Origin of the sequence: Nesterenkonia sedimenti (genome assembly GCF_012641515.1) — a bacterium.
Classification (GTDB): domain Bacteria; phylum Actinomycetota; class Actinomycetes; order Actinomycetales; family Micrococcaceae; genus Nesterenkonia; species Nesterenkonia sedimenti.
Genome location: NZ_JABAHY010000019.1, coordinates 1 through 47,819, shown reverse-complemented (window position 1 = coordinate 47,819; position 47,819 = coordinate 1). Strand labels below are relative to the sequence as shown.

Annotated in this window: 39 protein-coding genes, 1 tRNA gene and 1 pseudogene; 21 read left to right on the top strand and 20 right to left on the bottom strand. The window is 64.0% G+C overall.

From position 1 onward, the window contains the following. Positions 1-357, bottom strand: a 357-nt coding sequence (locus tag HGQ17_RS13605; protein ID WP_168888495.1) for an IS110 family transposase, incomplete at its 3' end; no start/stop codon positions are given. Positions 358-783: 426 nt separating this feature from the next. On the opposite strand from HGQ17_RS13605, the gene HGQ17_RS13600 reads away from it, so the two are divergent. The 6 genes from HGQ17_RS13600 (at position 784) to HGQ17_RS13575 (ending at position 8,999) form a co-directional block, all read left to right on the top strand. After that, positions 784-2,016, top strand: coding sequence for an IS110 family RNA-guided transposase (locus HGQ17_RS13600; RefSeq protein WP_168888494.1), 1,233 nt, complete (start codon positions 784-786; stop codon positions 2,014-2,016). 269 nt (positions 2,017-2,285) lie between these two features. Beyond that, complete coding sequence (locus HGQ17_RS13595) at positions 2,286-7,544, top strand: Cdc6/Cdc18 family protein (RefSeq protein WP_211090682.1); 5,259 nt, start codon at positions 2,286-2,288, stop codon at positions 7,542-7,544. Positions 7,545-7,662: 118 nt separating this feature from the next. Next, positions 7,663-7,764, top strand: a complete 102-nt coding sequence (locus tag HGQ17_RS13590) for a DUF4244 domain-containing protein (protein ID WP_324615299.1) — start codon at positions 7,663-7,665, stop codon at positions 7,762-7,764. Between the two features lie 12 nt (positions 7,765-7,776). After that, positions 7,777-8,166 carry a TadE family type IV pilus minor pilin gene (locus HGQ17_RS13585; RefSeq protein ID WP_168888492.1) on the top strand — a complete coding sequence of 130 codons (390 nt, stop codon included), beginning with the start codon at positions 7,777-7,779 and terminating at the stop codon, positions 8,164-8,166. After that, positions 8,163-8,564, top strand: a complete 402-nt coding sequence (locus HGQ17_RS13580; RefSeq protein WP_168888491.1) for an Rv3654c family TadE-like protein — start codon at positions 8,163-8,165, stop codon at positions 8,562-8,564. Before HGQ17_RS13585 ends, HGQ17_RS13580 begins: the two co-directional genes overlap by 4 nt. Positions 8,565-8,582: 18 nt before the next feature. Then, complete coding sequence (locus tag HGQ17_RS13575) at positions 8,583-8,999, top strand: DUF1801 domain-containing protein (protein ID WP_168888490.1); 417 nt, start codon at positions 8,583-8,585, stop codon at positions 8,997-8,999. Here HGQ17_RS13575 and HGQ17_RS13570 read toward each other — a convergent pair. The 6 genes from HGQ17_RS13570 to nth form a co-directional block, all read right to left on the bottom strand. Beyond that, entirely contained in the window at positions 8,996-9,571 is a 576-nt protein-coding gene (locus tag HGQ17_RS13570; RefSeq protein WP_168888489.1) for a type II secretion system F family protein, read from the bottom strand. The two genes, HGQ17_RS13575 and HGQ17_RS13570, sit on opposite strands and share 4 nt — an antisense overlap. Next, positions 9,564-10,304 (bottom strand): hypothetical protein, encoded by a 741-nt coding sequence (locus tag HGQ17_RS13565; protein WP_168888488.1) that lies wholly within the window; start codon positions 10,302-10,304, stop codon positions 9,564-9,566. The genes HGQ17_RS13570 and HGQ17_RS13565 overlap by 8 nt, the downstream gene beginning before the upstream one ends. Continuing rightward, positions 10,301-11,422, bottom strand: a complete 1,122-nt coding sequence (locus HGQ17_RS13560) for a TadA family conjugal transfer-associated ATPase (RefSeq protein WP_168888487.1) — start codon at positions 11,420-11,422, stop codon at positions 10,301-10,303. Before HGQ17_RS13560 ends, HGQ17_RS13565 begins: the two co-directional genes overlap by 4 nt. Then, positions 11,415-12,518: a hypothetical protein gene (locus HGQ17_RS13555; protein ID WP_168888486.1), complete on the bottom strand. Its 1,104-nt coding sequence runs from the start codon at positions 12,516-12,518 to the stop codon at positions 11,415-11,417. The genes HGQ17_RS13560 and HGQ17_RS13555 overlap by 8 nt, the downstream gene beginning before the upstream one ends. Positions 12,519-12,632: 114 nt before the next feature. After that, positions 12,633-13,400: an NUDIX hydrolase gene (locus HGQ17_RS13550; protein ID WP_168888485.1), complete on the bottom strand. Its 768-nt coding sequence runs from the start codon at positions 13,398-13,400 to the stop codon at positions 12,633-12,635. Continuing rightward, on the bottom strand, positions 13,390-14,169 hold the full coding sequence (gene nth / locus HGQ17_RS13545) for an endonuclease III (RefSeq protein ID WP_168888484.1): 780 nt from the start codon (positions 14,167-14,169) through the stop codon (positions 13,390-13,392). Before nth ends, HGQ17_RS13550 begins: the two co-directional genes overlap by 11 nt. A 184-nt stretch (positions 14,170-14,353) precedes the next feature. Between nth and acs the strand changes: the two genes are divergently transcribed. The 3 genes from acs (at position 14,354) to aroQ (ending at position 18,033) form a co-directional block, all read left to right on the top strand. Next, positions 14,354-16,342: an acetate--CoA ligase gene (acs, locus tag HGQ17_RS13540; RefSeq protein ID WP_168888483.1), complete on the top strand. Its 1,989-nt coding sequence runs from the start codon at positions 14,354-14,356 to the stop codon at positions 16,340-16,342. Positions 16,343-16,590: 248 nt separating this feature from the next. Then, positions 16,591-17,337, top strand: coding sequence for a phosphotransferase (locus HGQ17_RS13535; protein ID WP_168888482.1), 747 nt, complete (start codon positions 16,591-16,593; stop codon positions 17,335-17,337). A gap of 255 nt (positions 17,338-17,592) precedes the next feature. Then, positions 17,593-18,033, top strand: a complete 441-nt coding sequence (gene aroQ, locus HGQ17_RS13530; protein WP_168888481.1) for a type II 3-dehydroquinate dehydratase — start codon at positions 17,593-17,595, stop codon at positions 18,031-18,033. Here aroQ and HGQ17_RS13525 read toward each other — a convergent pair. After that, positions 18,030-19,202: a MarP family serine protease gene (locus HGQ17_RS13525; RefSeq protein ID WP_168888480.1), complete on the bottom strand. Its 1,173-nt coding sequence runs from the start codon at positions 19,200-19,202 to the stop codon at positions 18,030-18,032. The two genes, aroQ and HGQ17_RS13525, sit on opposite strands and share 4 nt — an antisense overlap. A 132-nt stretch (positions 19,203-19,334) precedes the next feature. Between HGQ17_RS13525 and HGQ17_RS13520 the strand changes: the two genes are divergently transcribed. Beyond that, a complete protein-coding gene (locus tag HGQ17_RS13520; protein WP_168888479.1) occupies positions 19,335-20,012 on the top strand; it encodes a Crp/Fnr family transcriptional regulator in 678 nt (225 codons plus the stop codon). 42 nt (positions 20,013-20,054) lie between these two features. Here HGQ17_RS13520 and HGQ17_RS13515 read toward each other — a convergent pair whose 3' ends face one another. The 4 genes from HGQ17_RS13515 to HGQ17_RS13500 all read right to left on the bottom strand — a co-directional run bounded on the left by HGQ17_RS13515 (position 20,055) and on the right by HGQ17_RS13500 (position 23,334). Beyond that, on the bottom strand, positions 20,055-21,296 hold the full coding sequence (locus tag HGQ17_RS13515; RefSeq protein WP_211090681.1) for a carboxylate--amine ligase: 1,242 nt from the start codon (positions 21,294-21,296) through the stop codon (positions 20,055-20,057). A 107-nt stretch (positions 21,297-21,403) separates the two neighbouring features. Beyond that, a complete protein-coding gene (locus HGQ17_RS13510; protein WP_168888477.1) occupies positions 21,404-21,859 on the bottom strand; it encodes a RidA family protein in 456 nt (151 codons plus the stop codon). 13 nt (positions 21,860-21,872) lie between these two features. Beyond that, on the bottom strand, positions 21,873-22,037 hold the full coding sequence (locus tag HGQ17_RS13505; RefSeq protein WP_168888476.1) for a hypothetical protein: 165 nt from the start codon (positions 22,035-22,037) through the stop codon (positions 21,873-21,875). Positions 22,038-22,086: 49 nt separating this feature from the next. Further along, positions 22,087-23,334 carry a carboxylate--amine ligase gene (locus HGQ17_RS13500; protein WP_168888475.1) on the bottom strand — a complete coding sequence of 416 codons (1,248 nt, stop codon included), beginning with the start codon at positions 23,332-23,334 and terminating at the stop codon, positions 22,087-22,089. Between the two features lie 121 nt (positions 23,335-23,455). Between HGQ17_RS13500 and HGQ17_RS13495 the strand changes: the two genes are divergently transcribed. From HGQ17_RS13495 to HGQ17_RS13470, 6 genes are all read left to right on the top strand, one after another. Further along, on the top strand, positions 23,456-25,651 hold the full coding sequence (locus HGQ17_RS13495) for a transglycosylase domain-containing protein (RefSeq protein ID WP_324615298.1): 2,196 nt from the start codon (positions 23,456-23,458) through the stop codon (positions 25,649-25,651). Positions 25,652-25,653: 2 nt separating this feature from the next. Next, positions 25,654-26,592 (top strand): metallophosphoesterase, encoded by a 939-nt coding sequence (locus tag HGQ17_RS13490; protein WP_324615297.1) that lies wholly within the window; start codon positions 25,654-25,656, stop codon positions 26,590-26,592. 50 nt (positions 26,593-26,642) lie between these two features. Continuing rightward, the gene (locus tag HGQ17_RS13485; RefSeq protein ID WP_168888474.1) at positions 26,643-28,598 is read left to right on the top strand and encodes an ABC transporter ATP-binding protein; all 1,956 of its coding nucleotides are present in this window, start codon (positions 26,643-26,645) and stop codon (positions 28,596-28,598) included. Further along, the gene (locus HGQ17_RS13480; RefSeq protein ID WP_168888473.1) at positions 28,595-30,517 is read left to right on the top strand and encodes an ABC transporter ATP-binding protein; all 1,923 of its coding nucleotides are present in this window, start codon (positions 28,595-28,597) and stop codon (positions 30,515-30,517) included. Before HGQ17_RS13485 ends, HGQ17_RS13480 begins: the two co-directional genes overlap by 4 nt. A 23-nt stretch (positions 30,518-30,540) precedes the next feature. Then, positions 30,541-31,401, top strand: a complete 861-nt coding sequence (locus HGQ17_RS13475) for an ion transporter (RefSeq protein WP_168888472.1) — start codon at positions 30,541-30,543, stop codon at positions 31,399-31,401. Between the two features lie 80 nt (positions 31,402-31,481). Continuing rightward, positions 31,482-32,273 carry a formate/nitrite transporter family protein gene (locus tag HGQ17_RS13470; RefSeq protein WP_168888471.1) on the top strand — a complete coding sequence of 264 codons (792 nt, stop codon included), beginning with the start codon at positions 31,482-31,484 and terminating at the stop codon, positions 32,271-32,273. 6 nt (positions 32,274-32,279) lie between these two features. Here the strand turns inward: HGQ17_RS13470 and selB are convergent, their stop codons facing one another. The 3 genes from selB to HGQ17_RS13455 form a co-directional block, all read right to left on the bottom strand. Continuing rightward, complete coding sequence (gene selB / locus HGQ17_RS13465; protein ID WP_324615296.1) at positions 32,280-34,058, bottom strand: selenocysteine-specific translation elongation factor; 1,779 nt, start codon at positions 34,056-34,058, stop codon at positions 32,280-32,282. Between the two features lie 10 nt (positions 34,059-34,068). Then, complete coding sequence (gene selA / locus HGQ17_RS13460) at positions 34,069-35,418, bottom strand: L-seryl-tRNA(Sec) selenium transferase (protein ID WP_168888469.1); 1,350 nt, start codon at positions 35,416-35,418, stop codon at positions 34,069-34,071. A 36-nt stretch (positions 35,419-35,454) separates the two neighbouring features. Next, positions 35,455-35,549, bottom strand: a tRNA-Sec gene (locus tag HGQ17_RS13455). A 119-nt stretch (positions 35,550-35,668) separates the two neighbouring features. Between HGQ17_RS13455 and selD the strand changes: the two genes are divergently transcribed. Beyond that, on the top strand, positions 35,669-36,691 hold the full coding sequence (selD, locus tag HGQ17_RS13450) for a selenide, water dikinase SelD (RefSeq protein ID WP_168888468.1): 1,023 nt from the start codon (positions 35,669-35,671) through the stop codon (positions 36,689-36,691). Between the two features lie 39 nt (positions 36,692-36,730). On the opposite strand, the gene nrfD is transcribed toward selD, so the two are convergent. From nrfD to HGQ17_RS13420, 5 genes are all read right to left on the bottom strand, one after another. Beyond that, entirely contained in the window at positions 36,731-37,798 is a 1,068-nt protein-coding gene (gene nrfD, locus HGQ17_RS13445; RefSeq protein ID WP_168888467.1) for an NrfD/PsrC family molybdoenzyme membrane anchor subunit, read from the bottom strand. Continuing rightward, positions 37,795-38,796, bottom strand: coding sequence for a 4Fe-4S dicluster domain-containing protein (locus HGQ17_RS13440; RefSeq protein ID WP_168888466.1), 1,002 nt, complete (start codon positions 38,794-38,796; stop codon positions 37,795-37,797). The genes nrfD and HGQ17_RS13440 overlap by 4 nt, the downstream gene beginning before the upstream one ends. Then, on the bottom strand, positions 38,796-42,095 hold the full coding sequence (gene fdh / locus HGQ17_RS13435; RefSeq protein WP_229503582.1) for a formate dehydrogenase: 3,300 nt from the start codon (positions 42,093-42,095) through the stop codon (positions 38,796-38,798). The genes HGQ17_RS13440 and fdh overlap by 1 nt, the downstream gene beginning before the upstream one ends. Before the next feature lie 71 nt (positions 42,096-42,166). After that, positions 42,167-42,523: a sterol carrier family protein gene (locus tag HGQ17_RS13425; protein WP_168888464.1), complete on the bottom strand. Its 357-nt coding sequence runs from the start codon at positions 42,521-42,523 to the stop codon at positions 42,167-42,169. A gap of 21 nt (positions 42,524-42,544) precedes the next feature. Next, the gene (locus tag HGQ17_RS13420) at positions 42,545-43,558 is read right to left on the bottom strand and encodes an asparaginase (protein WP_229503581.1); all 1,014 of its coding nucleotides are present in this window, start codon (positions 43,556-43,558) and stop codon (positions 42,545-42,547) included. Positions 43,559-43,593: 35 nt separating this feature from the next. On the opposite strand from HGQ17_RS13420, the gene purD reads away from it, so the two are divergent. From purD to HGQ17_RS15615, 4 genes and pseudogenes are all read left to right on the top strand, one after another. Further along, positions 43,594-45,780, top strand: coding sequence for a phosphoribosylamine--glycine ligase (purD, locus tag HGQ17_RS13415; protein ID WP_168888462.1), 2,187 nt, complete (start codon positions 43,594-43,596; stop codon positions 45,778-45,780). A gap of 566 nt (positions 45,781-46,346) precedes the next feature. Further along, a complete protein-coding gene (locus HGQ17_RS13410) occupies positions 46,347-46,535 on the top strand; it encodes a hypothetical protein (protein ID WP_168888461.1) in 189 nt (62 codons plus the stop codon). 24 nt (positions 46,536-46,559) lie between these two features. Continuing rightward, positions 46,560-47,090, top strand: a pseudogene (locus HGQ17_RS15620) (DUF222 domain-containing protein); the annotation flags it as partial. A 267-nt stretch (positions 47,091-47,357) separates the two neighbouring features. Further along, positions 47,358-47,819 (top strand): HNH endonuclease signature motif containing protein (locus HGQ17_RS15615; protein ID WP_267873212.1); only part of this gene is annotated, 462 nt, incomplete at its 3' end.

The following is a 47,819-nucleotide window of genomic DNA, read 5'->3' as shown; positions in this document are numbered from 1 at the left end:
GGCGGCGGCGATCTGGTGGGCATCCATAGCATCGGACTTGCCCACCCCGCGGCGGGTGTTGGCATCCATCCGCGGAGCCTCAGCGACCGGGTAGCCGTAGATGGCCACAGTCCCGGCCAGGATGGCCCCGTAGGAGGCTGCACCCTCGATCACCCACAGGGTGTCGGCGTCGGCGTCAGTGCGGCGGGCCACCCAGGCCATAGCCCGGGTGATCCCGGCAGCGGAGGTCGGAAATGATCGGGTCTCAACCAGGGCACCGGTGGCGGGTGCGAGGATTGCATAGACGTGGTTGCGGGCGTGGGTGTCGACCCCCACGACAAATGGATAAGAATCAGCGACGATAGACATGACGGTCAACTGCACCTTTCCAACGTGATGGACATGGTTCTCACGGCCGTCACCGGCCGGTACCAGTCCGGGTAAGGGTCACGTCGGAACAGCACTGTGACGGGTCACACCCAGCGGGTGGACAATCTTCTAATCAAGCTACCGAGGTGGGCCGGGCAGGTACCGGCCGACCACCTCACGACCAGACAAGTCAAGCCAAAGACATCCAAAAGTCAGTTTTCTAATGAGTCATAGCCACGGAGTGGAACGGCCAGTACCTACCCTGCCAGCCGGTCCCAGACCAGCCACCATCAAGACTCACAGTTTTCTAACGTGGATGCCGAGCATGACCCGCCCACCGTCACACCCCACCTATGGGGTTCACCGGGCCGGTGACTGGCCGCGGCAGCGCCCTGTTGCCGCTGGTGACACACCTGCCCCGGATGGGAGTGATTGATGACCGGATTCGACCTGCTCAGTTTCGCTTTGTTCATCGGCCTGGACGTCGGCAAGACAGAGCACCACGCCACCGCCCTGAGCCGCTCCGGGGAAAAGGTCTACGACAAGGCTCTGCCCAACGATGAGACCAGACTCTGTGCCCTGCTTGCGGAGCTGACCACAGCCCACGGCCCAGCACTGCTGGTAGTCGATCAGCCCGCCACCATCGGCGCACTACCAGTCGCTGTAGCCCAGCAGGCCGACAATGTCGAGGTGGCCTACCTGCCAGGGCTGACGATGCGCCGGATGGCCGACTTACACGCCGGCTCAGCCAAGACCGATGCCCGGGACGCGTTCATCATCGCTGAAACCTCCCGCACAATGCCTTCTGCGCTGCGGCAGATCGCAGCCTCTGATGAACAGATCGCCGAACTGGCCGTCCTGAGCGGGTTCGACGACGATCTGCTGGGCCAGACCACCGCAGCCAGGAACCGGCTACGTGGGCTGCTGACCCAGATCCACCCCGGCCTGGAACGCGCCCTCGGATCACACCTGCACCACTACGGGGTCCTCGATGCCCTAGTCACCTGGCCGACCCCGCAGAAACTGAAGACCGCTGGCCGGGGACATGTGCGCAACCGGATCAAGAAACACAACCCCCGCCTGGCTGAAAGGATCACCGAGGCCATCTTCGACGCCCTGGATGCCCAGACCGTGGTGGTTGCCGGCACCGGGGCTGCCGCCACGATCGTGCCGATCCTCGCCGGGCAGTTGAAGGACCTCTACTCCCAGCGGGCCAACGTACTGGAGCAGGTTGATGCCCTGGTGGAGGCCCACCCTCTTCACCAGGTCCTGACCTCGATGCCCGGAGTCGGAGTCAGGACCGCAGCCAGAATCCTCACCGAGGTCGTCGGCAAGAACTTCAAGACTGCCGGTCACCTCGCTTCCTACGCCGGGATCGCCCCCACCACCCGACGTTCCGGGACCAGTATCCGCGGGGAGTTCGCCAACCGCGGCGGGAACAAGAGACTGAAATCCACCCTGTTCAACAGCGCCTTCGCCTCATTGCACCACGGACCTTCACGGGCTTACTACGACAAGAAACGCGCTGCCGGGAAGACCCACAAACAGGCCGTCATCGCCCTTGCCCGCCGACGCCTAGACACTCTCTACGCCCTGCTCAGAGACGGCACCTTCTACCAGGAACCAGACAACGCCCGCGGAAGCTCAGGCCACGCCCTCGCAGCTTGACGAAAACCATAGAGGCACCCCCCGAAAGGGGACTAATGCTGTGCAAAGACGACAACCGCAGAAAAGCCGGCGTCTAACCAGTTGGGTGGACGATTGGCTCAGGGCGGTTCAGCGCCCGGGCGACAGAGGAGCGACTCACCCCCAGAGTCCGAGCAACTACATTGCCTCCATACGCCGCGCGAGGCGACCCTGGCCACCACGTTCTGGCCGATGATCTCAAACCCTTAATAGGCAGGGTGAGAGCGACGCCACCGAGACGCAGTGTAAATATGGCGCCAATCGAAAGCGGCTACCTTCCGCGATACATATACGGCGCGATCGTGCGAGAGTATTGGGTAATCGCTATCGTCCCGGTGCTGATGATGGCCGCTAGGCCAAGCGAGGTTTTCTTGGAGGAGCCAATGGAGCCAAAGACTGCGGGGAGACCCCACGACGGTCAAGATGCGGGCGCATCCTCCGGTGAGACGTCCCGCTCAAGTAGCAACGTTCCGTCGGACGGTAAGAGGCAGAAGACCGAGGTGCTTTCCGGTTCCAGCCCATACTCGACTGGCGGTGGGGGCGTCTCCTTCGCGCATTCGGTCGCAACGGTGTACTTAGCGAGTATCCTGACTGGGTCCCGCCGTCCTGAGCTATCTGAGCTACCTGTCCGCCGGATCGCGTTCCAAACCGGCCCAGAACACCCCGTTGATGACTTGCTTGTCACCGGTGGAGATGACGCGTCGGAGGTGACCCTGGCTGTCGCGTGTCGTGCGACTCCTAACTTTGTGCAGAGTGACGACGGGACCGTTAAGTTGGTCGGCTCGCTGCTGGCAGAGGTGGAGAAGTTCAACAGCGACACGCACCTGGTAGCTGTAGCAGCGGCAGGGCACGCAAAACAGTGGGACGAGCTCGCTATGCTGTCTGACATCGCTCGGGCACACGCAGACGCGCCTGCGTTCGAGGCGTCCACTAATGTGGATGGCCGTTGGGCCACGCCAGTGCGCAGTCGGTTCTCCCAGTTTCAGGCCATGGTCAGGAAGGCGCGTGGTAGTGACGTCAGCGACGCGGAGGTAGCTCACCTCACGTGGCGTCTGTTGCGCCGTTTTCGCATGCTCACGTTCGCGGTGCAAACACCAGATGAACGTGATCGTACTGCGGTTGCGACTGATCTGGATCCAGTGACGAACTCAGGGGCCAACGGAGTGGCACTTCGGGACAGGCTTGGGATCGAGGCGGCGCGCTACGACCGGGTCGGTGCCGTGGTTGATCGCGATGTTCTGCGCCGTGACGTCCATCGACTGTTGAACGTCGCTCGGACTCGCAGCAGTGCCGCGTGGAAGGTGATGGAGGGTAACCGGCAGCTGGCGCTAGACGGGTTACGCGCAAGCATCGGGGATAACGCTGCCGGCAGTTCTCTTGAACTGTCTTTCACCGATCGGCGTGAACGTCTTAGGGAAGCCCTGCTAGCAGCCGGTGCCGATGGGGGTTCGCCGCTATTGGTTCACGGCCAGTCCGGTACGGGCAAGAGCGCGATGACGATTTCGACTGTCGCGGAACTAGAGGCTGAACACCGGGGCGGGTTCGAGGCGGTGATCTTGAATTTCAAGAACCTTCCCCACTCGACCTTTGAGTTGCATACTGCTCTGGGCCTGTCGGTTCAGGAGTTGCTGACTGAACTTTCTGCTCATCTTAGGGTCCTGGTCATAGACGCAGCTGACGCGGCTCTGGAACGTTCGGCCCCGCTACTGAGCGACCTTATAGTGTCTGCTAAGTCTGCCGGCGTGGGGGTCGTTGCGATCAGCTCCGATGTTGCATCCGAGTTCGTGTCGGAGCAGCTAAGGACGGGATTCGGTCGGTCCGTGGTCCCGTTCGAGGTCGAACTGCTCGGTGATGACGATATCGAGATCGTTGCCGAAAACTTCGCGCTCATACGTCCGGTTCTGCGCGATTTGCCAAAGAACTCTCTCTTGCGTCGCCCCGTCGTGCTCGATCTCCTTGCCCGGACCGGAGTCAGGCTCAATGGCACACTTAGCGAGTGGGAATGCATGAATTTAGTGTGGGCCAACGTCGGCCGCGGCGAGAATCGTCCTAGCGCCGGGTCGGCGCAGGCCCGTGAGCAGACCCTTTTGGCGGCGGCGGCAACGGTAATGCAGCTTCCGCCAGAGTTGCGTCCCGTTGCTGGCACCGATGCTGAGGCCGTCGATCAGCTAAGGCGAGACCACTTACTCGCGCCTGCGAACCCGTACCAGGAACAGCTCGAGTTTGCCCATGATGAGGTGCGTCGCTATGCGACCACCATCTTGCTTGTTCGCGCTCAGGATCTAATCCAGGTCCTTGAGGCCGCTGGCGCCCCGAGGTGGGCGTTATCGGCTGCGACGCTCGCGTGCAACGGTCTGCTAAAGGATCCCAGGGTCCGGCCGGAACAGAGGTTCCTCGATTTCATTGCGGGGTTCCGGGCATTCGCCGGCAAGCACGGAGCTCGATGGGCAGATGTTCCGGTCGAAGCGGTTCTGGAGACACCGATGGCGTACGAATGTCTAAAGGCTGGGATCGCTGACGCAGGGTCAAACCTGGAGCTCGCCGATGTCGTCCGAATCGTGGGGCAGAGGCACCGGGCCGGGGGGCTCATCGACACAGACGTTGCAGGCGCCGTGGTCCGTTTCCTCTTAGATCATGAGGAACCTTGGAACATCTCTGAGGATTCGTTCGAGCTTCTTGCGGATTGGCTACAGGCCCTCGTCTTTGCGGACGCTGCAGAGGGGAACGAGCTGCGCGTCGCTCTGAGGGCACGTGTGCTTAAGTATTGGAAGGCCTGCCCCCCGCTCAAGCCGCGCCCAGAGGACGACATTCCAGGCGCTGTTCGGTTCGGCGGCTTCTCGACCCCGCGTCGCAGTCGAAGGCGCCGCAAACTGGACTACCAATTGACCAGAGCGAACTTTGTCGAAACCTTGGCGCTCCTTGGAAAAGACCTCAACGACGAGGCCGAGGCATGCCTGCGCGACCTCGCTGAAGACGCGCCATCTTTTCTTGCACCTGCGGTTGACTCACCGTTAAGCGCTCGTGCTATAGCACAGCGCGACCCTAATTTGCTCGCCACGTTGATGGAGTCCTACTACATCGAGGACGAACTCCACTCATTTCACGACGAGGGCGTCAGGCGACATGATGGCCGGTGGACGAGCGTGGGCGGACCTTTTTCCATGTTCTATTTCGGTGGCTTCTGGTCGCTGTGTCATTACGCGGACCCGACGACTCTCGTACGTGTAATGAACAACATTTTAAACAGCGGTGCCAATGCGCGCGTCCGAACCATATCGCGGCTTACGAGCCCCGACCAGTTCGCGCTTCAGGTAGACAAGAACGGCCAGGTCGCTGGGACTGACGAGGGCAACGAGGACGAAGAGAGGGGTTGTGTCCTAAACATCGACGGTACCCGACGGCTATACGTCGGCGATTCGCACGTTTGGAGTTGGTACCGCGGTACCAGCGTGGGCCCATACGCGGCGACGAGTGCCCTGCAGGCGATGGAACGCGTCATCGAGATGTGGCTGGAGCACGGTATTCCGGCCCGTCGAGTCGTCGACTTAGTCCTAGAAGGTTGTGAGAATCTCGCTATGCCCGGCATGCTTTATGGCGTCTTGGTCCGTCACATCGACGTCGTCGGCGATGCACTCGACTCGTTCCTGGCGGAACCGGACGTGTGGACACTTGAGTTCGCACGCGCGACGCAAGAGCGTAACGGCCTTGCGGCGTCAACGGAAGGACTTAAGAACCTCAACCGCCGCCAGTGGACACCTCGCGACGTCGCCTTTTTCATGATTACCCATTGCGGTGCAGAGCGAATCGAGGCGCTCAAGACGGTCGGCGAGCAGCTCATCGAGACCGGTGATCTGTTACGCTTCGATCCTGGTCTGACGAGGGGTTGGGCCGCCAGCCTCGACGCAGATCAGTACAAGCGAACGTCCGTGCCCGAAGGTGTGCTCGTAGAGGTTGAACCGCCACCCGAACTGCTCGCCGTGCAGCAAGCCAACGCTGCTTATCAGAGGACGGTCAATAACATCGTGGGACTCCAGAATCGATACTGGGGCTCGGGTACACGGGACGTCGATGGCGTCCCTCTTGCATCCGAGGAGATCGCCGCGGACCTAGAGACGTGTCACGCGCTGCTTCAAAGCGAGGAAGAGTTTGAGGCGATCGGTCTCACGGACGCAGTTGCTCACGTCATCCGGGCGGCGGTGGAGAGAGCCGCTGCAGGTGACCTGGACGCGCTTGGCGACTATGCGGCCTTGGCGATCCAGTTCGTCCTTGAACTCGCGTCCTCGTTCAGTGATGTCGAAAACCAGGGGGATGACGGTCAGTACTTTGATCTCGGCGCCGACCGTGCTGTAGCTCACGCGCTGCCGGCATTCCTAACCCCCGAGCTAGCCGCAGCACTGAACAGTGCGGCCGGTAGCGTGCGTGACGTCGTGGATGCAGGGTTTGCAATAGCTGGCAATGCCCCCCAGGAAACTCGGCTCTTCCTTGCCCGCGGCTGTGACGTCATTTGGTCCTCCCCCTGCAATGGCGATCCATGCATGCACCAAACTGCCCTGGACTGGCTCCTCGAGACCGCACGCAACGCGGAGATCGGTCCGTGGAACGAAAGTGGGCACGGCCGACAGCTGGCTCCCATCGAAGGCGACATCGTCACGCGGCTTGAGGACCTCCCTGGTGGAAGGGTGTACATCAAAGTACTCGACCCAGCCATCCGCGGCCTTGGAGCCGCTCAAGCTACCCAACACTGCCGCACTGCGGCAGCAGCTTCATTCCTTGCGACTCTGCTCGATGTTCAGGGCCGGGCTCTGGTGGCACACGCGCAACAAGGTGTGGGCGCAGATGACCGCGGCACCCACACCCTTGTCGCAGCACGGGCGCTCCTAAAGGTGTACGCGAAAGGTTGTGACTCGTCACCAGTATTGGCACAACTCGACATCCTGAGCGTTGAAGCAAGCAGCATGTTGAACTTCCTGCACGGATTGGCTGCAGCTGGCGCCGAGAATGAAGACCTCGCCAATGCCGCGCGGCGCATATGGCCGACGGTCCTCCGTCACGGAATCACCTATCACCATGATGACGTGAGTCCGTACGCTCACCACCACTGGGGCGATTGGGCAGCGGCCGCTCTGCTTCCCGACCCTCTGCCGTGGGCCTCAGGACTGCAGAACGAAGTCACGAGAAAAGCCATCGACTGGGTCTGTGCCGAAGATCTACTCGACTTGGTTGAGAGTTGGCTTCCTTTAGGACGGGGTAAGGCTAGGTGTGTCGAAGCGCTCGTCCGTCTCCTGAAGAGACTTCCAATAAACGTGCAGGTGACACGGGGCATTGCGTGGGTTGCGAACCTGTGCATCCAGTCCGGGCGCGTTACGGTCAGGCAGCCGTGGCTGCTAAATGATTGGCTTAAGGAAACACGTAACGCTGCGGAGGAACTTGGTCGTCTCGGGGACTGGCAGATGCTGGTCGACTCCCTTGTGGTTGCTGGTAACAGATCGTTGGCTCCCTACAGCCGATAAGCGACCGAAGTTTGGCGTGAAGGTCGCTTGCGGATGGATCATATTTTGACCGTGCTGAATTTCAGCGCCCCAAAAGGCGATGTGTCTTTGCGTAACAGTACGTGTTAGCCGGGGTACCGTGGCAGCAGTAGCTTTTGCCGGACTGCTCACCGCCATCCTGACCTCGGACACAGTTCGGGGCTGGTTGGAAGCGCTCGTGCAGCAGGCCCTGAACCCGTAGGGCGTGCGCCTCATGAGACGGCATGGTTCCCATGGTTCCGCTGAGGCCGAGCGCGGCTCAGTGACTGCTGAGTTCGCGCTGGCCATCCCCGGGATCATCCTGGTGCTGCTGCTGGTGCTCTCGCTGGGATTCCAGTCAGCGGCCCGGGTTGCCCTGGAGGACGGCGCTCGTGCTGCCGCCAGGGAATTGGCCCGCGGAGAGACTGCCGCTGCTGCTGAGAGCATCGCCCGGGAAACCGCCGGGGATGATGTCTCAGTAGCGATCTCCGCCGAGGGCGAATATAGCCGAGTGGTCCTCACCCGGCAGGTGAGCGTGCTCGGTCTGATCGAGCTCAATGCGGAGCAGTCTGCTGAAGCTCACGCCCGGACCGAGCACCTGGCCAGCCTGGGGGATGTCCCGTGATCCGCGGTGCTCATACCGAGGATCGCGGCTCCGGAACAGTGGTCGCCGTGGGAATCATCGCCGTGCTCATCCTCCTCCTGGCCCTGGTGGCTGTGCTGGGCGCCGTGGCGGTGGCCACAACGCATGCCACCCGCGCGGCGGACCTTGCTGCCTTGGCTGGGGCCGATACCGCCCGCGGGCTGAACACCGGGGACCCCTGCACAGTGGCCGGTCAGGTAGCTGCCCGCAACGGCGTGGAGCTGGAGTCCTGCTCGGTCGGCGGTGAGTATCCCACTGAGGTGAGGGTGACGGTGAGCAAGCGTTTCGACGTCGTCGTACTCTCCGAGCTGCTCCCCGCCGAGCTGAGCACGCAGCAGACCTCGCGCGCCGGACCGCCGGAGGCCCTGCACGGCAGCTGACCCTTTATTATGAGGGGCATGAGTGAGCAGCAGGGGCCGCGGTTGCTATCGGGTGGCAACCCGCAGATCCCCAAGGGTGAAGGCGACGGCCCGGTGCAGGACTACATCGCTGCGATGCCCGGCTGGAAATCGGAGTTGGGGGCGCGGCTGGACGCGCTGATCATGGAATCCGTGCCGGAGGCGCATAAGGCCGTGAAATGGAACCAGCCCTTCTACGGCATGACAGGCGATGGGTGGTTCACTGCTTTCCGTTGCTACACCCGCTACGTGCAGTTGCAGTTCTTCCGCGGGACCTCCTTGGACCCGGAACCGCCCAAGGCCTCCAAACATCCCGAGGTCCGCTATTTGGACATCTACGAGGACGACGACGTCGACGAGGCTCGGCTGCGCTCCTGGTTCCAGCAGGCAGCCCAACTGCCTGGGGAGAAGATTTAGAAGCCGAGGGTTTCGGGGATGAGGCTGGCTACTACCGGTACAACCCCGAGCAGGATGAAGGCGGGCAGGAAGCAGAATCCCAGGGGAAGCATCATTTTGACCCCGAGCTTCTCGGCGGCGGCCTCGGCCTGGGCTCTTCGCTCGGCGCGGGCGCGGGCTGCCGCGGCCTTGAGCATCCCGGTGCTCGGCGCCCCGGTGGCGTAGGCGAAGCTGAGGTGGTCGCAGAAGCTGTGCAGATCCTGGTGGTCGGTGACTAACTCCGTGGCCTGCTCCCAGGGCGCCCCGGCAGCCAGTGCCCGGTGGGCTGCAGCCAGTGGTTGGGCCCCCGGAACTGTCCGGGCCAGCCGGTCCAGGGCCGCCTCAATCCCCACCCCGGCACTCAGCAGCGCTGCGGTGAGGTCCAGCAGGATCGGTGCCTCAGCCTCCTCCCCGCCCTGCTCACGACGACGAGAGCGGATTCTGCCGAAAACTCGCCTATGCAGGTGGGCAGTTTTATGCTCGGCGGGCACCAGGATGAGCACTGCGGCAGCTGCGGCGAGCGCGGCGGTGAGCACCAGCAGGGCATCAGACATGGTTGTTCACCGCCTGGATCATCCGTTGGCTCCAGGCCCGGCCGGCCAGCAGGCACAGCATTCCGCCGGTGAGGCAGGCCAGGCCGAGCCCGCCGCCCAGCAGCAGGCTCAGCGGTTGGGCTCCCATGATCTGGCCCAGCGCGACTCCGCCGACCGGCAGCAGGGTGAGGATCAGCTGGGTGAGTTTGGGGCCTGCAGTGGCGGTCTCCACCGCCCCGGCCAGCTCAGCGGCATCATCCAGGGATTCAGCCAGCTGTTCCACCAGTCCAGAGAGCGGCGCACCAGTCTGCTCGGAGAGCGCGGTAACTGCCAGCAGCCGGGAGACCAGCCGGCTGAGCTCAGGGTCGTTTGCCGTGCTATCAGCCTCCAGGCAGCGGCGCAGGCCGTGGGCAGTCCCGGTGCCCGCCTGCTCGGAAGCCGCAACCTGGGTGCAGATCGCGGTGAAGGGGTGCTCGGGGTCCCGGCGGTGCCAGTGGTTGCGCAGATCGGCCCAGGCCTGGCCCTCTCCACGCCCTGAAACCAGCAGCGCGGAGAACTGACGCAGCAGTTCCGCGGCGTGTTTGCGGGTCTGCGCAGTGCGGGGCCGGAGCCTGGCAGCGACCCAGCTGCGTGCTCGGCTCAGCGTGAGCCTGAGGCTCACGTCGCTGCGCTCAGACCGGACAGTCGGCGGAACAGCAATGAGCACCGCGGCGGCACCGGCACCAGCTGTGAGTAGGAGCAGGAAGAGACTCATCCCAGCAGCCCTTCAAATCCCGGTCCGCGCACTGCCCGCTCCCCCTCAGTGGTGAGGGCCGGGACCATCTGCAGTCTGCCGCCGTCGTAGGTCAGGGCCGAAAGCGCCACTGGCATCCGCTGTCCGGACCGGCGCTCCACATGGATAACGGCGTCCAGGGCGGCTGCAGCCTGGACAGTCACGGTCTCCGGGGCCAGGCCCGCCAGGGCTCCCATGGCCACCAGCCGCGCGGGCACCGCCGCAGGGGAGTTGGCATGTACCGTTCCGCCGGCCCCGGAGTGCCCGGTGTTCATCGCAGTCAGAAAATCCCGCAGCTCCGCGCCCCGGCACTCGCCGACGATCAGCCGGTCCGGACGCATCCGCAGCGTCTCACGGACCAGCTGACCCATCTGAACCCGGCCAGCGCCTTCCACATTGCCCTGACGGCCCTGCAGATGCAGCACATGCGGGTGATCAGGGGCCAGCTCGGTGGTGTCCTCAACAATCACAATCCGCTCCCGGACGGGAACTTCACTCAGCATGGCCGCCAGCAGGGAGGTCTTCCCAGATCCGGTGGCCCCAGAGACCAGCAGGTTGCGCCGCTGTGCCACCAGCGCCTGGATCACCGCCAGCCATTGCTCCGGTGCTGCCCACTGTCCGGCCAGCTGCTCAAGGGTGGCGCTGGAACCCCGGGAGACCCGCACCGAGATCATGGTGCCCTCTACAGCGATAGGCGGGATCACCGCGTGGATCCGGCAGTTGCCGATCCGTCCGTCAGCACAGGGGTGGCCTTCATCCAGACGGCCGCCGGCCACCGAGACCAGCCGACGGGCCAGTGCGCGGGCCTGCTCCTCACTGCCGATCCGCTCCCCTGTCTCACACAGCCCGTGCTCCCCGTCGGTCCAGATCTGGCCGTGACCGTCAAGCACCACGTCGGTGACCCCGGGGGTGTCCACGAACTGCTGCAGCGGACCTAAACCAACCAGTTCATCACGCAGTGCTTTGACCAGCTGGGCGGTGGTCCCCGAGGCCAGAGCCAGGCCCTCTGCACGCACCACTTCTGCGATCCGACCCGCGGTCACCGGCTCGGCCGAGGAGGTCAGCTTCTCCCGCAGAGCCTCCAGTTTCAGCTCATCCATGGGCCGCTCCCACCGCTTGCAGCAGTCCGGCGATGATTCCCGCTCCCCGGCGGCTGCGCAGCAGCTCATAGGCATCTGCGAGATCATCGGCCTTACGCAGCCAACGCTGCTCGGGAAGATCGGTGGCCACCGGCACGCCCAGGGCTTCCTCCACATCCGTAGGACTCCAACCGGGTGCGCAGGCACCGTTGAGCACAATCCGGGGAGTACGGGGCTTTGCCCAGCTCAGCAAGTGATCAGCGGCGTCTACGCCCCGCCGGGAGGCCCGGGTGACGATGACCAGCTCATCGACCTGCTCCCCCAGGGCGGTCAGCATCTCCGCGCGCTGCCCAATATCCACCACGACGACGTCGAAGGCTCGCCTGCCGGCGGATACCGCGGGACCGAGCATCCCGGTCAGCTCCGCCGTCGGCCCGGTGCCGGTGAGCATGCCGATACCGTCGCGCAACGGCACGGCGGTATGCAGGTGAGCAGGGGAGAGCTCACCCTCAATCCGGCACAGGCGTGTCCAGTCCAGATCCCCGCCGGTGAGTTCTCCGGTGCTCCGGGCGGTGCGCACCAGATCTGCGGCCCCGGAGCTGGGCCCTGCCACGGCGTCAACCAGCAGGGGGTTGGAACCGCGGACGGCCAGCTCGGCGGCGCAGAGATAGGCGAAAGTGGTTGCCCCGGCCCCACCGGCTGCCCCGGCAACAGCAATGACCTGGCCCTGGGCGCGGTCGAGCACCCGGGCGGAGAGATACTCGGTCAGCCAACGCTCCCCGGCTGGCAGCGGCACCGGTGTCAGGCCCGGCATCTGGGCAGCTGCGGCCCAGACCGCTTCAGTGGCGTGCCCGGCCAGCAGGGTAGCCTCAGCCTGCTGTTCACTGGGCGGCAGAGTCTCAGCGGAACAGATGACCGCGAGCGCCTCCACCGGCTGCTCAACCTGGGCCCAGTCATGAAAGAGGTCAAGGCGGACACCTACCACCGCGGCGATCAGAGAAAGGTCATCGGCCAACTGCTGGTCCCGGGCGACCAACAGGACGCTGGACTCGTCCTGCTCGCCATCCCCACGGCGCTCCCTGCGCCGGGCCGGCGTCGTCGTCTGCTTGTCTCCCATAGCAGACAGCGTGCCCAGGGACGGGCGGCTACAACCGAATCCTTAGCAGTTCTGTGGAGGCTCCGGCGTGCCGCGCCCCAAGAGGCGGAGCTGGGGAAATCGTTAGCCGCTGCGCTAGTCACCGCGGCCGAAGGTATGCGGATCCACTTCCCGGGTGGTGTCCCAGGGCCGGGACCAGCCCAGCCGCCGGGTCACCCGGTCCAGCAGCATGGCGGTGAACCCCCAGACGAACACCCCGCCGGTGCCCGGGGTCAGCCAGAAGGAGGGCGAGGGCAGGCGATTGCCGCGGAATTTCACCACCGCGGTGTAGCGGTTCTCCGGCTCCACGAGGTCAGCCAGAGCAACCTTGAGCACATGCTCGACCTCACCGACCTGTGGGGCCAGCACACCTGGGTCATCAGTCACCGCGATCACCGGGGTCACATTGAAACCGCTGATCGGCACCGGGGCCGGCGGCAGCGCGCCCAGCACCTCTACCCGAGCCGGATCAAGCCCGACCTCCTCCTGGGCCTCACGCAGGGCTGTGGCGGCGACGTCGTCGTCGAACTCTTCCACCGCTCCACCCGGGAAAGAGATCTGTCCCGGGTGTTTGCTCAGATGAGCACTGCGCTCGGTCAGCAGAACATGCACTGCCCCGGTTTCGGGCTCATTCCAGAACAACACCAGCACTGCGGCCTGCCGAATATCCTCACCAGCGGAGAACTTCGGCGGGAATCCGTCCATCCGCCAGAACTCACCGGCTGCGGCCTCCTGCGCATACTCCGTGGAATACCGGTGGCCGGTCTCCACGAGCTGATGCAGCGCCTCACGCAGCTGCACGGACCCGGAGTCGAGCCGCAGGCGGTTCTGGGCCCCGGCGTCGTCGTTGTTTTCAAGCTCCAAGGGAGTACCCCTCTGCGCGCAGCTGACGCCGGGTGTATCCGGCCAGGTACTTCTGGTGCAGCTCCTCACGCCCGGGAGCCATCTCATACTTCAGCAGTTTCTTCGCCTCCTCGGGATCAGTCTCCCCGGTCCCATAACTGGGGCACAGCTGCGCCACCGGGCAGGCCCCGCAGGCCGGTTTCCGGGAATGGCAGATTCTGCGGCCGTGGTAGACCAGCCGCTGGGAGAGGTCGGTCCAGTCTTTGGGCTCGAAGAGCTCAGCCACCGCATGCTCGACTTTGACCGGATCCTTCTCCTCGGTCATGCCCAGTCGGCGGGCCAGACGGCCGAAATGAGTGTCCACAGTCAGCCCCGGCTTGCCGAAGGCGCTGCCGAGCACCACGAATGCAGTCTTCCGCCCCACTCCGGGGAGTTTGACAAGCTCCTCCATGGAGGGCGGGACCTCACCGTTGTGGTCGTCCACCAGAGCGTTGGCCAGCCCCAGCAGCGAGCGCGTCTTCGCCTGATAGAAACCGGTGGGCCTGATCATCTCGGCAAGCTCAGCCTCATCGGCGGCGGCCATCGCATGGGCATCCGGGTACCGCGCGAAGAGCTCCGGGGTGATCTGATTGACCCGCACATCGGTGGTCTGGGCCGAAAGCACAGTGGCCACCAACAGCTCGAAGGGGTTCTCAAAGTCCAGCTCAGCCACCGCATAGGGGTAGGTCTCCCCGAGGATGCGGTTGACCTTCCGAACCCGGCGCTTCTTGCCGATGAGTGTCTTATCCATCGTCCACCACCCTATAGGGACCGTTTACGGACACTGATGAACTCTGCTGCTGGACCGTTCGGGACACAATCCCTACCGCTCATCACGTGAGCTGCCTCACACTGTGACCTCCGTCTCGCCCCGAGCTGCCGAATCACGCTATTGTGAGGCTAGACACAGCACGTCTGCCCAAGGAGGTACATACATGACCACCACGCCGACTGACGATGTTCAGACATTTCCTCCCAGCGAGGAGTTCGCGGCGCAGGCCACCGCTAAGGCCGATAAATACGACGCCGCCAAGGCTGACCGGCTGGGCTACTGGGCAGACCAGGCCCGCAGCACTCTCAGCTGGGACACCGACTTCTCCGAGACTCTGGACTGGTCGGATGCGCCCTTCGCCAAGTGGTTCGTAGGCGGGGAGCTCAACGCCTCCTACAACTGTGTGGACCGGCATGTGGAGGCCGGCAACGGTGAGCGGGTCGCCATCTACTTCGAGGGCGAACCCGGCGACACCCGCGAGATCACCTACGCCGAGCTCAAGGACGAGGTCTCCCGTGCGGCCAACGCGTTCGAATCCCTGGGCGTGGCCAAGGGCGACCGGGTGGCCATCTACATGCCAATGATCCCCGAGACCGTGGTCACCATGCTGGCCTGCGCCCGGATCGGGGCCATCCACTCAGTGGTCTTCGGCGGATTCAGCTCCGATGCGCTGCGCTCCAGGGTCGACGACGCCGAGGCCAAACTGGTTGTCACCGCCGACGGCTCCTACCGCCGCGGTAAGCCCTCCCCGCTGAAGCCGAATGTGGACGCCGCACTGGCCGCTCCCGGACACACCGTGGAGAACGTCGTCGTCGTCCAGCGCAATAACGAGTCGGTGGACTTCGAAGAGGGCCGCGATATCTGGTGGCACGATCTGGTGACCGGCCAGTCCGCTGAGCACAAATACGTCCCCCATGACTCTGAACACCCGCTGTTCATCCTCTACACCTCCGGAACCACCGGGAAGCCCAAGGGCATTCTGCACACCACCGGCGGCTACCTCACCCAGACTGCGGTTACCCACCGGGACAGCTTCGACCTCAAGCCTGAGCAGGATGTCTACTGGTGCTCGGCCGACGTCGGCTGGGTCACCGGGCACAGCTATATCGTCTACGGGCCGATGGCCAATGGCGCCAGCCAGGTGATCTACGAGGGCACCCCGGACACCCCGCATAAGGGCCGGCTCTGGGAGATTGTGCAGAAGTACAAGGTCACCCAGTTCTACACCGCCCCCACCCTGATCCGGACCTGCATGAAGTGGGGCCGCGAGATCCCGGATAAGTACGATCTCTCCAGCCTGCGCGTGCTGGGCACCGTGGGTGAGGCCATCAACCCCGAGGCCTGGCTGTGGTTCCGCGAGGTCATCGGCGCCAATAACGGTCCCGGCAAGGAACCCAAGGCTGATCCCGCCCCGATTGTAGACACCTGGTGGCAGACCGAGACCGGCGCTCATATGATCGCCCCGCTGCCCGGTGTTACCCACACCAAGCCCGGTTCGGCTCAGACCCCGGTTCCCGGTGTGGAGATCGGCGTGGTCGATGAGGAGGGCAAGGCACTGGGCAAGGGCGAGGCCGGCCTGCTGGTCATCAAGGAGCCCTGGCCTGCGATGCTGCGCGGGATCTATAAGAATCCCGACCGCTATAAGGAGACCTACTGGGCCCGGTTCGGCAATCTGTACTTCGCCGGGGATGGTGCAAGGTACGACGGCGACGGCGACGTCTGGCTCATGGGCCGCGTCGATGACGTTATGAACGTCTCCGGGCACCGGCTCTCCACCACGGAGATCGAATCCGCGCTGGTCGCCCACGAGGCTGTGGCCGAGGCCGCGGTGGTCGGCGCCAAGGACGCCACCACTGGTGAGGCCGTGGTCGCCTTCGTGATCCTGACCGGTTCGGCCACCGAGGCAACCTCCGATGTCGAGGCCCTGGAGCAGGAGCTGCGCACCCATGTCGGTCAGGAGATCGGTCCGATCGCCAAGCCGCGCAATGTGCTGGTGGTGCCTGAGCTGCCGAAGACCCGCTCGGGCAAGATCATGCGGCGTCTGCTGAAGGACGTGGCCAACGGCGACGAGGTCGGCGACGCCTCCACCCTGGCTGATCCCTCCGTGATGGAGAAGATCGCCCAGGATATGCGCGCCAAGCACGGCAGCTAAGCCTTCCTGGTTCTGTGAAAGCGGCGGGTACCCCTCCGCCTCAACACCTCCTCCTTCGCGAGTTTTCGGCTTCGCCGAAAGCCTCGCCACAGGGGTCCCTGACGTCTGGGACCCGCGCGGATCTGTGATCCGGGTGGGCCACGTCAGGGAGAATCCTCCGGTGTCGAAGGCTCCGACCCACCGCTTTCGCAACCTGAGTTCTGCCGGCCCGCAGCTGAGTTAATACTGAGGCAGATACCGTAGGCGTCATGGACCACACAGACCGGGAACTCCTGACCGGCGGCAATATGGATCCGGTTCTTCGGGTCGGCGATACCGTCAGGCGGACTGCCGGTCCCTGGACTCCTGCGGTGCACCGGCTGCTCCGGCGGCTCAATGCCGTATCCTTCTCTGAGGCTCCGCGCCCATTGGGCCTGGACGAAGAGAATCGCGAAATCCTCACCTTCATACCGGGGGAGGTGATTGCCGACCTGCCTCCGGCCGAGCTGTGGTCCCCTGCTCTGCTGAAGGATGCCGCGGCGATGCTGCGACGGTTCCACGAGGCCACCGCTCCCCTCATTCCCGACAAAGGCCCATGGCGATCGGCAACCCACCACCCGGTGGAGGTCATCTGCCACAACGATTTCGCCCCGTACAACCTGATCCTGCGAAACGGCCGGGTCTCGGGGGTCATCGATTTCGATATGGCCTCACCCGGGTCCCGGCTGTGGGACTTGGCATACCTCGCCTACCGCCTTGCGCCTTTCGCAGAGGATGCAGTCGGGCTGGAGCCAAACCGCGACGGCGACCGCGAGACTCGCCTGAAGCTGCTCATAGAGGCTTATGGGGTGAACTACTCAATAAGCGAGGTACTGGAAGTCGCAGCCGAGCGGCTGGACGAACTCGCCGAGTTCACCGACCAACGTGCGGTGACAACTGGTCGCAGTGACTTCACCGAACACGCTGCGATGTACCGAAGAGACGCCCAGCGCCTACGCACCAAGCACGGCAGCTAAGCCTTCCTGGTTCTGTGAAAGCGGCGGGTACCCCTCCGCCTCAACACCTCCTCCTTCGCGAGTTTTCGGCTTCGCCGAAAGCCTCGCCACAGGGGTCCCTGACGTCTGGGACCCGCGCGGATCTGTGATCCGGGTGGGCCACGTCAGGGAGGATCCTCCGGTGTCGAAGGCTCCGACCCACCGCTTTCGCATAGGCTAAGAGAGCGAGCCGGGGACCCGCGGTTCGCACAGCGAAGTGTGGGAAGCGAGCGAACGATGAATGGTCGACTGCTGATTGTGCATGGGCCGAACCTCAACCTGCTGGGGACCCGCGAGCCGGAGATCTACGGCTCCGACACCCTCGAGGACGTCAACGAGCTGTGTCGATCGACCGCTGCGAGGTATGGCCTGGAGATCGAGACCGTCCAGTCCAATCACGAGGGTGTCCTGGTGGATGCCATTCAGGCCGCCCGCGGCGCCGTGGACGGAATTGTCATCAACCCCGCCGCCTATACGCACACCTCGGTAGCGATCGCTGATGCCCTGGCGGCCGTGGACCTACCCGTCGTCGAGGTGCACCTGTCCAATGTGCATGCCCGCGAGGAATTCCGGAAGCACTCCTATGTCTCTCCGCTGGCCAGCGCTGTGATCGCCGGGGCCGGAATCACTGGCTATCGCTTCGCCGTCGAGCACCTCGCCGCCCAGCTGCGGGGCTAGCGACTCACACACTCCCCAGTCGAGACAGTTTCGGTATAGGCATCGGGGTTGGTCAGCACATCGCCGGCCTCCTCGGCGGTAACCGCGAAGCCCACCGCATTACCCTCCATGGCGCGGGCGAAGATAACCCCCGCCACGTTCCCCTCGGCGTCCACCAGCGGACCACCGGAGTTGCCCTGACGAACATCGGCATTGAGCTGATAGATCTCCAGCTCAGAGGGCGATGACCCATAGATGTTGTTGACCATAGAGACATCCCTGGCCTGAACAAGCGCGGTCCCGGCCACAAATGGTCCACCGGCGGGATACCCCATCACATAGCCGCGGGAGCCGACATTCATCGGACCCGCCACCGGAGCCGGGGCAGTGGAGAGCTCATCCACAGCCAGCAGCGCGAGGTCATTGGCCTCATCGAAATGCACCACCCGGCCGGTGACCATCTCACCGCTGCGCAGTTCCACCGAGGGCTCCGAGACACCGGCGACCACATGCGCGTTGGTCACCACACGGGTCGGGGAGATCGCCACACCGGATCCGGACTGGGACTGCCCGCACTGCTCGGCAACCCCGGAAATCCTGGCCACCGCCTGCGAAGTCGCCTCCGCGGCCTCGGTCAGCTCCTCACTGTCGGGCACCTCATCGCTCTCCGGGACCAGCAGCTGAGCGATCTCCGGGATATCGGAGGCCATCACCGTCGAACGCACATCGGCGAACATCGCCTCCACCGGCTCCGGGATCATCGAATTGATCCCCTGCAGCACAGCCGACTGCTTCATATGCTGGTTGACCTGCGGGAAGCCCATGGCCTGCACCGAGAAACTCAGGGCCGCAATAACGACGACGGCTACAATGAGATTGACCACACCGCCGATCAGCGCTGAGACGTACTTGATGGTCGGGGATTTGAACATCCGCTGGATCTCATGGCCGGCAGCCGAGCCCAGCCCATGACCGGCCACCACCAGCACAATTGAACAGCCGATGACGGCCACGATTCGCCACATCGGATCCGGCACCCAGCCCGCCACGAGCGGGATCGCGAAGAACGCGGCGGTGGCTCCGACCAGGAACCCTGCAGCACCCCCGACGGTCACCCAAACCCCACGTGCCAGCCCGGAAACCAAGAAACCCAGCAGCACCAGCACCAGGATCACGTCCAGAAAAGTCACGCACACCAGAATCCCATACCTGGAGCCCTTCCCCAGAACAACACGGGATGATTCGCTAGCTACCAGGGGCTACAACCTGGTAACTTCTAAGACAAAAGTTGATTACCTCACAACTAGGATTGGACTCCGGCTATGGATCTCGATGTGCTGCGCCGCGCGCCCCTCTTCGCCACGCTCGACGACGACGTCTTCGCAGCACTGACCAATGAGCTCACCGAAGTGGACCTCTCCCGCGGCTCATCGGTCTTCCACGAAGGCGACCAGGGCGATCAGCTCTACTTCATCGTTTCCGGCAAGATCAAGCTCGGCCGCTCCACCCCCGACGGCCGGGAGAACCTCCTGGCTGTGCTCGGCCCCGGTGAGATCTTCGGCGAGATGGCGCTGTTCAACCCCGCGCCGCGTACCGCCACTGCCACCGCAGTCTCCGAGACCCGACTGGCCGGCCTGAAGCACCAGAACCTCAAAGAGGTCATCGCCTCCAACCCGGATATCTCCGTGCAGCTGCTGCAGGCATTGGCCCAGCGCCTGGCACGCACCAATGAGTCCCTGGCTGACCTCGTCTTCTCCGATGTGCCCGGCCGTGTGGCCAAGGCACTGCTGGATCTGGCCGACCGCTTCGGCCGCCCGGCACCCGATGGCATCCTGGTCGCCCACGAGCTCACTCAGGAAGAGCTGGCCCAGCTGGTCGGCGCATCCCGCGAGACCGTCAACAAGGCCCTGGCAGAATTCGTTCAGCGCGGCTGGCTGCGGCTCGAGGCCCGCGCCGTGGTCATCCTGGACATCCAGCGCATCAAGCAGCGCTCTCGGTAGGCTGCATATTCACTGACCGCGCGAGCGGGATGGCATTAGGTATTAGAGGTCCTTGCTCCAGGTCGCGTTGGCGTATTTCTTGCGGTAACGGGCTGCCCGCACCGCCAACCAGGCCCGCCGCAGCAGGGACTTATCCCCGCGGTAGTAGAGCGGGTTCCGGACCTTCTTCTCGCGGATCATCCGGGCGACATCCTCGCGCACGGAATCGGCGGTGACGTACTGCTTCAGGATGTACTGCGGCACCACGGTGAACAGCACTTCCTTATCCACGAAGGCGCATTCGGCGCTGCGGTTGTCGTGGACGAGGTCCTCCACGAGGTAACCGGCCAGGTTATGGCCCTGGGCAGTGGCGTACCAGCTGGAGCGGCCCTGCCGGACGTTGACCTCCAGGACCTTGAAGGCGTCGTCGCGGGCATCGTATTTGAGGTCCACATTGGCGATCCCGGTATAACCGATAGCCTCCAGGAATTCCTTGAGCTGGGTCATCACCTCACGGTTGAACCGGGAGAGGATCGCGGTGTAGTTACCGATCGCGGAGGCCTCATGCTCCTGCAACAGCACCTGCCCGAAGTTCACGAACTCCGCTTTGGCCTCAGTGTTGAGGTACAGCACCGAATCCCAGATGAACGTATCGTCACCGGGGATGAAGTCCTGGATGATGAGGCTGCCGCGGTAGCCGGAATCAGCAATACGGGCGACGACGCCAGAAACCTCTTCGGCTGAGTTCAGCCGGTAGACCTTCTCCTGGCCCTCGAATTTATTGCGGTAGTACTCCACCGAGTTGCCGGGCTTCAGGATCACTGGATAGCGGCTGATCGCGCCGGTCAGCTCCTCCACCGGTTGGCCGACCTCGTGGATATGCGTCTCGGGGATCTCCAGCCCATGCTGCTGGGCCAAGGGGTAGAAGGCATCCTTGACGTGCAGGGCGTTGAGGAGTTCCTCGCTGGGGTAGTTGAACCGGTAGTACTCGCTCAACGGCCCGGCGTTCTCGATGATCAGCCGGACGTAGTGGTCACTTGTGCCCACCAGCAGCAGCCGCTTACCGGCGATCTCGGGGTCGGTGATCAGCCGCGCGGCGTAGTCGCGCAGGGCAGGGACGAAGACCTCGGCGTCGTCGAGGTTCTCCACATAGCTGATCTCGCCGATGATCGTGGAGTAGTTGGTGAAGCCCAGCTGCACCTTCCCGATCACACGGGGCTTGATCCCATAGGCCTCATGGAAGGAGGCCGCCATGTGGTAGGCGTTGAGATCCGTCCCGACTATTACCGGTACAAAATTGTTCATGGGCATTCCTGTGTGGCTTTGGCGGAGTGCTGGGCAAGGGAGCTGAGGGAAGCGGGCCGCCTAGGGCCAGCGACCGATGCGAGCGCCGATCCAGTGCCCGTCAAACCTCACAGGTGGGCGATCAGGTCGACTTCTACGGGAGTATCCAGCGGCAGCACCGGAACGCCGACTGCGCTGCGGGCGTGGGTGCCGGCATCGGCGAAGGCCTCGGAGAGCAGCTCAGAGGCGCCGTTGATGACCTTCGGCTGACCGGTGAAATCGGGTGTGGAGGCCACGAAGCCGCCGACCTTCGCAATCCGGGTGACCCGGTCGAGGTCCACCACGGACTTCAGTGCGGCAACCAGGTTCAGACCGCATTGGCGGGCCAGCTCATAGGCCTGCTCGGGGGTCACCTCGGCACCGACCTTGCCCTTGGCGGGCAGCTCGCCGCCGACCAGGGGCAGCTGACCGGAGACGTAGACGACATTATCGACGACGACGGCGGGCTGGTAGGCAGCCACCGGCGGCACGACCTCGGGGACAGTCAGCCCGAGGGCAGAGAGGCGTTCTTCGACCTGCGACAAACCGATCAGCTCCTTACTGCTTGGGGCGCTTCAGATAGGCAACGGGGGCGTTGCCGTCGGGGCCGGGCAGCACGGTGACCAGCTCCCAGCCGTCCTCGCCCCACTGGTCGAGAATGCCCTTGGTGTTGTGGATGATGAGCGGAATTGTGGCGTACTCCCACTGTGTCAGTTCAGCCATGGCATCAGCCTACCGTGCTGGTCCCGGCAGCGGGGAGACCCTGAGGATGTCACAACCCGTCGCGCCAGGTGGAGGCGGCGTATTTCTTCCCTTGGCGCAGGTGTCGGCCGGCCAGATAGGCCATCCGCTTCGGGGAGCGATCACCGCGGTACCACAGGGGGTTCGTGGCCTTACCGGCTTTGATGAGGCGTTTGACCTCGGCGCGGACCTCGGGGTTGGTGACGTATTTGCGCAGGATGTAGCGCGGGGCCACATGGAAGAGCACATCGCCCTTAGCGAGGGTGAGCTCCTTGCGCCTGCCGAAGACGAGGTCATCGACGAGGTATTTCATCAGGGGGTGTCCCAGCAGGGCGGTGTAGTAGCTGGAGCGGCCGGGACGCGCGTTGATCTCCATGACCTTGTAGACGCCGTCGCGGGGGTCGAATTTGATGTCCACATTGGCCACTCCGGTATAGCCCACGGCCTCGAGGAAGTCCTTGTACTTGGTCATCAGGGCTTCGTCGAACCGGGAGATGATCGCAGTGTAGGAGCCCACCAGATGAGATTCGTGCTCCTGCAGGGCGACCCGGCCGAGGGTGACCAGCTCACATTTGCCCTCGGTGTTGAGGTAGAGCACCGCATCCCAGATATTGGTGTCATCGCCGGGGATGAACTCTTGGATGATCAGCCCGTCGCGGTAGTCGGAGGCCTCCACGGCGGTGACCACCTCGCGGACCTCCGCAGCGGTGTTGAGCCGGTAGACCTTCCGATGGCCGGCGATCTTATGCTGGTTGCGCCACCAGGCATTGGGGTTGGCGGGCTTGATGATCACCGGGAAGCGGTCAACCTCGAGCTCGAAGGGTTCGCCGACCTTATGGACCTGGGTCTCGGGGATATCCACCCCGTATTCGGAGGCCAGCTGGTAAAACCGCTCTTTGTCCATGAACTTCTGTCGCAGGGAGTCCTCTGGGGTGTTGAGCAGGAAGTGCTCCTCCAGGGCCGCCCGGTGCCGGGTGACAAGTTCCACATAGATGTCGGTGCTGGGCACCAGCAGCAGAGGCACCCCGCGTTCGGCGGTGAGCTCCTCGGCGCGTTCGGTGAGGATGCGGAGGAACTCGGCGTCGTCGTCGAGGTTTTCATGCAGCTCCACATCGAGGATGCCCGAGTCCCAGGTGAAGCCCAGTTTGATCTTGCCGATCATCACCGGTTTCACACCGTAGGTCTCATGGAAGCTGCGGGCGTGGGTGTAGCCGTGGATATTGGTGCCCAGGATCACCGGCTGGAATCCAGCCCGCCGGGCGGCCTCTACTGGTTTCATGAACATCAGGCTAACGGGTTCTAGCCCCACTTGAGCATGGGGCTTAGATTGGTTTGACGGCGGCGATATCATTGATCGCATGGCTCCTCGGAAATCCCCCCTTTTTGACACGGCTACCACCGTGGGCAAAATCATGTCGTTCCTGGGGGTGGCCGCCCTCTGCGGACTGCTGGGCGCTGGCCTGGTCTTTCCGCTGGCCGCAACCGGCGGCGCCGCTGCATCTGCAGGCAGCGACATCCTTGAGGAGATCCCGGCTGAGCTGAGCGAGGAGCCGATGTCTACGCCCTCGCGTATTTACGCCAACGACGGCGAGACTGTCATCGCCACCTTCTTCGCCGAGAACCGCGAGCCGGTCAGCTATGACGAGATCTCGCAGGATATGAAGGACGCGATCATCGCCATTGAGGATGAGCGCTTCTACGATCACGGCGGCGTCGACGCCCAGGGTGTGGCCCGTGCTGCGGTCATCACCCTGACCAGCTCCAGACAGCAGGGTGCATCCACCCTGACCATGCAGTACGTCAACAATGTGCTGAACAACGCTTCTGTGGTCCGCGGTGACGGACCCATCCTGGGTGCTTTCGCCCAGGAGAAGACCTATGCGGACAAGCTGCGCGAGATGAAGCTGGCCGTGGCCATTGAGCAGGAGATGACCAAAGAAGAGATCATCGAGGGATATCTCAACATCATCCAGCTCGGCGGACGCAACTACGGCGTGGAAGCCGCAGCCCAGTACTACTGGGGTGTCCCGGCATCCGAACTGGACATCCAGCAGTCGGCAGTGCTGGCCGGGATGGTGCAGGCCCCGAACACCTACCACCCCATCGAGAACCCTGATCTCGCCATGGAACGCCGCAATGTGGTGCTGGGCACTATGCTCCGGCAGGGCTTCATCACCGAGGAGGAGTACGAGGAAGCCGTCAACTCCGATCTCGGTGTGATCCCTGCTGAGGAACGGCCGAGCCTTGACTCCGGCTGCATGTCCACCTCCTGGGCCAATTACTTCTGCGACTACGTGGAGCAGGAGATCCTCACCGATGAGACCTTCGGCGAGACCCGTGAGGACCGCGAGCGGCTGCTGCACCGCGGTGGCCTGAACATCGTGACCACACTGGACGCTGAGCTGCAGGAGCAGGCCGAGGCCACTGCCATGGAGCACCGGCCCGACGGCACTGGTGCGGTGGCTGTGATCAACTCCCAGGAGCCTGGCACCGGCAATGTGCTGGCCATGGCCCAGTCCACCCGCTACGACCCCAGTGAAGAGGCTGAGGACGGCGGCGCGACCTCAATGAACTTCAACGCCGGCCAGTCGCACAGCGGCGGTATCGGTTTCCCCGGCGGCTCGGTGATCAAACCCTTCGTGGCAGCTGCCTGGATCGAAGAGGGCGGCGATATGGATGACCGTGTCGAAGCCTGGCGGGATGAGTACGAGTACTACGAGGAGTGGGACGCCAGCTGTATGGACGGCGGCTCGGTGACCCTGCTCCCTGAGGACGATCAAGAGCACTGGGAGATCAACAACGTCATCGACGACACCGAACGTGAGATGTCGATCGACTTCGGTCTCTACTACTCGATCAACACCGCCACGGTGGCAACCGCCTATGACATGGACCTCTGCGCCATCACCGATGTCACCAACCGGCTGGGCATCGAGGGCTTCAACGCCCTGGACGACTACGGCGGACTGCGTCCGGACACCCCCTCCTTCATCATGGGTACCGCCACGGTCACTCCGATGGTGATGAACCGCGCCTACGCCGCATTCGCCAATGACGGTGAGGTCTGCGAGGAGCGGGTTCTGGAGTCGGTCACCGACGCCCAGGGCACCGAGTACGAGGTCCCCGGCATCAACTGTGAGCAGGCCATCGACCCCGATATCGTGGCCCAGGTCAACGACACGATGATCAATATCGCCGAGACTAACGCCTACGTCGAGCAGCTCGACGACGATCCGCCGTTCCCGATGGCCGGTAAGACCGGTACCCATGAGTCGGTCTCCGCGATGTCCTTCCAGGGCTTCACCGAGGGCATCTCCACCGGTGCTTACATCGCCCGCCCCGGTGACGACACCAGCCTCTGGGCCAACGGCAACGTGCCCACCGACCAGTACGCATCCTCGGTGGCCTTCCCGTTCTGGTACGACTACATGCGCGAGGTCGCAGGCAACTACGACACCGGTGACTTCCCTGAAGCCGATGATTCGCCGTTCGACAATCGCCGCGACACCAGCCGCTACGCCTTCTCCAATATGGGTGGCACCGGCGGCGGCTCCAGCGACAGCGATGACAACGGCGACGACGACGATGACGACTGACGGTGCCGCTGCTTTATCGGCTCGCTGCCGCCGCGGGGACGCTGACGGCTCTGGGAGCGGGCACCCTGGTCTACGCCAACCGGGTGGAGCTCAACCGGTTCACCCTGCGACGTGCCGAGGTGCGGGTTCCGGGGCTGAAGTCGCCGCTGCGCGTGTTGCATATCTCGGATCTGCACTATGTTCCGGGCCAGCAGAAGAAGTCTCAGTGGGTTCGGTCCCTGGCGCAGCTGCAGCCGGATCTGGTGGTCAACACCGGGGATAACCTTTCCCACGCTCAGGCGGTGCCCGAGGTGCTGGAGACTCTGGAGCCACTGCTGCAGTTCCCGGGCTGTTTTGTTCCGGGATCAAATGACTACTACGCCCCACGGTTCAAAAACCCCCTGAAGTACTTCAAGGGGCCCTCGACCCTGCACCCGGAGGCACAGACTCTGCCCACTGAGGAGCTCTTCGGTGCTTTCGGCCGGGCGGGCTGGGCGAATCTCACCAATGCCCATTCGGCCGCGGAGATCGCGGGCCTGCGGATCGAGTTCTCCGGAACCGATGACCCGCATCTGGATCTCGATGAGTTCTCCGGCTGGCCCAGTACTGACCATCCCAGCACTGAACAGGACGAGGGTGAGACTACCCCCGCCCCGGATCTCCGGCTGGGAGTCACCCACGCCCCGGTACGCCGGACCCTGGAGACCTTCGCCGATGCCGGCGCTGATCTGGTCTTCGCCGGCCATACCCACGGCGGCCAGGTCTGCCTGCCCGGCGAGCGGGCATTGGTCACCAACTGTGATCTGCCCACCCAGCACGCCAAAGGGCTGCATACGATTCGCCGTGCCGACGGCGGAGTCACCACAGTGCATGTCTCAGCCGGTCTGGGCACCTCGGCCAAGGCGCCTATCCGGCTTTTCTGCCCGCCGGAGGCGACACTGCTCACAGTCCTGCCCCAGTGACCTAGGGTATTTTGGTGCTCATCATCTCCTACGAGTAAAGTAGTTGCGATATGCAACAATCTGAGCAGAAGGGGGCTCCTGGCGCCCAGGAGCGGGCTGCACGCCAGCGTTATGAACGCGGCCAGCAGCGCAGCCTCATCGAGGCGCTGAAACGGCTGGTCCCCTACCTTGAAGGCCTGAAACTGCGGTGGTTCTTCGGCATGCTTGCCGCCATCGCTGCTGGCATCATTGCGCTTTCAATCCCGGTGGTTCTGGGCGGACTGGTCGATGACATCGAAGCCGAAGGCGCTGCCGCTGCAGTGGTCTGGACCGCCTTCGCCGTCGTGCTCGGTCTGGGTGTTCTGGAAGCGATCTTCGTCTTCCTGCGCCGTTTCTTTGTGATCCCCCCGGCCTCCGATGCTGAGACCAATATGCGGGTCAGCCTCTTCGAGCGGCTGGTGGGACAGTCGGCAGCCTTCCACGGCGCCTGGGAGGCAGGTCAGCTGCAGTCCCGCGCGATCGCCGATCTCAATATGCTCCGGCGGTTTTTCGCCTTCGGCTCGCTGATGCTGCTGACCTCCTCAATTACGGTTCTGGTCGGCATCGGTGTGATGTTCAGCTGGTCCCCGACCCTGGCCGCACTCTTCCTCTGCGCGGCCGTTCCGGTCATCGCCCTGGGGCCGGCCTTCCGCCGCAAATTCGTCCACTACTCCCGCTCCGCCCAGGACCAGGCCGGTGAGGTCGCCACCAAGGTGGAGGAATCGGTCCACGGCATCCGTGTGCTGAAGGCCTTCGGCCGCGGTGACTGGGCCCGCTCCAGCTTCAAGGAGGAGGCCGCGACCCTACGCGACCTCGAGGTTTCGAAGATGCGGACCCTGGCGAAGTTCCAGATGCTGATGGTGCTGCTGCCCGAGGGTGTGCTGGCCGCGTGTATCTTCACTGGCCTCTACCTCGCAGGCCAGGGTGATCTCACTGCCGGTGCATTGGCCGGGTTCTTCGCCATGGCCGTGGTGCTCAAACAGCCCATTGAGGGTATCGGCATGCTCATCGGTATGGTCTTCATGGCCAAAACCAGTATCGACCGGCATATCGATGTGATGGATGTCGAACCCGATATCGTCTCCCCCGCCGAACCCAAGACCGCGGCCGAGAAGGGCCTGGTGGAGTTGGAGGATGTCCACTTCCGCTACCCCGATGCGGCCGAGGACCTCATCCGCGGGGCCAATCTGCGGATCGAACCCGGGGAGACGATGGCCCTGGTCTCGGCCACCGGTGGCGGAACCTCGACCCTGCTGAATCTGGTTCCCCGGCTCTATGACGTCACCTCAGGCACTGTGCGGATCGACGGCGTCGATGTCCGTGACTACAGCCTGCCGGATCTGCGCTCTAGGGTCGCCGTGGCCTTCGAGGATCCCACCCTGTTCTCCACCACGGTGAAGTCCAATGTGCTGCTGGGGACTTCACACCAGCGCGACGACGACGATCCCGCTCACCCCAGCCGCGATCGCGCCCCCTCCAGGGATCAGCTGGACGAGATTCTCGACGAGGCCCTGCACACTGCCGATGCGGAGTTCGTCCGCGAGCTGCCGGAGTCCCTGGAGACCCGGATCGGTGAGGAGGGGCTGAGCCTCTCCGGCGGTCAGCGTCAGCGTCTGGCACTGTCCCGGGCCATCGCCGCCAAACCCTCAGTCCTGCTGCTGGATGATCCGCTCTCCGCCTTGGATGTGCGCACTGAGGAGCGGGTCACCGCCCGGCTGCGCGAGGTCCTGGACGGGACCACCACGCTGATCATCGCCCACCGGCCCTCCACGGTGGCCCTGGCTGATCGGGTCGCAGTGCTGCATGAAGGACGGATCGCCGATGTCGGCACCCACACCGAACTGCTCGAACGCAGCGCCATCTACTCCAGGATTATGAAACCCACTCCCCCCGAGAGCCAGGACCTCATGGACGCCATCCCCGCGGATGAGGATCAAGGCGAAGCCGCAGATCCGGCGGTCAGCGCGAATACGGAGGTGACCAAATGAGCGAGCGCAACGGCCGTACCGCAAACGTCGACGACGCCCACTTCACCGATACTGCCGCCCTGGACCTCTCCAAGATCACCCCGCCGCGGGATGAGGATGAGTTCGCCCATCTGCGGGGCACCTCCGCCGAGGAGGATGTCACCTTCACCAAGGCTGAGCGGAAGTTCATCCGCCGTCGCTCCCTCTCCCTGCTGTGGCGGGCCTCGGCTGGAGTGCGCGGCAAACTGCTGTTGACCGCGATCGCCGTCGTCGTCTCTCAGGGCGCTCAAGCGGCAACGCCGTTCATCGCCGGTGGTCTGGCCATCGACTGGGGTCTGCCCCGGCTGATGGACGGTGACTCCGCCGGCCTCTGGGTGCCTGCTCTGCTGTATCTGCTCTGCGCGGTCACCGCCGGTGTGCTGCTCTACTGGTACACCCGGATGACTGCCGAGGCCTCCCAGGCCATGCTGTACAAACTGCGCGATGAGGTCTTCCGCAAGACCCAGGCGCTGAGTCTGGACTTCCATGAGGACTACACCTCCGGGAAGGTGATCTCACGGCAGACCTCTGACCTGGAGGCGCTGCGAGAACTGCTCGACGGCGGGGTCAACCAGCTGGTGCAGGGCCTGATGTTCATGCTCTTCACCACCATCTACATCTGGATCAGCGATTTCCGCTCCGGACTGGTGCTGCTGGCCGCGGTGGTGCCGATCATCTTCCTGGGCCGCTGGTATCAGAAAAATGCTGAGGTCGCCTACCGGCGCACCCGCATCTCCTCGGCACGGATGATCGTGCACTTCGTGGAGTCCATGACCGGTATCCGCGCGGTGCAGGCCTTCCGCCGCGAGGACGCAAGGTCGCGGCAGTACCGCAAACTGGCCAAGATCTACCGCGATGACATGGTCCGCTCCATCGGGCTCTTCGGGGTGCTGCAGCCGGGGCTGATGCTCATCGGCAACCTCGCTGTGGCCGCCGTACTGCTCTGGGGTGGTTTCCGGGTGCTGGAGGGTGACCTCGGCGCCGGGCTGCTGCTGGGTATTGTGCTGGCCACCAAGCGGGTTTTCCAGCCGCTGGATATGATCGCGATGTTCTACAACTCCCTGCAGTCGGCAACTGCTGCCCTGGAGAAGGTCTCCGGTCTGCTGGAGGAGACCCCGAAGGTCCGGCAGGTGAAGAGCCCGCAGCGGCTCGAGGACTGCGCCGGTGATATTGAGTTCACCGATGCGGAGTTCAAATACAGCGATGACGGCCCGGTGGTCATGAAACAGCTGGATCTGCATATCCCAGCTGGTCAGACCGTGGCCGTGGTGGGGCGTACCGGTGCTGGGAAGTCCACTCTGGTCAAGCTGTTGGCCCGGTTCTACGATGTCACCTCCGGTTCGCTGACCCTCGACGGGGTGGAGCTTCGCGAACTATCCGAGGATGACCATCACCGGCATGTGGCGATGGTGACCCAGGAGGCCTTCCTGTTCTCCGGTTCGATCCGGGAGAATATTGCGCTCTCGCGTCCGGAGGCTACCGAGGATGAGATCATCGCCGCGGCCAAGGCCGTGGGCGCCCATGAGTTCATCATGGGCCTGCCCGAGGGTTACGACACCGATGTGAATAAACGCGGTGGCCGGATCTCGGCGGGTCAGCGTCAGCTGGTCTCCTTCGCCCGGGCCTTCCTGGCCGATCCCGCAGTGCTGATCCTGGATGAGGCGACCTCTTCTCTGGACCTGCCCAGTGAGCAGCTGGTCCAGCAGGGACTGGAGCGGTTGCTGGGCAACCGGACTGCGCTGATCATCGCCCACCGGCTCTCCACGGTCTCAATTGCCGACCGGGTGCTGGTGATCGACGAGGGTCAGGTGGTTGAGGATGGCTCCCCACAGGAGCTCATCGACGCCGGCGGTTACTTCTCCAAGCTTCATTCTGCGTGGTCCGCGACCATGGGCAACTGAGCCGACCCGATACGATAAGTCCAATGTCGGCTCATCTGTCCTCACCCCATCATGCCCCCTGGCGGCGGCGACTCGGCGAATGGGTGGAGTCCACACCCATTCAGCGGTTCGTCATCGCGGTCATCCTGATCAACGCGGTGGTCCTGGGTCTGGAGACTTCACCTCGGCTGATGGATGCCGCCGGCGGGGTGCTGATCGGCATCGATACCATCTGCCTGGCGATCTTCGTCGTCGAGATCGGACTGAAGCTCGCGGCCTTCGGCTGGCGGTTCTTCCGCGACCCCTGGAATGTCTTCGACTTCGTGGTGGTCGGGGTCGCCCTGGTCCCAGCCGGGGCTGGACTCGAGGTTCTGCGTACCCTGCGTGTGCTGCGTGTGCTGCGGCTGATCTCCCAACTGCCCCAGCTGCGCAAGGTGGTCGCGGCCCTGCTTTCGGCAATCCCGGGGATCCTCTCCACCGGTGCACTGCTGGGCCTGATCTTCTATGTGGCCGCAGTGATGGCCACGACCTTCTTCCGGGAGACCATGCCGGAGTTCTTCGGCAATTTCGGTGCCTCCCTGTTCAGCCTCTTCCAGATCGCGACCCTGAGCTCCTGGGAGACGATCGTCCGCTCGGCCATGGATGAGCATTCCTGGTCCTGGGCCTTCTTCATCCCGTTCATCATTCTGGCCGCATTCACTGCCCTGAACCTCATCATTGCGGTGATCGTGGATGCGATGAACACCCTGCACGATATGCCCTCTGCGGTCACCAGCAGCGCCGAACCGGAGACTGAGCAGGAGACTGATCAGGAGACTGTGCACCAGGAGGTCAAGGCTCTGCGGGCCGAGATCGCCGAGCTGAAGGAGATCATCCAATCGGCAAAAGGCCCCCGCGACTCCTGATCACATGGGCTGATCAGCCTAGACTGGCAGGTAGATTGCTGAATTGAGGCACTACACGAGTTTGTGAGGGTCGGGCACGCATGTCATACGTTTCACCACCGGATGTCGCCGAGGACATGCTGGAACAGGGCACCTCAAAGGCTGAGCTCAGCACCTTCCAGCAGCTCCTGCGTTCCACCTTCGCAGTCTTCATCCTCGGCGGGGCCACTGCCATGGCCATCCAGGCCACAGAAGAGACTGGTATCGGCCTAGTCGGCGCCCTGGTCTTCCCGCTGGGGCTGACTGTGGTCGTGCTGCTCAGCATGGAACTTCTGACCGGGAACTTCGCTCTGGTTCCCTTAGCAGTTCTCGAGGGACGGGCGAAGCTCAGCGGACTCCTACGGAGTTTCGGATGGGTACTGGCCGGACACGTCATCGGCGGGCTGCTCTGCGCTGCCCTGTTTGCCGCCCTGCTGACCGAGTTCTGGACGATAGACTCCGGCTTACTGCTCAATGGGTTCATAGAGAGCGCGGAGGAGAACACTCTCAGATATCAGCAGATGGGGGCTGTAGCCGGTATCGGCCTGGCCCTGCTCAGCGGGATCCTCTGTAACTGGCTGGTGGTCCTTGGCGTGGTGATGGGTATGACCAGCACCAGTACCACCGGCAAGATCATGGCACTGTGGCTGCCTATCGCTGCTTTCTTCTACCTGGGGCTGGAGCATGCGGTGGTCAATCTCTTCGTGATTCCCGCGGGAATGTTTATGGGAGCCGATGTCAGTATTGCCGACTGGTGGATCTGGAACCAGATTCCGGTGCTGATCGGCAACCTGATCGGTGGCCTTGTCCTCCTGGGCCTCCCGGTCTATTTGGCCTACCGGCAGAAGCAGTAACCGGCTTCAGCGCACCACTTCGCGCAGCGAGGCCTCGACCCGGCGGGTCCAGCCCCGGGAGTCCAAATGCTCCAGCAGGGGTATAGCCACTCGCCGTGTGGTGCCCAGAACCTGCCGGGCCGCACTGGTGGTGAAGGGCTGATCCAGCGAGGACAGCTCCCGCATGGCAAGGGCAGGGGTACTGGGTAAGAGAATCACTCCCCCGGACAGCCGCAATAGCCGGCCCTGACGCTCTGCGGCAGCAAGCTCACGCTCACCCAGTCCCAACTCCTGCAGCCGGTATGCCTCCGGAGCGTTGAAGGGCTGTTCACCCAGCTCCTGCTCCAGGACCACCACTGATTCCTCGGCCTTACCCAGTCCGCGCTGCTGACCGACAGTGGTGATCCGACCGGCACTCTGCTGGAGGCCAGCCTCCTGGACCAAAGGCGTCAACAGGGCCTCATCTGGAAGCTGCAGGGAGTCGATGGCGGCCCCATCCGACAGTCCCGCAGACAGCGCATCCTGCTGCAGACGGGTCTCGGTGATGCTGCGCAGCTGCCCCACCCACTGATTGACCTGCTCACTGTCCACCAGCCAGTCCCCCAGCCGGCGGATCCCGGCCGGAAGCTGCTCGGGTATTTGATAGCCGATTCGCTGCAGCATATCGGCGGTGATGGCCTTACGCCGGCTGATTTCCTCGTCAAAATCACCACCACTGGACATACCGGCCAGCGTGGCACTGCGACGATTCCCATCACCGCGCCGTGCCAGTGCCGGTGGGGCGACATCGAGGACCTCGGCTCCGGTCAGCACCGTCCGGTGGGCTGAGCTGCGCAGCAGTAGCCGGTCCCCGATCACCAGGGGCAGCCGACGAGACAGTGTGATTCGCCCATGCTGGGCGTCAAAGGGACGGCACCGGGCTGCCACAGCTGCGGTGCCGATATGAACCGTCACATGCCTGGGGGTCTGAGAAAAGTCCTCCCCTGAGGCATATCGAATATCCACGGTGTCTGTCAGATGCCAAGCCCCGGGAGTCAGCAGAACGTGTCCGCGTCCCAGCTGTTCAGTGGTGATGCCACGCAGATTCACCGCTGCTCGGTTGGCGGGGGTGAGCGTGTCGACATCGGCCCCATGTGCCTGCAGACCGCGCACCACAACGGTGTCATCGGTTTCCTCACCGAGGATATGGAGGTGCTGCTCGCGTTGGAGCCGGCCAGCGGCCAGGGTCCCGGTGACCACAGTCCCGGCTCCACGCAGGCTGAAGGCCCGGTCCACCCACATCCGCACGGGTTCGTCCTCCGAGGGGGTGTTTCCGGCGGCCAGGACGTCGTCGAGCGTCGTACGTAATTGGTCCAGGCCCTGGCCGGTAGTGGCCGAAATCGTCACAGCCGGTGCGTTCTGCAGGCCAGTGGCGGCCAGTTCCCTCCGGGTCTGGGCTAAGACCTCAGGTGCCCTTTCTGGGGCCAGATCCGCGCGGGTAATGACAATCAGACCGGTGCTGATCCCCAAAGCGGCGATGGCGTCGCGGTGATCACTGGATTGGGCCTGCCACCCCTGATCAGCGGCCACCACAAAGCAGACCATAGGAGCCGGGCCGAGACCGGAGAGCATATTGCCGAGGAACCGCTCATGGCCGGGCACATCGACAAAGGACAGCACTCGACCAGAGGGCAGGGTGGTGGCGGCGAAGCCGAGGTCGATGGTCAGTCCCCGGCGGTGCTCCTCATCCCACCGGTCAGGTTCGGTTCCGGTCAGGGCTCGCACCAAAGTGGACTTGCCGTGGTCGACATGACCGGCTGTGGCCATGACATACATTTCAGGCCCCTCCTGGGGCTGGCCCGGGGTTCTGTTTCAGATCCTCTAGGACCGTGCGGACTGCCTCCAGTACGGTGGCATCCTCTGCCTCTGGAACGCAGCGCAGATCCAGCAGACACCAGGAACCTGTGGTCCGGGTGACGATAGGCTGATCCTGGGTCCGCAGCGCAGCCGCGGCGGGTTCGGGCAGTTGAACTGCCCAGCCGGGCAGCGGCACTTCAGCGCCCCCGCCGCCGCCGACCCGGCCCTCATGGGGCACCAATTCAACGCCCAGGGCTTCGGCAAATTTCTGGGTCCGCTGGCGCAGCTGATCTGCATCGGCGTGAACTGCCCTCTGCACCGGTGTCGCGCCAGAGGTCAGGGTGGCTTCCATGGCGGCCAGGGTGAGCTTATCGGTGCGCATAGCCCTAGCCAGGGGGTGTTTGGCCAGTTGGGAGATGACCTCAGTGCTGCCCAACAGCAGACCCGCCTGGGGGCCGCCGAGGAGTTTATCCCCGCTGGCGATGACCAGATCAGCCCCATCGGAGAGGGCGCTGCCCAGATCCGGTTCCTCCGGCAGGATAGGCTCCGGGGCCAGCAGCCCACTGCCGACATCGACCACCAGCGGCAGCCCATGTTCCCGGCTGAGCGCGGCCAGCTGCGCAGTCGGCACCGCGGAGGTGAATCCGGCAATACGGTAGTTACTGGGGTGAACCTTCAGAACGCAGGCCTTGGCGCCATCGGGGATTTTCTCAACTGCTGCGGCATAGTCTTCCAGATGAGTGCGGTTGGTGGTGCCGACTTCCAGCAGTTGGGCCCCGGTGGACTCAATGAGCTCCGGCAGCCGGAACCCAGCTCCGATTTCGACCAGCTCACCTCGGCTGATGATCACCGTTCCGCTGCCCACCAGTGCCGCTGTGGCCAGGGCCAGTGCTGCGGCCCCGTTATTGACGATCAGTGAGTCCTCGGCCGTTGGGCACGCCTCCAAGAGGGCACGCCGGGCGGCCGTTCCCCGTTTGGACCGCCGGCCGGTGACGAGGTCCATCTCGACATCGACGTATCCGGCGGCCTCGGTCACAGCATCACGGGCTGCCGCTGATAATGGGGCGCGGCCGAGATTAGTGTGAATCACCACTCCCGTGGCGTTGATGACCGCACGCATAGAGGAGGGCCGGAAAGCCTTGAGGTTATCCAGGACCTCCGATTCCACCTGCTCAGGGGCCAGTCCCCCCTGGCGCGCACGGTCCTGGGCCTGATGAATGATCCGCTGCAGAACATGCCGGCCGAGCTCCTGTGCGGCCTCACGCAGGCGCGGATTCTCCAGGAGCGTGTCGGTTCCTGGGATTCGCCGTCGGGGATCCTCTCCGACCACGTCTGACCTCCTCATCAGGGGGTGGCAAACGGAGTTTGGCGGAGGTGGACGGGAATCGAACCCGCCAGACCGAGGTACTCGGTCTCAACGGTTTTGAAGACCGCGGAGCCCACCAGGACTCATACACCTCCACGGCTCAAAGTACCACGGAAGCGCCCAGGTCAAACCGGCTGCGTCAGTGACACAGCACAGCGAAACCAGTTACCGGAACCCCCGTGACGATGTGACCGAGGTCTCCTATACTCGAGCCATGAGTCTTACCTCCACTGCCGCAGAGACCACCGCACCGCGTCTGACCGGCTACGCCCATGGCGGGGGGTGTGCCTGCAAGATTCCACCGGGTGAACTCGAGGAGGTTCTGGGGTCACTGCCCAGCCCGCAGAATGACCAGGTCCTGGTGGGTCTGAATAACGGCGACGACGCCGCGGCCGTGCGATTCAATGATGAGACCGCCATTTTGTCCACCGCCGATTTCTTCACCCCAGTTGTCGATGATGCCTATGACTGGGGCCGGATTGCCGCGGCCAATGCTTTCTCCGATATCTACGCCATGGGCGGGACCCCCACGGTGGCGATCAACCTGGTCGGCTGGCCGCGGGACACCCTGCCGATGGAGCTGCTAGCCGAGGTGCTCCGCGGAGGCCTGGCCGTGGCTGAGCAGGCCGGTTGCCCACTGATCGGGGGCCACACAGTCGATGACCCCGAACCGAAATATGGGCTCTCAGTCACTGGGACTGCAGCCTCCAAGAACCTTCTGCGCAATGACGCTGCCGAACCGGGGCTGCCCCTGACCCTGACCAAACCGATTGGCCTGGGCCTGTTGAACAACCGGCATAAGGCAACCGGGGAGGTCTTCGAGGAGGCTGTGGCGACGATGACCACACTGAACCGGGAGGCCGCCGAAGCTGCTGTGACGGCAGGTATCCGGGCAGCCACCGACGTCACCGGCTTCGGCCTCTTGGGGCATCTGTACAAAATGTGCCGCGGTTCGGGGGTGGGCGCTCAGCTCGATGCCGCTGCAGTTCCCCTGGTCTCCGGTGCGGCCGAGGCGCTGCGGGATGGTTATGTCTCCGGGGGAACCCGGCGGAACCTGGACTGGGTGCGCGATCACCTCAGCGCCGGTGCCGGTATCACCGAGGAGGATCTGCTGACCCTGGCTGATGCCCAAACCTCCGGTGGACTGCTCGTGGTCGGCGAGATCCCCGGGTATCCGGTGATCGGTCACACCACTGAGGCTCCCGAAGCAGGCGGGGCAGTGATCGAGATCCGCTGAGCCGGAGACTGCGCTGCAGCCCCGAACTGGACCGTTCGTTCAGCCGACTGTGGTGATGGAGTCGTCCACCACGCCTTTGGCTCGGCGTTTTTGCAGCCGCGCCTTCTGCGGCTCCACAGTATGCCGGGGGTCCTTGGCTGAGGCGATACCGGCACGCAGGATCCCCACTCGGGTCAGTGCGGAGCCGGCCAGCATCATCAGACCACTGGCCACCGCTGCGGTGCGCCGGCCGCCGAGGAGCACGGATCCCGCGGCGCCTGCGATGGTGAGCCGTTCGGCCCATTCGAGCATCTTGCCCGGAGTTCCCTCTTCGAGGGGGGAGGCTTCAGCGGGGTGCATCCGCTTCTTCATGATCTTCATCGAGGCCAGCTCACCGATGGCGCCGACTGCCGAGAGGACTCGGGCCGGTTGAGTCTGGTGGGTCGGGGTGGTGACCAGGGCCGCCCCGGAGGCGGCCAGAGAGGCCGAGGAGGCGAAGAGATAGGGCAGCTCGTCCCGACCGGCATTCCATGTCGGCACAGCGGTATCAGCCAGCAGCGCCCCGGTATAACTTGCCAGCGGGGCACCCAGAAGGCTCGTTCCGAGCTCGGCTGGCCCCTCGAGGCCATGCAGGAGTTTTCGGCCTGGCCCCAGGGGCAGGCGGTAACCGGTGAGCCGGTCGATCTCCACAGTGGCGGTGACCCCGGCGGCAGTGCTGAAGGAGCTCAACAGCCAAGTGCCCATACTCATCGGAGAGGTGGGCTTGAAGGTCCGCAGCATATAGAGAAAGCGTTCGGGCCGGCCCAGATCGTGGATCAGTGCTGCGGTGCCCAGACCTACGGCACCCAGAGCGGTCAGCCGCGCATTGCGCTGCAGGGTCGGTTTGCCAGTGAGCTGCCCACCCACCGAAAGCAGTGCGGATCCCCCGGCGAGTCCGCCGAGGAAGAGATAGGCCCCGATCTCGTCTCCCCAGGGCGGGGCTTTGACCACCGGCCGCCCGTAGTAGGAGGAGAACTCGGGTTTCTCCACCACCGGAATTTCCCGGGCACCATCATCAGCCTTACGCCCCTTCTTGCCACCCCGCGGCGTCTCGGGGGGACGGTGGCTGTCATGACGCGAGGTCGTCACCGGCGGCCCCCTAGGACAAAGGAGGCGCCCACGGCGGCCAACATGCCGACGGCCGCCATCGCTGTCTGTTTGTACATCCGCGGTAGGTCCTTGGTGGGCACCCGGGGATCCGGCGGCAGACCATAGACCTCTGGCTCATCCAAGAGGAGGAAGACCGAACCGGTTCCGCCGACACCGTCATTGGGGTTCGCACCGTAGAGACGTGCCTCGGTCATCCCCTGTTGGTGCAGCTGGGCTACGCGTTCACGGGCCTGGCTGACCATATCGGTATGTTCACCGAATTTGATCGAGGTGGTGGGACAGGTCTGGGCGCAGGCCGGTGTCTGGCCGTCTACCAGCCGGTCATGGCAGAAGGTGCATTTATTCGCCGTTCCCTCATTGGGGATCTCCTGTGCGTATTTGGACTGGTTGCGCTCAGTCTTGGCCCGGATGATGCCTTCATCGCGGCGTTCGATGACCCCGAAGGGGCAGCCGCCCACGCAGGTTCCGCAGCCGTTGCAGATATCCTCCTGCACTTTCACCGTGCCGAACTCCGTGCGGTACAGGGCGCCGGTCGGGCAGACATCCAGACAGCCGGCATGGGTGCAGTGCTTGCAGACATCGGAGGACATCAGCCAACGGAATTCATTGGTGTCCGGAAGCTTGGTATCGGTGCCATTGCCATTTGCCGATGACGACGGCGGCGGGCCCACACTCGGCATCCCGAGGTCGACTAATTGCCGGCCGGACTCACGTGCGGTTTCGATCCGCTCCTGGTCCTGTTCCACAAAGGCCACATGGCGCCAGGTATTGGCACCCAGGGCACCGGTGTTGTCATAGGAGGATTCCAGCAGTTCGAGATCGCCGTCCTGGGGATTGCGATTCCACTCCTTACAGGCCACCTCGCAGGCCTTGCACCCAATGCAGATCGAGGTATCGGTGAAGAATGACTTCCGGGCCTGGGCGCGATGCCCATGGGCCTCGGAACTTCGGCGGGGGTCTTCGGTGAGCGAAACCATCAGCCCTCCTCTTCGGTGTTGGCCTCTGACTCACCATAGGGCACAGTGAGTCGTCTATTGCCTGTCTCCACGGTGATACCGGCCCTGCGACGGTACTGCTCGACGAGCTCCAGCAGCTGTTTGCCATGGGGGCGCCTTCCGGGTTCCACCGCGCATTGAGCCGCCTTGGAGCCCTGAATCTGCACGTTCGGATCCAGGGTGATGCCCAAGAGGTCATTGGCGGCATCGCCCTCCACCACAGCATCGGTTCCGGTTCCCCAGTGGTAGGGCAGACCGACCTGGTGGATTCGCCGGCCACCGACGGTCAGCGGCCGGACCCTATCGGTGACCAGGACCTTAGCCTCAATGGCTGAGCGCGGGGAGATGATGGTGGCCCAGCCGTAGTTCTCCAAACCGACCAGTTCGGCGAACTCCGGTGAGACCTCGCAGAACATCTCCGGCTGAAGCTCCGAGAGATAGGGCAGGAACCTGCTCATGCCACCGGCAGTGTGGTGCTCGGTCAGCCGGTAGGTGGTGAAGATATAGGGGTACACATCGGAGCCTGGCTGGTTCGACGACGGGGCCAGGAAATTGTCTTCTCGAGGGAAGACGATTCGGGCTGGATTACTCTGCTGACCATAGAGGGGGTTGTCGATGGGGGACTCTGGAGGCTCATAGTGGGTCGGCATGGGCCCATCCACCATGCCGCTGGGGGCGAAGAGCCAACCTTTGCCATCGGCCTGCATGATGAACGGGTCATCACCGGCCAGCGCCTCAGGGCCGCCTGCCTCCGGATCAGATTTGGTGCCCGGCGCCAGTTTTACCGGGAAGTCCGGGACGTCCTTACCGATCCAGCGTTCTTCCTTCTCATCCCACCAGATGTACTTCTTACGGTCGCTCCAGGGCTTGCCCTCGGGGTCTGCCGAGGCACGGTTGTAGAGAATCCGGCGGTTGGCCGGCCAGGCCCAGGCCCATTCGGCAGCCGTCTCATCCTGCTCCTGACCGGGTTTACGCCGGGCTGCCTGGTTGACGCCATCGGCGAAGATCCCGGTGTAGATCCAGCAGCCACCGGCAGTGGAACCATCGGCGCGCATCTGGGTGAAGGCCGAAAGCGGTTTGCCCTGATCCGGCCCGGAGACATAGGAGCCGTTGATCTCCTTCAGCACTGCTTCGGCATCGGGCTCGCCATGTTCATCTGTGGGATAGTCCCAGGTGAGGGCCTGCAGTGGGCGGTCGCGGGGGTCATCGGAATCGGCCAGGCGGGCCCGGATCCGTTTGCCCAACTCGTGGAAGAACTCCAACTCGCTCTGGGCGTCATCGGGCGGGTTCACTGCCTGGTGGCGCCATTGGACCAGCCGCTGGGTCTGGGTGAAGGAGCCGGCCTTCTCCGTGTGGTTGGCCGCGGGCATGAAGAAGACCTCGGTCTCGATATCCTCTGTGCGCAGCTCACCACTTTCGATCTCCGGGCCGTCCTTCCACCAGGTGGCGGATTCGATGAGGCTGAAGTCGCGGACTACCAGCCACTTCAGATGGGACATGGCCAGCCGCTGCATCTTGCCATTGGCCGATCCCACCGCGGGGTTCTGGCCGACCAGGAAGTACCCATCGACCTCATCGCGGAGCATCCGCTCCAGGGTTTGGTAGGTGCCATGGGCTCCGGTGAGGCGGGGGAGGTACCCGAAGGCGTAGTCGTTATCCTCCTGGGCGGCATCGCCGAACCAGGCCTTGAGCAGGCTGACGGTATAGGCATCGGCATTGGCCCAGAACCCCTTCTGCAGCCGTGAGCCGATGGCCCCGGTGTAGTCCTGCAGGGTGTTGTGCTCACCGGCCTCGGGCATCGGCAGATACCCGGGGAGCAGGTTGAACAGGGTCGGGATATCGGTGCAGCCCTGGATGGTGGCGTGCCCGCGCAGGGCGATGATTCCTCCACCGGGGCGCCCCATATTGCCCAGCAGCAGCTGCAGTATGGCCGCGGTGCGGATGAACTGTGCGCCCTGGGCATGCTGGGTCCAGCCCACCGCATAGCAGAAGGCGGTGGTGCGGTCCCGCCCGGAATTCTGGGTCATCGACTCCGCCAGATAGGCGAAGTCTTCGGCGGAGATACCGCAGGCCTCTTCCACCATCTCCGGGGTGTAGCGGGCGTAGTGGCGCTTGAGCAGCTGGAAGACACAGTTTGGGTCTTCCAGGGTGTCATCATGGGCCAGATCGGCGTGCTTCAAGGAAGGACCGCCTGCACCATACTCCTCCGGTTCGGCGTACTCGCCCTCAGCCTCAGTGCCCGGCTCCTCGACCTTCTCCTGACCGCTGCGGGAGTGATAGGACCATGAGGTCGGATCATAGGAAGCGTCCTCCGGGTTATAGCCGGAGAAGAGGCCGTCGAGATCCTCGGCGTCGCGGTAGTCCTCGGAGACGATAGTGGCCGCATTGGTGTAGTGCCGGACGTACTCCTTGAAGTAGAGGTCATTGCTCAGCACATAGTTGACCAGGGCACCCAGCAGGACGATGTCACTTCCGGCACGCAGGGCGATATGTTTATCCGCCACTGCGCTGGTGCGGGTGAACCGGGGGTCGACGTGGATGATCCGGGCACCGCGCTTTTTGGCTTCAGTCACCCATTGGAAGCCCACCGGATGGCATTCGGCCATATTGGAGCCCTGGATGACGATGCAGTCGGCATTGGCCAGATCCTGCTGGGGTTGTGTGGCGCCCCCACGCCCAAATGAGGTTCCCAGACCGGGAACCGTGGAGGAGTGTCAAATACGCGCTTGGTTCTCGATCTGAACGGCCCCGGCGGCGGTGAAGAGTTTCTTGATGAGGTAGTTCTCTTCATTATCGATAGTGGCCCCGCCCAGACTGGCCACCCCGAGGGTGCGGTTGAGCGGATTGCCGTGCTCGTCTTCATCCTGCCAGTAGCGACGCCGGGCCTCGAGGAATCGGTCGGCGATCATATCCAGGGCCCGGTCCTTATCCAGTGCCTCCCACTCACGGGAGTGTGGTGCCCGGTAGAGGATCTTGGTCTGGCGGCCGGCGGAGTTGACCAGCTGCTCGCTGGCTGCGCCTTTGGGGCAGAGCCGCCCCCGGGAGATGGGGGAATCGGGATCGCCCTCAATATGGATCACGCGGTCATCTTTGGCGTAGACCTTCTGACCACATCCCACCGCGCAGTAGGGGCAGATGCTCTGCACCACTTTGTCGGCGTCGTCAGTTCGGGGTTTGGTCGCACGGGTCTTCTTCGACGTGACGGCAGCGCCGCGGCCGGTGGAGTCCCGGGAACGCAGCTGCCGGAGGACCGGCCATTCAAGAGGCGTGATCCGTGCCATAAAAGGCATAGTAACAGTTGCAGGCGCTCAAGTGGAGGGGGTTGAGCCGCCTGATCAGGCCGTTTTATCGGTCATTTGATGAGGGGGAGGTGATCGGAGAGATCCGCACGGATTCCTGATGCGGTGATCCGTCCGTCATCGTGGGCTGTCTGCCAGGTTGTGGCCCCGGTGGCCAGCTCCAGCCAGGTCTCGGCGGTCAGTTCGACCACATTCGGCGGGGTCCCGCGCGTATGGGTGGGCCCAGCCACGCATTGGGTGACCCCGAAGGGCGGGACCCGGACTTCTACGGAGTTTCCGGGTGCGCGTTCGGCCAGTTCTTCCAGGAGGTAGCGCACTGCCGTGGCCAGGGTCTTGCGGTCGGCCTCCCCTGCGGACCAGGTCTTCACCGCAGCGTCTCCGGCTGCCGGTGCGATACGTCGTCGTGCCATGGTGGCGCTCTCCTGTACCGCTTACAGCGCGGCGGTGACGGTTTCGCTCAGCCGCAGCTCCCCGGCCGGTGTCTCGTCAGCACCACCGGTGATCGGTTTGACCAGGATGGTCAGCACCCGCTGGAGGTCGTTGAGTTCGATCTTGCCGCGGGAGGCCAGCAGGCTCAGTGCCACCAGGTGATTGGCCCGGGACGAGCCGTCCAGGGTTTTGACTGCGGCGGCGGTGCCATCGGGGGCGGCCACCACCAGGATGCCCTCGGCGCCGAGTTTGCTCAGCAGGCCCAGCTGTTCCATGACCACAGTGTCAGTCTCCCCCGGCCCGCGGACCGCCCAGGGGTAGTCCAGCATGGCCTGGGCGACGGTGAATGCATGCACCTCCGCGTCGCGGCGGGTCAGGGCGGAGGCCAGTTTGCCGATCCCCCGGGCCAGTCCGGTCAGGCTCATCGCGGCCGCCGGGGCGCCACAGCCGTCCACGCCGGTGGCGGTGGGGGTCTCCTCGCAGTATTCGGCGTAGACCTCGTTGACCACCTGCTGAACCGGGTGGTTGGAGTCGGTATAGGTGGCCAGCCGGGAGCCCTGGGTGCGTGCGGCGGCCAGGAACGCGGCATGCTTACCGGAGCAGTTGAAGGCCAGCGGGGTCTTGGGCTTCTCCGCCCGCAGGTGCTCCTCGAGGTCCTTGCTGCGACCGGGGTAGGCCGCCGGACATTTGAGGTAGGTCTCGTCGAGCCGCTCCTTGGCCAGGGTGGTGGCCGCCAGCTCCTGGTGCCGCGGGGTACCGAGGTGGGAACCGCAGGCCAGGGCCACCGACTCCGGGCTGATCAGCGCCCCAGCGCGCAGTGAGGCCACCGCCTGCAGGGGTTTCAGCGCTGACCGCGGGAAGGTGATTGCCTCGGGTTCACCCAGGGAGGCCAGCACTTCACCCTGGGGATCCAGCAGCACTGCCGAACCGATATGCCGGGACTCCACCAATCCGGCCCGGGTAACTACGGCCAGCTCCGCTGCGCCCTCCACTGTTGCGGTCTGAGAATTCGCCATGGGCATCAGCTTATCTACCGATAGGCTTGGGGACTATGAAGATCCTCGTTGTGGGGCCTGGGGGCCGTGAGCACGCCATCATCCGCGCACTCAACCGCGATGCCGCCGTCAGCACGGTCCATGCCGCGCCCGGCAACGCTGGGATCGCCGCCGATGCCGAATGCTTCGCCGTCGACGCCTCCGACCCCGATACGGTGGCCGCTCTGGCCTCCGAGGGTGGTTATGACCTCGTCGTCGTCGGCCCTGAGGCGCCTCTGGCCGCCGGTGTCTCCGATGCCGTCCGGGCTGCCGGGATCCCGGTCTTCGGACCTTCTCAGGCCGCTGCGCAGTTGGAGGCTTCCAAGGCATTCGCCAAGGAGATCATGACCGCCGCGGGCGTGCCCACCGCTGAGTCAGTACATACCACAACCCCCGCTGAGGCGATCACCGCGTTGAGCCATTTCGGCCCGCCCTATGTGGTCAAGGACGATGGTCTGGCCGCGGGCAAGGGCGTTGTGGTCACCGAGGACCGCGAGGCTGCCATCGCCCATGCTGTGGCCTGCCAGTCCGGCGGCAGTGTGGTCATCGAGGAGTTCCTGGACGGCCCCGAGGTCTCACTGTTCGTGATCAGCGACGGGGAGAACCTGGTACCGCTGTCCCCCGCTCAAGACTTCAAACGAATTCACGACGGCGACGCCGGCCCCAACACCGGCGGCATGGGCGCCTACACCCCCCTGGACTGGCTGGAGGACTACACCGAGACCGGCCCCGATGGGCTCACCCGGAACTTCACCGAGGTTGTAATGGACCGGGTCGCCCGACCGACCGTGCAGGAGATGGCCCGCCGCGGCACCCCTTTCACCGGTGTGCTCTACTGCGGGCTTGCCGTGACCTCCCGCGGGGTGCGCGTGGTGGAGTTCAACGTCCGCTTCGGCGATCCCGAGACCCAGGCCGTACTGGAGCGGCTGGCCACCCCGCTGGGCGGGCTGCTGCTGGATGCTGCCACCGGCAACCTCGGACCCGACCGTCAGCTTGAGTGGACCCGCGGATATGCCGCCGATGTGGTGATCGCCGCGGAGAACTACCCCGACTCCCCACGCAAGGGGGATGTGATCAGCGGACTGAAGAAGGCGTCGTCGTTGGATGATGTTGCGGTTCTGCACGCCGGGACTAAAACCAACGACGACGGCGACTACCTCACTGCCGGCGGCCGCGTGCTCGCCGTGGTGGGCACCGGCGACAGCCTGCAGGCTGCAGTGGACCGCGCCTATGCCGGTGTCGCCGAGATCAGCTGGCCGGGGGCTCAGCATCGTAGCGATATCGCGGCTAAGGCCCTGCGCGGGGAGATCAAGGTGACCGCACAGTTGCCCGGTTGGAGTCATGTGGCCTCGGGGAAGGTCCGCGAGCTTTATGAGCCGGCGCCGGGTTCTGCTTGGGATGGCGAAGATGTTCTGCTGATGGTGGCCACCGACCGGGTCAGCGCCTATGACCACGTGCTCTCCCCCGGAATTCCGGGCAAGGGCACGATCCTGACCCAGCTGAGTCTGTGGTGGTTCGAGCAGTTGGCTGCCGAGGGGATCGGTAACCATGTGGTCTCCACGGATGTGCCGCAGGAGGTTGCTGGCCGGGGACTTATTGTGCGCCGGCTGGAGATGGTGCAGGCCGAGGCGATTGTCCGCGGGTACCTCACCGGCTCAGGGCTGACCGAGTACGGCAGCACGGGCAGTGTCACCGGAATTCCGCTGCCGGAGGGGCTTGCGGACGGTTCGCGGCTGCCGGAGCCGATCTTCACGCCGTCGTCTAAGGCTGAGTACGGCGAGCATGATGTGAACATCACCTATGCCCAGCTCGAGGATAAGATCGGCGCGGGTCTGGCTGAACGGGTCCGGTGCACGAGCATGCGCATTTATGAGGTGGCCGAGCAGAAGGCCCGTGAGGCCGGGATTGTGCTGGCCGATACGAAGTTCGAATTCGGCCTGAGCCCGGAGGGGGATTTGGTGCTGGCCGATGAGGTGCTGACACCGGATTCCTCCCGCTTCTGGCCTGCTGACCAGTGGGAGCCGGGGAAGGCCCAGCCGAGTTTCGATAAGCAGTTCGTGCGGGATTGGCTGACCAATGAGTCCGGTTGGAACCGCGATTCTGGAGTTACTCCCCCGCCACTTCCGGATCATATTGTTGCCGCCACCCGGGACCGTTATATGGAGGCGTACCGGAAGCTGACGGGCACTGACCTCAGCCTGTAAGTTGCGGCCGAGTCCTTTCTGCGGGCCCCCGTATCGCTTAGTCCTGCGGGAGGCTGCAGCATTGACGAGGGGGTAGTCAGTCGCACTGAAGGGGATCTGCCTGCTCGTTTCGCTTGCCCTCGGGCACGGATTACCCATCTCGAGCATCCAACGACAAGCGGCACCGCAGCCTTCCGCCACTGTTCCCCTCGCCCGGGAGCTACCGCTTGCCTACAGCGCTTTCCCCTTGTGTCCCCCTTTTCCTCACCCGCGGGATACTGACTCTGAGTCACTGAGACTTCTCCCCGTGACTCGGTCCTGGCACGGGCCCACCCATCCCAGCATCCAGCGACGGCCAGCGCCGCACCCTTCTGCCACCGCCCCACCCGGGAGCTGGCGCTCACCGACAGTGACCCCCCTATGACGCAGACCCATTTCGTCAGTTCCGAGCAGCGATGACGGCGGTTGTCGAGTCACTCTGAAAGCTTCCTCCCCTACTCCTCTCAAGTCGCTTCACCCCAGTAAAATTTCGCAGTTTTCTTCCTCAAGGTATTGAATTCGAATGTCTGTTCTATTACACTTGGAACATGGGCAAGAAACTATCGACTCCTGAGGCACACTCAGTACTCGAAGCTGCCCAGAAGCACCACGCGCGGGGATTGCAGGAACAGGCGCAGGCCCTTTGTCACCTGGTGACGTATAAGAAACTTCGCGCAGAGGAACTCGAGGAGACTCATTCTTTCCGGCGGAATGCTTTGATCAAAGAGATCTACTAGGAATGCGCTGGGGCTCTAGGGCTTCCTGTTAAGCAGGTGCGCCGCCAGATGGACACCGTAGAAGCCCTATCCGAGAAGCTCCCTGAGACTTACGCTCTCTACCGGCAGGGCGAAACCGATCTCATCTCGGTTCAGAAGGTCAACCGGGCTATTGAAGGGATCCAGCACCGCCCGGAACTCATGGAGAAACTGGATTCCGAGCTGACCACGAAGGCTCGTGAGCTGAACTCCGCGGAGCTGGATAACTGGCTGAAACAGCGGGTTCCTCAGCTGGATGTGAAGGCTTTTGAAGACCGTTATGAGCGCGGCAAAGAGAAGCACTATGTCGCCTTCAATCATCGGGATGATGGCACCACCAAGATCCACGGACTGATTGCCACTACCGCGGCAGCGAGTATCGAGCAGATGCTCCTCTCCAAGGCCCGCAATATGCCCCGCAAAAACCCGAGCCAGGCCGATGAGGCCGGCTCCACGCTGGAGCGGACCCATACCCAGCGGATGGCGGACATCTTCACCAGCGCACTCACCAATGGGTTACAGGGTGGGGCCGTGACATCTCCTGCTGAAGCCGCCTCGCCCGAAGGGGCCGACTCGCAGGGTCACCAGCCCCTGCCCTGGTCTGACACCACTGGACTCACCTCCACGGGCGAAACTCCCAATGACCCCACGCCCCCCGCCGCAGCAGACTCAGCTTTCCCACCGCCCTCGAACTCCATCCCCGAGCCCACTGGGGCCGGTGCGGCGAAGATTGGGATCCTCATCCCGGTAAAGACACTGACTGGTGAGTCTGATGCCCCCGCCACCAGCTGGGACCGGACTTGGATGCTGCCCGCCAGCGAGGCTCGCGCCATCGCAGCTGACACCAGCGCGCAGCATGACTGGTACGCAGTCGGTGTGGCCAAGGGCGACAGCGGTGACTCTGCGGCTGAGGGGGAACCCACCATTGGAGTTGGTGAAGTGCTCACCGTCACCAAATCCCGGACAGCCCCGACCTCGACCAACACCGCGGACATAGATGCTTGGGTCAGCAAGACTGACCCCGAGGCTCAGAACCTGCTCACTAAGACTTATGAATCACGCACTGCTCGGGATCACCAGCGCAACGCGGTCCTGATCCGTGATGGGCAATGCCAGGCTTCTGGGTGCACTCAGCCTGGGTGGTCAGCCGAGATCGACCACAAACAGTCATATGAAACCGGTGGGGCAACCACCGGTGAAAATCTCCAGACTCTCTGCAAGAACTGTCGTGCGCCACGAGGCGCTGTTGGATCGAGTGGGGGTGAG

Bases quoted from the DNA above. Each gene is read 5' to 3' on its own strand.
- HGQ17_RS13505 (WP_168888476.1), bottom strand. From the start codon at position 22,037: ATGGCTGAACTGACACAGTGGGAGTACGCCACAATTCCGCTCATCATC.
- HGQ17_RS13535 (WP_168888482.1), top strand. From the start codon at position 16,591: ATGGACCACACAGACCGGGAACTCCTGACCGGCGGCAATATGGATCCG.
- HGQ17_RS13420 (WP_229503581.1), bottom strand. From the start codon at position 43,558: ATGGCGAATTCTCAGACCGCAACAGTGGAGGGCGCAGCGGAGCTGGCC.
- selD (WP_168888468.1), top strand. From the start codon at position 35,669: ATGAGTCTTACCTCCACTGCCGCAGAGACCACCGCACCGCGTCTGACC.
- selB (WP_324615296.1), bottom strand. From the start codon at position 34,058: ATGGCCACAGCCGGTCATGTCGACCACGGCAAGTCCACTTTGGTGCGA.
- HGQ17_RS13575 (WP_168888490.1), top strand. From the start codon at position 8,583: ATGAGTGAGCAGCAGGGGCCGCGGTTGCTATCGGGTGGCAACCCGCAG.
- HGQ17_RS13560 (WP_168888487.1), bottom strand. From the start codon at position 11,422: ATGGATGAGCTGAAACTGGAGGCTCTGCGGGAGAAGCTGACCTCCTCG.
- aroQ (WP_168888481.1), top strand. From the start codon at position 17,593: ATGAATGGTCGACTGCTGATTGTGCATGGGCCGAACCTCAACCTGCTG.
- HGQ17_RS13600 (WP_168888494.1), top strand. From the start codon at position 784: ATGACCGGATTCGACCTGCTCAGTTTCGCTTTGTTCATCGGCCTGGAC.
- HGQ17_RS13570 (WP_168888489.1), bottom strand. From the start codon at position 9,571: ATGTCTGATGCCCTGCTGGTGCTCACCGCCGCGCTCGCCGCAGCTGCC.
- HGQ17_RS13520 (WP_168888479.1), top strand. From the start codon at position 19,335: ATGGATCTCGATGTGCTGCGCCGCGCGCCCCTCTTCGCCACGCTCGAC.
- HGQ17_RS13565 (WP_168888488.1), bottom strand. From the start codon at position 10,304: ATGAGTCTCTTCCTGCTCCTACTCACAGCTGGTGCCGGTGCCGCCGCG.
- HGQ17_RS13410 (WP_168888461.1), top strand. From the start codon at position 46,347: ATGGGCAAGAAACTATCGACTCCTGAGGCACACTCAGTACTCGAAGCT.
- nth (WP_168888484.1), bottom strand. From the start codon at position 14,169: ATGGATAAGACACTCATCGGCAAGAAGCGCCGGGTTCGGAAGGTCAAC.
- HGQ17_RS13425 (WP_168888464.1), bottom strand. From the start codon at position 42,523: ATGGCACGACGACGTATCGCACCGGCAGCCGGAGACGCTGCGGTGAAG.
- HGQ17_RS13440 (WP_168888466.1), bottom strand. From the start codon at position 38,796: ATGGTTTCGCTCACCGAAGACCCCCGCCGAAGTTCCGAGGCCCATGGG.
- HGQ17_RS13555 (WP_168888486.1), bottom strand. From the start codon at position 12,518: ATGGGAGACAAGCAGACGACGACGCCGGCCCGGCGCAGGGAGCGCCGT.
- HGQ17_RS13585 (WP_168888492.1), top strand. From the start codon at position 7,777: ATGAGACGGCATGGTTCCCATGGTTCCGCTGAGGCCGAGCGCGGCTCA.
- HGQ17_RS13470 (WP_168888471.1), top strand. From the start codon at position 31,482: ATGTCATACGTTTCACCACCGGATGTCGCCGAGGACATGCTGGAACAG.
- HGQ17_RS13515 (WP_211090681.1), bottom strand. From the start codon at position 21,296: ATGAACAATTTTGTACCGGTAATAGTCGGGACGGATCTCAACGCCTAC.
- purD (WP_168888462.1), top strand. From the start codon at position 43,594: ATGAAGATCCTCGTTGTGGGGCCTGGGGGCCGTGAGCACGCCATCATC.
- HGQ17_RS13595 (WP_211090682.1), top strand. From the start codon at position 2,286: ATGGCGCCAATCGAAAGCGGCTACCTTCCGCGATACATATACGGCGCG.
- acs (WP_168888483.1), top strand. From the start codon at position 14,354: ATGACCACCACGCCGACTGACGATGTTCAGACATTTCCTCCCAGCGAG.
- HGQ17_RS13475 (WP_168888472.1), top strand. From the start codon at position 30,541: ATGTCGGCTCATCTGTCCTCACCCCATCATGCCCCCTGGCGGCGGCGA.
- HGQ17_RS13485 (WP_168888474.1), top strand. From the start codon at position 26,643: ATGCAACAATCTGAGCAGAAGGGGGCTCCTGGCGCCCAGGAGCGGGCT.
- HGQ17_RS13500 (WP_168888475.1), bottom strand. From the start codon at position 23,334: ATGAAACCAGTAGAGGCCGCCCGGCGGGCTGGATTCCAGCCGGTGATC.
- HGQ17_RS13480 (WP_168888473.1), top strand. From the start codon at position 28,595: ATGAGCGAGCGCAACGGCCGTACCGCAAACGTCGACGACGCCCACTTC.